This is a genomic window from Psychrobacter sp. AOP30-A2-5 (genome assembly GCF_052378115.1).
In the GTDB taxonomy this organism is placed as follows: Bacteria; Pseudomonadota; Gammaproteobacteria; order Pseudomonadales; family Moraxellaceae; genus Psychrobacter.
In genome coordinates this window covers 1-52,268 of the sequence record NZ_JBQSXK010000019.1, presented here as the reverse complement: position 1 = coordinate 52,268, position 52,268 = coordinate 1, and the positions used below count along the sequence as shown (strand labels likewise).

Annotated in this window: 36 protein-coding genes, 1 tRNA gene and 1 pseudogene; 32 read left to right on the top strand and 6 right to left on the bottom strand. The window is 43.1% G+C overall.

From position 1 onward, the window contains the following. The 11 genes and pseudogenes from tuf to ACT3S4_RS11930 all read left to right on the top strand — a co-directional run. Positions 1-307 (top strand): annotated as a pseudogene (gene tuf / locus ACT3S4_RS11980) (elongation factor Tu); the annotation flags it as partial. Positions 308-685: 378 nt separating this feature from the next. Beyond that, positions 686-761 (top strand) — tRNA-Trp (locus tag ACT3S4_RS11975). A 51-nt stretch (positions 762-812) separates the two neighbouring features. After that, positions 813-1,301 (top strand): preprotein translocase subunit SecE, encoded by a 489-nt coding sequence (gene secE / locus ACT3S4_RS11970; protein ID WP_238033989.1) that lies wholly within the window; start codon positions 813-815, stop codon positions 1,299-1,301. A gap of 57 nt (positions 1,302-1,358) precedes the next feature. Continuing rightward, a complete protein-coding gene (gene nusG / locus ACT3S4_RS11965; protein ID WP_045443893.1) occupies positions 1,359-1,889 on the top strand; it encodes a transcription termination/antitermination protein NusG in 531 nt (176 codons plus the stop codon). Between the two features lie 91 nt (positions 1,890-1,980). Continuing rightward, positions 1,981-2,412: a 50S ribosomal protein L11 gene (gene rplK / locus ACT3S4_RS11960; RefSeq protein WP_010201717.1), complete on the top strand. Its 432-nt coding sequence runs from the start codon at positions 1,981-1,983 to the stop codon at positions 2,410-2,412. Beyond that, positions 2,413-3,114, top strand: a complete 702-nt coding sequence (gene rplA / locus ACT3S4_RS11955) for a 50S ribosomal protein L1 (RefSeq protein WP_045443901.1) — start codon at positions 2,413-2,415, stop codon at positions 3,112-3,114. A gap of 446 nt (positions 3,115-3,560) precedes the next feature. Then, the gene (rplJ, locus tag ACT3S4_RS11950; RefSeq protein ID WP_045443904.1) at positions 3,561-4,088 is read left to right on the top strand and encodes a 50S ribosomal protein L10; all 528 of its coding nucleotides are present in this window, start codon (positions 3,561-3,563) and stop codon (positions 4,086-4,088) included. A gap of 126 nt (positions 4,089-4,214) precedes the next feature. After that, positions 4,215-4,586, top strand: a complete 372-nt coding sequence (rplL, locus tag ACT3S4_RS11945) for a 50S ribosomal protein L7/L12 (RefSeq protein ID WP_011514491.1) — start codon at positions 4,215-4,217, stop codon at positions 4,584-4,586. A 791-nt stretch (positions 4,587-5,377) separates the two neighbouring features. Further along, positions 5,378-9,496 carry a DNA-directed RNA polymerase subunit beta gene (gene rpoB, locus ACT3S4_RS11940; RefSeq protein ID WP_087814768.1) on the top strand — a complete coding sequence of 1,373 codons (4,119 nt, stop codon included), beginning with the start codon at positions 5,378-5,380 and terminating at the stop codon, positions 9,494-9,496. A gap of 188 nt (positions 9,497-9,684) precedes the next feature. Beyond that, positions 9,685-13,917, top strand: coding sequence for a DNA-directed RNA polymerase subunit beta' (gene rpoC, locus ACT3S4_RS11935; RefSeq protein WP_055124834.1), 4,233 nt, complete (start codon positions 9,685-9,687; stop codon positions 13,915-13,917). Positions 13,918-14,084: 167 nt separating this feature from the next. Continuing rightward, positions 14,085-14,606 (top strand): DUF6586 family protein, encoded by a 522-nt coding sequence (locus tag ACT3S4_RS11930; RefSeq protein WP_201560982.1) that lies wholly within the window; start codon positions 14,085-14,087, stop codon positions 14,604-14,606. Positions 14,607-14,790: 184 nt separating this feature from the next. On the opposite strand, the gene ACT3S4_RS11925 is transcribed toward ACT3S4_RS11930, so the two are convergent. Further along, positions 14,791-17,448 (bottom strand): penicillin-binding protein 1A, encoded by a 2,658-nt coding sequence (locus tag ACT3S4_RS11925; RefSeq protein WP_201560981.1) that lies wholly within the window; start codon positions 17,446-17,448, stop codon positions 14,791-14,793. A gap of 193 nt (positions 17,449-17,641) precedes the next feature. On the opposite strand from ACT3S4_RS11925, the gene ACT3S4_RS11920 reads away from it, so the two are divergent. The 12 genes from ACT3S4_RS11920 (at position 17,642) to ACT3S4_RS11865 (ending at position 36,001) form a co-directional block, all read left to right on the top strand. Further along, on the top strand, positions 17,642-18,697 hold the full coding sequence (locus ACT3S4_RS11920; RefSeq protein ID WP_201554834.1) for a pilus assembly protein PilM: 1,056 nt from the start codon (positions 17,642-17,644) through the stop codon (positions 18,695-18,697). Further along, positions 18,697-19,359 (top strand): PilN domain-containing protein, encoded by a 663-nt coding sequence (locus tag ACT3S4_RS11915; RefSeq protein WP_045443917.1) that lies wholly within the window; start codon positions 18,697-18,699, stop codon positions 19,357-19,359. The genes ACT3S4_RS11920 and ACT3S4_RS11915 overlap by 1 nt, the downstream gene beginning before the upstream one ends. Next, positions 19,356-20,090 carry a type 4a pilus biogenesis protein PilO gene (locus ACT3S4_RS11910; protein WP_045453405.1) on the top strand — a complete coding sequence of 245 codons (735 nt, stop codon included), beginning with the start codon at positions 19,356-19,358 and terminating at the stop codon, positions 20,088-20,090. The genes ACT3S4_RS11915 and ACT3S4_RS11910 overlap by 4 nt, the downstream gene beginning before the upstream one ends. Next, the gene (locus tag ACT3S4_RS11905; protein ID WP_201560980.1) at positions 20,090-20,623 is read left to right on the top strand and encodes a pilus assembly protein PilP; all 534 of its coding nucleotides are present in this window, start codon (positions 20,090-20,092) and stop codon (positions 20,621-20,623) included. The genes ACT3S4_RS11910 and ACT3S4_RS11905 overlap by 1 nt, the downstream gene beginning before the upstream one ends. 27 nt (positions 20,624-20,650) lie before the next feature. Further along, positions 20,651-22,990: a type IV pilus secretin PilQ gene (pilQ, locus tag ACT3S4_RS11900; protein WP_201502547.1), complete on the top strand. Its 2,340-nt coding sequence runs from the start codon at positions 20,651-20,653 to the stop codon at positions 22,988-22,990. 164 nt (positions 22,991-23,154) lie between these two features. Then, the gene (gene aroK / locus ACT3S4_RS11895) at positions 23,155-23,715 is read left to right on the top strand and encodes a shikimate kinase AroK (RefSeq protein ID WP_045453412.1); all 561 of its coding nucleotides are present in this window, start codon (positions 23,155-23,157) and stop codon (positions 23,713-23,715) included. Positions 23,716-23,833: 118 nt separating this feature from the next. Continuing rightward, entirely contained in the window at positions 23,834-24,943 is a 1,110-nt protein-coding gene (gene aroB / locus ACT3S4_RS11890; RefSeq protein ID WP_201560979.1) for a 3-dehydroquinate synthase, read from the top strand. A gap of 129 nt (positions 24,944-25,072) precedes the next feature. Further along, a complete protein-coding gene (locus ACT3S4_RS11885) occupies positions 25,073-26,146 on the top strand; it encodes a hypothetical protein (RefSeq protein WP_201560978.1) in 1,074 nt (357 codons plus the stop codon). A gap of 910 nt (positions 26,147-27,056) precedes the next feature. Beyond that, positions 27,057-31,520 (top strand): glutamate synthase large subunit, encoded by a 4,464-nt coding sequence (gltB, locus tag ACT3S4_RS11880; RefSeq protein WP_444761131.1) that lies wholly within the window; start codon positions 27,057-27,059, stop codon positions 31,518-31,520. A 180-nt stretch (positions 31,521-31,700) separates the two neighbouring features. Continuing rightward, positions 31,701-33,122 (top strand): glutamate synthase subunit beta, encoded by a 1,422-nt coding sequence (locus ACT3S4_RS11875; protein ID WP_055124824.1) that lies wholly within the window; start codon positions 31,701-31,703, stop codon positions 33,120-33,122. A 162-nt stretch (positions 33,123-33,284) separates the two neighbouring features. Then, positions 33,285-34,520 (top strand): FUSC family protein, encoded by a 1,236-nt coding sequence (locus ACT3S4_RS11870; protein WP_444761130.1) that lies wholly within the window; start codon positions 33,285-33,287, stop codon positions 34,518-34,520. Between the two features lie 245 nt (positions 34,521-34,765). Further along, complete coding sequence (locus ACT3S4_RS11865) at positions 34,766-36,001, top strand: FUSC family protein (protein ID WP_055124822.1); 1,236 nt, start codon at positions 34,766-34,768, stop codon at positions 35,999-36,001. Between the two features lie 241 nt (positions 36,002-36,242). On the opposite strand, the gene ACT3S4_RS11860 is transcribed toward ACT3S4_RS11865, so the two are convergent. Next, a complete protein-coding gene (locus ACT3S4_RS11860; RefSeq protein ID WP_201560976.1) occupies positions 36,243-37,364 on the bottom strand; it encodes an ABC transporter substrate-binding protein in 1,122 nt (373 codons plus the stop codon). A 404-nt stretch (positions 37,365-37,768) separates the two neighbouring features. On the opposite strand from ACT3S4_RS11860, the gene ACT3S4_RS11855 reads away from it, so the two are divergent. Then, a complete protein-coding gene (locus tag ACT3S4_RS11855; RefSeq protein WP_193009072.1) occupies positions 37,769-38,032 on the top strand; it encodes a hypothetical protein in 264 nt (87 codons plus the stop codon). 75 nt (positions 38,033-38,107) lie between these two features. Here the strand turns inward: ACT3S4_RS11855 and ACT3S4_RS11850 are convergent, their stop codons facing one another. After that, on the bottom strand, positions 38,108-38,938 hold the full coding sequence (locus tag ACT3S4_RS11850) for a Cof-type HAD-IIB family hydrolase (protein WP_227676067.1): 831 nt from the start codon (positions 38,936-38,938) through the stop codon (positions 38,108-38,110). Between the two features lie 300 nt (positions 38,939-39,238). Between ACT3S4_RS11850 and ACT3S4_RS11845 the strand changes: the two genes are divergently transcribed. From ACT3S4_RS11845 to ACT3S4_RS11835, 3 genes are all read left to right on the top strand, one after another. Continuing rightward, positions 39,239-39,754 carry a hypothetical protein gene (locus ACT3S4_RS11845; RefSeq protein ID WP_201560975.1) on the top strand — a complete coding sequence of 172 codons (516 nt, stop codon included), beginning with the start codon at positions 39,239-39,241 and terminating at the stop codon, positions 39,752-39,754. A gap of 377 nt (positions 39,755-40,131) precedes the next feature. Further along, on the top strand, positions 40,132-40,611 hold the full coding sequence (locus ACT3S4_RS11840; protein ID WP_201560974.1) for a BLUF domain-containing protein: 480 nt from the start codon (positions 40,132-40,134) through the stop codon (positions 40,609-40,611). Positions 40,612-40,790: 179 nt separating this feature from the next. Then, positions 40,791-41,606 (top strand): hypothetical protein, encoded by an 816-nt coding sequence (locus ACT3S4_RS11835; RefSeq protein WP_201560973.1) that lies wholly within the window; start codon positions 40,791-40,793, stop codon positions 41,604-41,606. Positions 41,607-41,745: 139 nt separating this feature from the next. Here ACT3S4_RS11835 and ACT3S4_RS11830 read toward each other — a convergent pair whose 3' ends face one another. The 3 genes from ACT3S4_RS11830 to parC all read right to left on the bottom strand — a co-directional run bounded on the left by ACT3S4_RS11830 (position 41,746) and on the right by parC (position 44,913). Next, on the bottom strand, positions 41,746-42,066 hold the full coding sequence (locus ACT3S4_RS11830; RefSeq protein WP_201560972.1) for a hypothetical protein: 321 nt from the start codon (positions 42,064-42,066) through the stop codon (positions 41,746-41,748). A gap of 106 nt (positions 42,067-42,172) precedes the next feature. Then, complete coding sequence (locus ACT3S4_RS11825; RefSeq protein ID WP_201560971.1) at positions 42,173-42,604, bottom strand: hypothetical protein; 432 nt, start codon at positions 42,602-42,604, stop codon at positions 42,173-42,175. After that, complete coding sequence (gene parC, locus ACT3S4_RS11820) at positions 42,604-44,913, bottom strand: DNA topoisomerase IV subunit A (protein WP_201560970.1); 2,310 nt, start codon at positions 44,911-44,913, stop codon at positions 42,604-42,606. Before parC ends, ACT3S4_RS11825 begins: the two co-directional genes overlap by 1 nt. Before the next feature lie 571 nt (positions 44,914-45,484). Here parC and ACT3S4_RS11815 point away from each other — a divergent pair. The 5 genes from ACT3S4_RS11815 to ACT3S4_RS11795 all read left to right on the top strand — a co-directional run bounded on the left by ACT3S4_RS11815 (position 45,485) and on the right by ACT3S4_RS11795 (position 52,256). Continuing rightward, positions 45,485-47,212, top strand: coding sequence for an AMP-binding protein (locus ACT3S4_RS11815; protein WP_201560969.1), 1,728 nt, complete (start codon positions 45,485-45,487; stop codon positions 47,210-47,212). Between the two features lie 608 nt (positions 47,213-47,820). Further along, positions 47,821-49,593 carry an AMP-binding protein gene (locus tag ACT3S4_RS11810; RefSeq protein ID WP_201560968.1) on the top strand — a complete coding sequence of 591 codons (1,773 nt, stop codon included), beginning with the start codon at positions 47,821-47,823 and terminating at the stop codon, positions 49,591-49,593. Between the two features lie 241 nt (positions 49,594-49,834). Next, a complete protein-coding gene (gene rph / locus ACT3S4_RS11805) occupies positions 49,835-50,551 on the top strand; it encodes a ribonuclease PH (protein ID WP_045443953.1) in 717 nt (238 codons plus the stop codon). Between the two features lie 77 nt (positions 50,552-50,628). Beyond that, entirely contained in the window at positions 50,629-51,120 is a 492-nt protein-coding gene (locus ACT3S4_RS11800; protein ID WP_201540150.1) for a hypothetical protein, read from the top strand. A gap of 365 nt (positions 51,121-51,485) precedes the next feature. After that, entirely contained in the window at positions 51,486-52,256 is a 771-nt protein-coding gene (locus ACT3S4_RS11795) for a hypothetical protein (protein WP_201560967.1), read from the top strand. The last annotated feature ends 12 nt before the right edge of the window (positions 52,257-52,268 follow it).

Here is a 52,268-nt window from a genome sequence, read left to right as displayed (position 1 = left end):
AGCTAAGCCAGGTTCAATCACTCCCCACACCAAGTTTGACGCTGAAGTATATGTACTGTCAAAAGAAGAGGGTGGTCGTCATACACCATTCCTAAACGGCTATCGCCCACAGTTCTACTTCCGTACTACTGACGTAACTGGTGCAATCCAATTACAAGACGGTACTGAAATGGTTATGCCTGGTGATAACGTTGAGATGGGCGTAGAGCTTATCCACCCAATCGCTATGGACAAAGGTCTTCGCTTCGCTATTCGTGAAGGCGGCCGTACGGTAGGCGCTGGTGTTGTTGCTAACGTACTAAACTAATCTATCAGTCTCAGTAATGAGCTTGTAAGTTAGTCATAAAAAGCCATCCTTGTTTAAGGGTGGCTTTTTTTAGATAAAATGATCGGGAAATATGGTTATTCTTCGGTAGTATGATCAAACCTTTTGTTATCTTAGCCAACATGATTAGCCAGTTATATCTATAACGTTTATAATTTACTTTCCCATCTATTGTAATTCTTAGCGGAGCTTGCTATATTAACGCTGCTTCTTATTAGTCGCTTGTATCTTCATTTTGTTAAAGTAATGATGATTCAATAGCACATTCAAATAAGAGTAAAACTAGGTAAAGTAATAATTTTACCGCTAAAGGCTTGCATTTTATATCAAATATTGTATAATGCTGTCCTTTACACCCATAGGCGATTGGCTCAATTGGTAGAGCATCGGTCTCCAAAACCGAGGGTTGTAGGTTCGAGTCCTACATCGCCTGCCATCTTCTTATCACATCTTTGTTATACCTCACCATCTCCGAAGCGAGTTCTTTATGAGCAATGATCAAGATAACCTCGAGACTAAGTTATCTGATGCCAAGGCGGGTGCTGGTGGAATGCTGTCTAAAGGTAAGCACATCTCAGCGGGCAATCAAACAACTGCTGTTGAAGTGGCTAAGACAGGCTCAATAAAAGATGTGGTACTGTGGCTACTTGCCGCAGCAGTATTAATCGGGGCGACGTTAGTTAATCAGTATTTACCTGGCTATTGGCAACCTGCCAATGATATCTGGGTACGTATTGGTATTATCGTTGCCCTTATTGTATTCGCCTTAGTATGCTTGGCATTAACGCATCAAGGCCGCGCTTTTAAAATATTATTAAAAGACGCTGCTGTTGAATTGCGCCGAGTGACATGGCCAGGTAAGGATGAAACGTTTCAATATACCTGGCAGGTCATTGTCATGATTGCCATTGTTGGTTTTCTGGTTTGGTTATTAGATAACTTTTTCAATTGGTTCGTTGGCATCTTTATTGGTTAGTCGCACGTATTAGTGAGTCTTACCCCAAAATTTACTTATAATGATCAGGAGCGTGATATGCGTTGGTATATTGTCCAAGCGTTTTCAGGATATGAAAAGCAAGTACAGCGTTCATTAACTGATCGTATTAATCGTAGTGACTTCGCTGAATCATTCGGTGACGTATTGGTTCCTACTGAAGAAGTCGTTGAAATGAAAGACGGCAAAAAGCGTAAGAGTGAGCGTAAGTTCTTTCCAGGTTATGTATTGATCCAGATGGAAATGAACGACAATACTTGGCACATTGTTAAAGAGTGCCCACGTATTATGGGTTTCATCGGTGGCACACCTGAAACACCAGCGCCAATTACGCAAGTAGAAGCGGATCGTATTTTAAACCGTTTGAATCAGACTGAAACCGACCCACGTCCTAAGACTTTATTTGAGCCGGGCGAAGAGCTGTTGGTTATCGATGGTCCATTTACTGACTTTAAAGGGTTGGTAGAAAAAGTGGATTACGAGAAGTCTAAACTACATTTAACCGTAAACGTATTTAATCGACCGACTCAGGTCGAGCTTGAATTTAGTAAAGTTGAAAAGCTAGACTAAATCAGCAAAAAAGTTCATTAACCGGGGAGCTGTTAGTCAATAAGGTTTATACCACATTGATTTGGCGCTATTACCCATTTAGGAGAAAATCATGGCTAAGAAGATTGATGGTTACATCAAACTACAAGTCCCTGCAGGCAAAGCAAATCCTTCACCACCGATTGGTCCAGCATTGGGTCAAAAAGGCGTGAACATCATGGCGTTCTGTAAAGAATTTAACGCTGCGACCTCAAATCAAGAGCCGGGTCTACCGATTCCTACTGAGATCACTGTATATAGCGATAAGTCTTTTACTTTCATCATGAAGTCACCACCAGCTGCATACTTACTACGTAAGGCTGCTGGTATCGCTAAAGGTTCTGGTACACCAAATACCGCTAAAGTCGGTAAAGTTGACCGTGCACAACTAGAAGACATCGTTAAGACCAAAGATGCAGATTTAACTGCTGCTGATCTTGATGCTGCTGTTCGTACCATCGCTGGTACTGCACGTTCAATGGGTATTACCGTGGAGGGTGTGTAAATGAGCAAGCTAACCAAACGTCAAAAAGAAATTCAAAGCCGTATCGTACATGAAAAGCAGTATACAGTTGAAGAAGCGGTTCAAATCCTAAACGATTTACCACCTCTTAAATTCAAAGAGTCAATTGATATTGCGATTAACTTGGGTGTTGACCCGCGTAAATCTGATCAAGTGGTTCGTGGCGCTACTAACTTACCTGCTGGTACTGGTAAAACCAAACGCGTTGCTGTATTTGCTCAAGGTGCTGCTGCTGAAGCCGCCAAAGAAGCTGGTGCAGATATCGTTGGTTTTGAAGACCTAGCAGAATCAATCAAAGCTGGTAACATGGACTTTGATATCGTTATTGCTGCTCCTGATGCAATGCGTGTTGTTGGTCAACTAGGTACTATCCTAGGTCCACGTGGTCTAATGCCTAACCCTAAAGTCGGTACGGTTACGCCTAACGTTGCTGAAGCGGTTACTAACGCTAAAGCCGGTCAAGCACAGTATCGTGTAGACAAAGCAGGTATCATCCACACGACTATCGGTCAAGTTGGTTTTACTGCTGAGCAAGTAATCCAGAATGCTGAAGCACTGATTGCAGATTTAAGACGTGCTAAGCCTGCTACTTCTAAAGGTACTTTCATTAAGAAAATTACCTTGTCTAGCACGATGGGTCCTGGTCTAAGTATTGATCCAGTTCCATATCGCACAGCAAAATAATTAGATATGTGCCTTTATTTGACGATTTTAAATAAAGGCTGCAAAAATATTTTAAAGAATTAGGTCAGCGTAGCAAACGCTATGCTGTCTAAGACCGTAGGTAGAAAGCAGTTTTACGTTTTTATTAATTGTTTTCGGATCATTAGTAATAACAACGAGCTGCTTTTGTTAATCGACGAAAGATGAAAATCTCAATTGTCCTACGCAGACGGTGACCCACCCAGTTGTTGATAAGAGCCGATAGTTCAATCTATCACTTGATGTCATTCTGATAACGGTGCCGTAATCAGTCGTTATGAGTAAATTTATTATTAATAAATATGCTGATAACGTGTCGTATCAAGTCAGTCTAAGCGATTCGTTTAATTATTGAATGCCAATGCTTAAAAGCTTAGGTTTAAATGATTAAATATTCAGCTGATTGATAAGATTAAAGGAGTCAACTTATGGCATTAACGCTAGAGCAAAAACAACAAGTTGTGGCTGAAGTGTCTGAAGTTGCTGCTAATGCTTACTCAGCAGTAGCTGCCGAATATCATGGTATTGGTGTTGCAAAGCTTACTAAGCTGCGCGAACAAGCCCGTGAAAAAGGCGTCGTTTTGAAAGTGGTAAAAAATACCCTAGCAAAACGTGCGTTTGAAGGCACTAAGTTTGAGAGCATGTCAGACCGTATGACTGGTCCATTACTTTTGGCTTTCTCTATGGAAGATTTGGGATCTGCTGCTCGAGTTGTTTTCGAGTTCAGTAAAGATCACAAAGCTTTAGAGACCAAATTGGTATCAGTTGGTGGTGTTGTTTATGGTCCAGAAGAGCTAGAGCGCGTATCGAAGCTACCAACTCGCGACGAAGCAATCTCTATCTTGATGGCTACTATGAATGCACCAGTTACCAAGCTTGTTCAAACTATGAACGCTGTTCCTAGTAAGCTTGTTCGCACGGTAGCAGCAATCAAAGACGCAAAAGAAGCGGCATAATTGCTTGTTTTAACGTAACTTTGACATCGCCGATTGCACTTTACTGCCAACACTATTTGAAAATTTGGCAAGCAATCCAAGCGATTTTAAAATCAATTAATTTTTATCAGATAACGGAGAGTTCTCATGGCACTATCTAAAGATGACGTGTTAAACGCAATCGCTGAAATGTCAGTAATGGATATCGTTGAATTAATCAGCGCTATGGAAGAAAAATTCGGCGTAACAGCTGCTGTTGCTGCTGCACCTGCTGCTGCTGGCCCTGCTGCTGCTGCTGCTGAAGAAAAAGACGAGTTTGACGTAGTTCTTGCCAGCTTTGGCGAGAAGAAAGTTGGCGTAATTAAAGCCGTACGTGAAGCTACTGGTCTTGGCTTGAAAGAAGCGAAAGATTTGGTTGAAAGCGCTCCAGCTCCAATCAAAGAAGGCGTTAACAAAGCTGAAGCTGAAGAGTTGAAAAAGAAACTTGAAGAAGCTGGTGCAACTGTTGAACTAAAATAAGCTTCGCTTATCTTAGTGTTGTACAAAAAAAGCTGGTAATGCCTTGCATTGCCAGCTTTTTTTTACTATAATTCGTAGCTTGACCTTTTGTGTCTGCCAACAGTCGTATGCAACATCACGGTGGATACCCATCAAAAGGACAGACGATATACATGCAAGCACACATGCCAGTTTTTGAAATCAGTTAATTTAAGCTAAACGTCCATAGATGTTTGGCATTTTTTTGTGTCTGCATGCTTTCCCATTAACACTATAGTTTATACTGATTCTAAAAGTTATAGTTACCCCGATTATTATTAATTCTGAAAAGCTATTAAGTTTAGGTTGTCCGTTTCGCAGAGTATTACTGTCAGTAGTTAGGCTTATAGACGGTACATATCAGCGACGATATTAGTTTTGATAGAATTGTTGGTTTTGAAAGAGCCGGTTTTTTGAAAGAAAAATGACTAAATACAATCAGTTTTGATAGCAGATAACTTAGAAATACCCTTGAACGAGTCATTTTTTCTTACCTCTATGAGTAAGTTTTGCCTAAAAAGTAATATGTTTTAGATGATGTGATATTGAATTTGGTCGTCTGAGTGGTCATATAGACTGACTTAGATACCGATCATAAAATGAAAGTAAGGGTGCTAAGTAAGCACTGATAGCAGAAGTAGTAATTGACAAAAGATATCAACTGAACACGATTACCTGTTTTATATTATCGTTTACGTCGCCAAGTTTGTATCGTATTTATGCACGCTGGCCACGCTTTTAATTTGTTTCCACGTTTACTGTAAGGACTCTCGATGGCATATTCTTATACTGAAAAAAAGCGTATTCGCAAAAGTTTTGCTGAATTGCCCACTGTGATGGACATTCCCTATTTACTGTCTATTCAAGTAGATTCTTACGAGCAATTTTTGCAAGAGCACAAAAAGCCAAAAGCTCGTGAGAATACTGGTTTGCAAGCTGCGTATTCCTCTATTTTCCCAATTGAGAGTCACTCTGGTAATGCAGAGCTACAATTCGTTGAATATTATTTAGGCACGCCTGAATTTGATGAGCGTGAGTGTATCTTGCGTGGCTCAACATTTGCTGCGCCGATGCGCGTCAAAATCCGTCTGATCATCAAAGACAAAGATAGCAAAGACAAAGATAGCAAAGCGGCTATTAAAGATATCCGTGAGCAAAGCGTCTATATGGGCGAAATGCCGTTGATGACGGCTAACGGTACTTTTATTATCAATGGTACTGAGCGTGTTATCGTATCTCAGCTACATCGTTCACCTGGTGTGTTCTTTGATCATGATAAAGGTAAGTCGCATTCAAGTGGTAAAGTGCTTTATAACGCCCGTATTATCCCTTACCGTGGTTCATGGTTAGATTTTGAATTTGACGCCAAAGACTTAGTTTTTGCTCGTATTGACCGTCGTCGTAAGCTATTGGCTTCAATTATTCTACGTGCGCTTGGTTTGACAACGTCTGAAATCTTAGATTTGTTCTTTGATAAAGTAGCCGTTTATAAAGGTGAAGAGCAGTTCGAGATTGATCTGGTTGCTGATCGCTTGCGCGGTGAGATGGCTCAGTTCGATATCGTATCACCAGAAGGTGATGTCATCGTAGAGCAGGGCAAGCGTATTAATGCACGCCGTATTCGTCAGCTTGAAGAAGCAGGTATGACGAAGATTGCGATACCTGATGAGTATCTCTATGAGCGTATTTTAGCTGAAGATATCGTGGTGAATGACGAAGTTATCGCTAAAGCGAATACTCTAATTGACCATGAGTTATTGGTTAAATTAAGTGCATTTGAAGCCAGCGAGTCTATCAAAGAGTTCAGCATTTTGTTCACCAACGATATCGATCAAGGCAGTTATATTGCCGATACGCTACGTGCAGATAGCACCTCAAGCCGCGAAGAAGCCTTGATTGAAATTTATAAAGTCATGCGTCCAGGTGAGCCACCAACGGTTGAGACCGCTGAAAAACTATTTGACAGCATGTTCTTCAACGCGGATCGTTATGACTTATCAAATGTCGGTCGTATGAAATTTAACCGTCGTTTAGGGTTAGAGTTTGATAATACTGATGATCCAGACATCCAACGCGCTCGTAGTGTATTGACCAATGCCGATATCGTTAATGTCCTAAAAGAATTGATTGAGATTCGTAATGGTCGCGGCGAAGTCGATGATATCGACCATTTAGGTAACCGCCGTATTCGTTCGGTCGGCGAGATGGCAGAAAACCAATTCCGTGTTGGTCTAGTGCGTGTTGAGCGTGCAGTCAAAGAGCGTTTAAGCTCAGCGGAATCTGATAACTTGTCACCACAAGATTTGATTAACTCAAAACCTGTTGCTGCTGCGGTGAAAGAATTCTTTGGTTCAAGCCAGTTATCGCAGTTTATGGATCAGAACAACCCATTGTCTGAAGTGACCCATAAACGTCGCGTATCAGCGTTAGGACCTGGTGGTCTGACTCGTGAACGTGCAGGCTTTGAAGTACGTGATGTTCATGATACGCATTATGGTCGCGTATGTCCGATTGAAACTCCTGAAGGTCCAAACATTGGTTTGATTAACTCATTAGCGACCTTTGCAAAGACCAACAGCTTTGGCTTCTTAGAAACGCCTTATCGCCGTGTGGTTGATGGTAAAGTAACGGATGTTATTGAATATCTATCAGCAATTGAAGAAGTCGGTACAGTTATTGCTCAGGCTGATTCGCCAGTAACCGCAGAAGGCGCGTTATCTGATGAGATGGTCAGTGTCCGTAGCTATGGGGAATTTGTCCGTATGCCGCCAGAAAAAGTGACGCATATGGATGTGTCGCCAAGTCAGGTTGTATCGGTAGCTGCTGGTCTAATTCCGTTCCTAGAGCATGATGATGCTAACCGTGCCTTGATGGGCTCGAACATGCAGCGTCAGGCGGTTCCTACGCTACGTGCTGATAAGCCGTTAGTCGGTACGGGCATGGAGCGTCACGTTGCGCGTGACTCAGGTGTTTGTGTGATCGCTAAGCGTGGCGGTGTGATCGAAGACGTTGATGCATCACGTGTTGTGGTTCGTGTCAATGAAGATGAGATGATTGCTGGTGAAGCTGGTATTGATATCTATAACTTAGTTAAATATACGCGTTCTAACCAAAACACGTGTATCAACCAACGTATTATCGTCAACCAAGGTGATGCTATTGCTGTAGGCGATATCTTAGCTGATGGTCCGTCAACGGATCTTGGTGAGCTTGCATTGGGTCAGAACATTCGCATCGCATTTATGCCGTGGAATGGTTACAACTTCGAAGATTCAATCTTACTTTCTGAAAAAGTGGTTAAAGAAGATCGTTTCACGACTATTCATATTCAAGAATTAACTTGTGTAGCACGTGATACCAAGCTAGGTACTGAAGAAATTACTGCCGATATTCCAAACGTTGGCGAAGCGGCGCTATCAAGTCTTGATGAAGCAGGTATCGTTTATATCGGTGCTGAAGTCGACGCTGGTGATATCTTAGTTGGTAAAGTGACGCCAAAAGGTGAAACGCAACTAACGCCAGAAGAGAAACTACTGCGGGCTATCTTTGGTGAAAAAGCGGCTGATGTTAAAGACACGTCGCTACGCGTACCAACCTCAAGCAAAGGCACGGTTATTGACGTGCAAGTCTTTACTCGTGATGGCGTGGAAAAAGATGCACGTGCAAGAGCAATTGAAAAATCACAGCTTGATAGCTATCGTAAAGATTTAAAAGAAGAGCTACGTATCTTTGAAGAAGCAGCTCGTGGGCGTATTGGTAACTTGTTAGATGGTCAAAAAGTCAGCGGTGGTTCTGGTCTAAAAGCCGGTACAGTGATGGCATTGGCTGATATGAAAGATATGAGCCTTGAGACCTTACTGGATATCCAACCAGTTGAAGAAGAAATCTCTGAGCGTCTAACGCAAATCGCTGAGTATTTGGTTGATAAGCAAAAAGATATCGATGTGAAGTTTGCTGAGAAAAAACGCAAATTAACCGCTGGTGATGATCTGCAGCACGGCGTACAAAAAATCGTCAAGGTTTATCTCGCCGTTAAGCGCCGTATTCAGCCTGGTGATAAAATGGCCGGTCGTCATGGTAACAAAGGTGTTGTATCGCGCATTATGCCAGTTGAAGATATGCCTTATGATGAAAATGGTAATACCGTTGACATCGTCTTGAACCCGCTTGGTGTACCATCGCGTATGAACATCGGTCAGGTTCTAGAAACGCATTTGGGTATGGCAGCGAAAGGTTTGGGCGAGAAGATCGATGGTATGCTCAAATCGCAAGCAGCGATCAAAGATTTACGTGACTTCTTAGACAAAATCTATAACCAAGTCGGCGGTGAGCAAGTTGATCTTGATAGCTTGAGTGATGATGACATCATGGCGCTAGCAGATAACTTGCGCGCTGGTGTACCAATGGGCACAGCAGTATTTGACGGCGCAAGAGAAAGCCAAGTTAAAGACCTGCTAGAGCTTGCTGGTATGGACCGTGATGGTCAACAGACGTTGTATGATGGTCGTACTGGTCAGAAGTTTGACCGTAAAGTAACCGTTGGTTATATGTACATGCTCAAACTTAACCATTTGGTTGACGACAAGATGCATGCGCGTTCAACTGGTTCTTATTCACTTGTGACGCAGCAGCCACTCGGCGGTAAAGCTCAGTTCGGTGGTCAGCGCTTCGGTGAGATGGAAGTCTGGGCACTAGAAGCTTACGGCGCGACTTATACGCTACAAGAGATGCTGACTGTGAAGTCGGATGACGTTGAAGGCCGTACGCGTATGTACAAAAACATCGTTGATGGTGAGCAGTATATGGATCCAGGTATGCCTGAATCGTTTAACGTACTGACCAAAGAAATCAAATCATTGGGTATTAATATTGAGTTAAAACAAACCCATTAAGCACGGCTGACTGAAGCTACCTTTAACATAGCTTCAGTTAATTATTATCCTTAGTGGTCAACCTAAAAGCAGTATGCGCATCGCTGCTGCTTTTAGTGATTTGTCTCAACCCTATTCATTGCCTTCATTCATCTTATTTGCGTCAATAATACGCTATCAGATGATTATAAAGATAACGGAGAAGCAACTTGAAAGATTTACTCGATATCATGCAAAGCCCTACCGGCAACGGTAATCAAGAGTTTGATAGCATTCAAATTACTTTAGCCTCACCTGACGTCATTAAGTCATGGTCACATGGCGAAGTGAAAAAGCCTGAAACTATTAACTATCGTACGTTTAAGCCTGAACGTGATGGTCTATTTTGTGCCAAAATCTTTGGTCCAGTAAAAGACTTTGAATGTTTATGTGGTAAATATAAGCGCCGTAAGTTCCAAGGCGTTATCTGTGAAAAATGTGGCGTAGAAGTGACGACTGCGAAAGTACGTCGTGATCGTATGGGTCACATTGACTTAGCCAGCCCAGTGGCGCATATTTGGTTCTTAAAATCATTACCAAGCCGCATCGGTCTATTGCTAGACATGACGCTACGTGATATCGAGCGCGTTCTGTATTTTGAAAGCTATATCGTTACTGAGCCAGGTTTAACTTCTTTAGAGAAGTATCAACTGCTTGATGATGAAGACTATTATAAAGCGCTTGAAGAGTTTGGCGATGAATTCACTGCTAAAATGGGTGCTGAAGCGGTTCAAGACCTATTGAAAGATATCGATTTAGATCTTGAAATCGATGATTTGCGCGAAGCGATTCCGCAAACTGGTTCTGAAACCAAGCTTAAAAAGATGTCTAAGCGTCTTAAATTATTAGAAGCCTTCCGTGATTCTAATAACAAGCCTGAGTGGATGGTGATGAACATCTTGCCAGTACTACCACCAGATTTGCGTCCGCTAGTACCACTAGAAGGTGGTCGTTTTGCGACTTCAGATCTAAACGATCTATATCGCCGCGTGATCAACCGTAATAACCGTCTAAAGCGTCTGCTTGAGCTGAGCGCCCCTGATATCATCGTACGTAACGAAAAGCGTATGTTGCAAGAATCAGTGGATGCCTTGCTGGATAATGGTCGTCGCGGTCGTGCGATCACTGGTAGTAACAAGCGTCCATTGAAGTCTTTGGCAGATATGATCAAAGGTAAGCAAGGTCGTTTCCGTCAAAACTTACTTGGTAAGCGTGTTGACTATTCTGGTCGTTCGGTGATCGTTGTTGGTCCAACGCTACGTCTACATCAGTGCGGTTTACCAAAGAAAATGGCACTTGAATTATTCAAACCATTTACTTATAACAAATTATTGTCTCATGGTTTAGCGACCACGATTAAAGCTGCCAAAAAGATGGTAGAGCGTGAAGAGCCGCAAGTGTGGGATATGCTGGCCATGGTTATCCGTGAGCATCCAGTGCTTCTTAACCGTGCACCAACGCTTCACCGTTTGGGCTTGCAAGCATTTGAGCCAGTACTAATCGAAGGTAAAGCAATCCAATTGCATCCGCTCGTTTGTACCGCGTTTAACGCCGATTTTGATGGTGACCAAATGGCCGTTCACGTGCCATTGACGCTAGAAGCACAGCTTGAATCACGTGCGCTAATGATGTCTACCAATAACATCTTGTCGCCTGCCAACGGTGATCCAATCATCGTACCGTCGCAAGATGTTGTATTGGGCTTGTACTACATCAGTCGCTCGTCTATCAATGCCAAAGGCGAGGGCATGATTTTTGCCACCGTTAATGAAGCATTGCGTGCGATTGGTTCAAACGATTTGCATGTAAACGCTAAGATCAAAGTGCGTGTCACCGAGACGCATATTGATGAAGATGGCAATGAGACTAAAGAAATCAGCTTAAAAGAAACGGTTGCAGGTCGTTTATTGATCTGGAACATCATGCCTAAAGGTATGTCTTTTGATGAATGTAACCAAGAGATGACGAAGAAAAATATTTCTCGTTTGATTAACTCTTGCTACCGTAAAGTTGGCGTTAAAGAAAGTGTCATGTTTGCTGACCAATTGATGTATCTTGGTTTTGCCCAAGCGACATTGTCTGGTGTGTCTATCGGTATTGATGACATGGTCATTCCACCACTGAAAAAGCAAATTATCGAAGTGGCAGAAGGCGAAGTTCGCGAAATCGAAGATCAATTCGAGCAAGGTTTTGTGACCGCTGGTGAGCGCTATAACAAAGTGGTTGATATCTGGTCACGTACCAATGACAAAGTCGCTAAAGCGATGATGGACAACTTAGCCACTGATAAAATCATGAACGCCAAAGGTGAGGAAGAAGAGCAGAAGTCATTTAACTCTATCTTTATCATGTCAGATTCTGGTGCTCGTGGTAGTGCGGCTCAGATTCGTCAGTTGGCTGGTATGCGTGGTTTGATGGCTAAGCCAGATGGTTCAATCATCGAAACGCCAATTAAAGCAAACTTCCGTGAAGGCTTGACAGTACTTCAGTACTTTATTTCAACGCATGGTGCACGTAAAGGTCTTGCGGATACGGCACTGAAAACCGCTAACTCAGGTTACTTGACGCGTCGTTTGGTTGATGTGGCACAAGATTTGGTTATTACCAGTGATGACTGTGGTACTGAGCAAGGCTTGCTCATGAAACCACATATTCAAGGTGGTGAAATCATTGAGAAGTTAGGTGAGCTAGTGCTAGGTCGTGTGACGGCTCGTGATGTGACTTATAACGATGATGCTGATAAGGTATTGATTCCAGCAGGTACTTTGATCGATGAGCATTGGGTAAACGTGCTTGATAACAATGCGATTGATGATATCTGGGTACGCTCAGTTATTACTTGTAATGTTGAGCATGGTGTTTGTTCACAGTGTTATGGTCGTGATTTGGCTCGTGGTCATAAAGTGAACATTGGCGAGTCAGTCGGTGTTATGGCGGCACAGTCTATCGGTGAACCAGGTACTCAGTTAACGATGCGTACATTCCACGTGGGCGGGGCAGCAAGCTCAGCATCAGTGGATAACAGCATCTCAGTTCGTAGTGCTGGTCAAGCGCATTTCGAAAACATGAAAACGGTTCAACATACCGATGGTCACTTAGTCATCGTATCGCGTTCAGCTGAAATCGCCTTGACCGATGAGCTTGGTCGTGAGCGTGAGCGCTATAAAGTGCCTTATGGTTCTAGCGTGCTTGTGAAACACGAAGATCAGGTTGATGCTGGTCAAACCATCGCTAAATGGGATCCGCACACGCATCCTATTATCACAGAATTTGCTGGTACTGCACGCTTCAGTGAGATTACTGATGGCTTAACTGCTACCGTAAAAGTTGATGATGCGACGGGTATGAGCTCATTTGAGATTCTTGCTACTCGTGACCGTTCAAGTTCAGCAAAAGACTTACGTCCTGCGATTATCTTGAACACTGACGAAGGTAAAGAAGTGGTTTACTTCTTACCAGCTGAAACCATCATTCGCGTCAGCGATGGTGAAAAAGTAGCAGCCGGTTCGATTTTGGGTCGTGTACCACAAGCCTCTTCAGGTACTAAAGATATTACCGGTGGTCTACCACGTGTTGCTGACTTGTTCGAAGCACGTCGTCCGAAAGATCACGCCATCATGGCAGAAATGACAGGTGTGGTTAGCTTTGGTAAAGAGACCAAAGGTAAAAATCGCTTCATTATCACCAATGAAGATGGTGAGATTCATGAAGAGCTGATCCCGAAATGGCGTCAAATTAACGTCTTTGAAAACGAAACGGTAGCACGTGGTGAAGTGATCGCTGATGGTCCACAGAATCCACATGATATCTTACGTTTGAAAGGTCAGACTGCACTTGCTGATTACATCGTTAACGAAGTACAGGACGTTTATCGCTTGCAGGGTGTAAAAATCAACGATAAGCACATCGAAGTGATTATTCGTCAGATGCTGCGTAAAGTTGAGATTACCGATGGCGGCGATTCAAACCACTTCAAAGGCGATCAAGCAGAGTACTCTGATATCAAAGCATTGAATGCGAAGCTGGAAGCGGAAGATAAATTCCCAGTACAGTTCGAGCGTCAATTACTAGGTATCACCAAAGCAAGTCTGGCAACAGAAAGCTTTATCTCAGCAGCATCGTTCCAGGAGACGACCCGTGTACTAACTGCGGCTGCCGTGACTGGTAAAGTGGATGAGCTACGTGGTCTGAAAGAAAACGTCGTTGTTGGTCGCTTGATTCCTGCTGGTACTGGTCTTGCTTATCATAAAGCACGCAAAGAGAAAGCGGAGCAAAAACTGCTAGATAAAGATCTTAAAGCAGGGTTTGACAATGCAGCATTTGATATGTCAGCGAGCACGGATAGTAAAGACTTTGCAAGCTTTGATGAAGCCTTTGCACAAGAGCTTAATCAGGATAATTAATAGTATTAAGCGTCTTTGATTTATTGTTAATTTGATAAAAAGCCAGCCTAAGTTGCTGGCTTTTTTGTGTGTGCAATAAAGTGAGAAATGCATGGTACTGTTATCTAAAAAAATAGTACACTGGAAAATATGCCCTAATTTACATTTCATATAAGGATAAGTCGCAAATGGCAGGTAAAACCCGCGTTGCCAAATATCAAGCAGATCGAACCAATCAAAAACTGTATTTCTGTCGTTTATCCTGCCAAGCGGCGGGAAGTACCGATGATAAACAGCACTATCAAGCCCATTGTGAAACTGCTATTTTTCATCTGTACGGTGCCTTTCTCGCATTTACCCAAGAGCTAGGTTATTTTTATAGTTTAAACATGAGCGCACCAACATTGTCAGATATTGAGCAAGCATTGAGCGAGCGTACCCAAGTATCGCCTGAGATTCAGCGATTACAGCAGTTACAGCAGCAGGGTTTTTTGGCCAATATAGAGCGTGCGTATCAGCGTTGTCTGTACGCCGTACCGCCAGATGCTATCGTAGATCAAACACCAAGCAATACTGCCTCACCTGATCTTATTGTTAACGTTGTGACCTTGTCGAATCAATGGCTGCCAGATGAGGCGACGATACGAGAGTGGCGTCAGCAGTTTTTAGAGCTGATTGAGCAACTACGTGCTGGTATGGTTGAGTTCTAAAAATAGTTATTAAAATTTTATCTCATTTTTATCACCATTTTTAAAATGAAGACATGTCCTAGTTGACTGATGACTGTCCTTTAATAGAGTGGTATTGATCAAAATATTAAGTATAAAAAAGGCTTATTTAGCGAGTGCTAAATAAGCCTTTTTTAAGTCATAAGTTTATATTATTAATGGTTGTCTACTCTGGTATCGGTGGCATACGCTCAACGGGTGTTACCGATAAAGGGTTTTGCGGCACACTATCATTACTACGGCTGTTACTAGGTTTGGCTGCTTGAGAGCTAGTTTGTGCTTCAACAGGTTCAGCTGGTGGTGATTTACGCTGTTGAGTCTGCGTCTTAACTGGTTTTTCTGATTCGCTGCTATCCGTATCTTCATCATCGGCCAGAATACCATCATCAGTCATTTCTATAATTTTTTGCTTTTGTTTTTTCGATTTGGCGCGGTTATTGATAGACACCCATTGATGAGGCGTGTCTTTAAGTTGGGCTTTCATAAAATCCATCCAAACGGGTAGAGCTGCCACACCACCATATTCGCGACGACCCATGGTTGATGGTTGATCAAAACCCATCCACACGACAGTTGCATTGGTAGGATGAAAACCTGCAAACCAAGCGTCTTTTGCTTCATTGGTGGTACCGGTCTTGCCACCAATATCATCACGACCTAAAGCCTTGGCTCGTACTGCCGTACCACGCTGTACGACGTCACGTAAGATATCTGCCATCTCAAAAGCGACTCTGGGTTGTAAGATTCTAGGTGCTTGCTTAGCCACTGCATATTGAACCGCTGGTGCTTTTAAGCGATCGGCCTGTGGACTAGCATCATAAACCTTTAGATTTAGCGCTTTACCGCTTTGTTCAATGTTATCAATATCATCATTGTTCTCTAAATTTTGTTCTTTAACCGTCACTTCATCATCGATAGCACTGTCTTCATTTTCAATTGACTTCTTATAATCTTCGAGGAGATTTCTATTGAGGTCTTCAAGTTTTTCATTGAAGCAGGTGGCACACGCTTGGCGTGGGTTTGCCTGAAAGAGGAGGTTATTATTATAATTATAAATTTGTTCGATAAAATACGGCTGTACACGGTGACCACCATTCGCGAACGTAGCATAGGCTGTTGCCATTTGTAACGGTGTTGCTTGTCCTGCACCTAACGCTAACGACAAAGTCGTCGGTAGCTTTTCTTTATCAAGTCCGAATTCATCTAATAGGTCGCGCGTATCAGAGATACCAATGGCTTGTAAGAGACGAATAGAGACTAAGTTACGAGATAAATACAGTCCACGGCGTAAAGTGATTTCGCCTAAAAAACGTTGATCAGAATTTTTCGGTTTCCAGTCACCCACTTGAATCGGTCGATCCGAAACAATGCTATCTGGGCGATAGCCTTTTTCTAGAGCAGCGGTATAGACAAGCGGTTTAATGGTTGAGCCTGGTTGACGCCAGCCTTGTAGAGCACGATTGAATTTACTGTGATTAAAGTCAAAGCCACCGACCAATGCCTTAACAGCGCCAGTTTCTGGATTCAAGGAGACCAGACTTCCTTGTAGTTTGGGAATTTGTCCCAGCTGCCAATTACCATTCGCGGTCGGTATCAAACGAATGATATCGTTTTTATTGACAATTTGGCGGGCGTTGTCAGGAAAGTAACCGATACGATTGGCAGAAATATACTTGCGTGCCCAGCTCATCCCAGACCAACCAACGGTCACATTTTCACCAAAGGGCATTGTCGCCTCAAAACTGCGAGCATTAACCTTGGTGACTTTGGCGGGAGTCATATTACTATAGCGGCGGAAATTTTCTAGCGGTTCATCATTTGCTTCAGCCCCGCGCCAACCATGACGATGTTCGTAAGCCACCAAACCGGTCAGTACCGCCGCTTCCGCATCTGTCTGTGCTTTGCTATCAACCGTAAGGCGTACCCGCCATCCACTATGCATCACTTGCTCACCATAGCGATTGACCAATGTAGAGCGTGTCATTTCTGCCAAATACGGCATATTGACGTCGAGCTTCTCTTTATAGAGGTTAATGCCTACTGGTGAGCTGATCGCTTCGTCGCGTTGTGCTTTGCTGATATAGCCTAACTCGTGCATGCGTCCAATGATCCAGTTGCGGCGAGTCAGCGCGCGACTGGGATTGGCAACAGGATTGTATTTAGAAGGGGCTTTGGGCAGACCTGCCAACATTGCTGTTTCAGCAATAGTGAGGTTTTCTAAGGATTTACTATAGTATTTTTTGGCCGCGGCGCGGATACCATAAGCGCCTTCACCTAGATAGATTTTGTTGACATAAAGCGTCAAGATATCATTTTTACTGAGCTCATCTTCTATTTTACGTGCTAAAAATAGCTCGACCAATTTGCGATTTAAGGTGCGCTCTGGACTTAAGAAGTAGTTTTTGGCAACCTGCATAGTAATGGTAGAGCCGCCCGTTTGGCTGTCGTCGTCAGTCACTACTTCTGTCACTGCGCGACCAAGACCTTTAATACTAATACCGCTGTGCTGAAAAAAGGACGCATCTTCTGCTGCTAAAAAAGCATGAGTCAAATTTTCAGGAATATCTTCAAAAGTAACGGGTAAAGATAAACGGTTACCATATTGGCCAATGAGTTTGTCATCACTACTATATATCTGTAATGGCATCTCTAAATTTGCTGTTTTAATCTCTTGAATGCTAGGTAGGGTAGGCGATAAATACATTGCCATCCCATAAAAACCAATGGGCACAGCAAGTGCTAAGATAACTGCCAATGCCAAGCAGGCAATAACAAGCCCCACCAAAAAGTGAATGAGACGGGCGGTAGCATTTTTTTTGGTCATAAGAAGACTTATCAATTAAAATTTGCAACAGATAAAACATTATACCTTGAACAAAATCAGCAGGTCATAATAAATGTGTAAGTTGACCTTAATAACCTGTTTAAATGCTTGAATCTATCTGTTAAGTAAAGTATTGTACTGAATTATTACAAATAACTATCAGATTGTACACTTAATATAAGGTATAGAGTTTGTGAGGCTATTTACTTCCAAAAGTCAGAATTTAATTGGTGTGGATATCTGTGCCACTTCAGTAAAGTTGGTTGACATACAGCGCCAACAGGGCATGTTTCATCTAAAATCTTATGGTATTGAAAGACTGCCAGAAGGTATAGTCGTCGATAAACTTCTTGTAGATACTGAAGCGGTTGGTCATATTATTGCTAACTTAGCTAAACGTTGTCATGTCGCTGGTAGTAGTGCTGCAACTGCCGTGTCAGGGTCAGCAGTAATCACTAAAATTATTGATATGGATGCTGCGCTAAGCGACGTTGAGCGTGAAGCGCAGATACGTTTAGATGCTGATCAATACATACCTTATCCATTAGAAGACGTCAACCTAGACTTTGAAGTTTTAGGGCCTTCTTTAGCAAGTGATGACATGGTGCAAGTCTTACTTGCCGCATCACGCTCGGAGAATGTTGACCAAAGAGTTGATGCCTTAACCTTTGGTGGTCTTCAAACGAAGGTCATGGATATTGAATCCCATGCGATAGAGCGTGCTTTTGGACTCATGGTAAATAACTTACCAAATGCCCCTGAGTTAGTTGCTTTGATAGATATTGGTCACAATCAAACGACTTTATATGTTGCTAAGAACGGTGAGTTTATCTATAGCCGTGAACAATTATTTGGTGGTGTTCAGTTAACAGAAGCGATACAAAACCGTTATGGACTATCTGCTGAAGAAGCGGCTGTTAGTAAGCGTGAGCGTACCTTACCAGATGACTACTATCTTGATGTGCTGACGCCTTTTATCGAAAATGCTATTCAACAAATTACTCGCTCATTGCAATTTTATTTTTCTTCAAGCCAATACAGTAGTATCGATCATGTGGTCCTTGCTGGTGGTAGTAGCTCTATTTCTGGTCTTGCTGGCATGGCACAGCAAAAACTTGGGGTGACTGTCAGTATTGCCAACCCTTTTACCAATATGACTATTGCACCAAATATCGATAATGAGCAACTGGCCATTGATGCACCAAGTTTAATGGCTGCATGCGGTCTTGCGTTAAGGAGCTTCGACTAATGGCTCGTATTAACCTATTACCTTGGCGCCAAGAAGAGCGCGAGCGTCGCAATAAAGAATTTCTCACGTTAGTAGTGGCAGTGACTTTGCTCACTTTATTGGCTGCATTTGCTTCATGGAGCTACTTTAACAACGAGCTTGATGAACAACTTGATGCAAACGCATTGATTGAAAAAGAAAATGCTCTTTTAGATACGGCTTTGACTGAAATTGATAGTCTGGAGCAGCGCCGTGAGGATATTATTTCACGTATGCAAGTCATTCAAGACTTGCAGGGTCGACGTCCTGTGCCCGTTCGTTTATGGGATGATCTTGCTAAAGCTATCCCGCCGGCACTCTATTTGAATAACCTCAAACGTGAAGGCGATGTTTTGACGCTGACAGGTCGAGCTGATAATCCAAATATTGTATCAAGTTTGATTCGTAATCTTGATGATAGTAAATGGATGGGTGATTCAGCCGTTAGTAATATCCAACAAAATATCAGTGCTTATGAATCTGCACCAGTGCTTAATAATACGGTCACCGCTGGCGAACAGCCGCGTCCTATTTATCCTGAAGACAGTTATGTACAGTTTGTGATCACGACCAAAGTACAGTCGGAAACAGCCGTTCCTGTAGAAGGTGCTGACGGTACCACTGTACCTGGAGGTGAGTTATGAAGCTTAACCGTAAAAAAAGCCTGATTAAAACCAAAAAAACAGCCCTGAAACCAAAGCAACAGTTTGATTTACAGGAGTTTCGCCGCAGTTTTGAGTCGTTAGACTCTGAAAACTACGGCAGCTGGCCATTACCTGTAAAGGTAACGGTAATAGGGCTTATCATCACGCTCATCGCAGCGTTGGCGTGGGCTTTACCGATTAGTAGTAAAATCGATGAGATCAATGCTGCTGAGAGCCAGCAACAAACGTTACTTGATAGCTATCGTGAAAAAGAATCACGCGCGCGTCATTTAAAAGCTTACCAAGAGCAAGTTGTCCAAATGGAAGCTGAGTTCAATACCTTACTCGATCAGTTACCAAAAGATACGCGTGTATCAGAGCTGGTTGAGGGCATTAACATGACGGGTGTCGGCAGCAATATACGTTTTCAAGACATTTCAGTAGAGCCTGAGATTGAAAACGAATTTTTTATTGAGCAACCTATCCGCATTGCTGCTTTGGGCGAATATCATCAGTTTGGTAGCTTTATTAGTGGTCTTGCCGCCTTACCACGAATCATTACTATGCATGATTTTGAGGTCAGCAATCCGCAGCCGACATTGGATGTTTTACCGGAGCTTAATTTGGTATTACAAACCAAAACCTATCGTTCAAAAGAAGCTGACCCTGAGGGTGATGAAACGGTTGCTGTCACTGACGCTGCGACCACTGATAATGCAGGAGGCAACTAATGAATATTCAAAAACTGCCTACGCTATTGGTTTTAAGCATGGCTGTATTGTCCATGACAGGGTGTGCGGATCGCATTGGTATGGCAGAGCAATCAATGACCGATATCCGTAATCAGCCAGCTCAACCTATTGAACCACCGCCCAAAGCTGAGCTAGTAGAAGACTTTGTTTATAGTGCCAGCGCACAGCGCAGTCCATTCTTACCACCGAGTTTAGTCAATGTCCAAGGTCCTATCACTTCCATCGATGGTGTGCGTCCTGACATTACCAGAGTGAAAGAACCTCTTGAGCAATATGAGCTATCGCAACTGATTTTTCGTGGTGTCGTAATTTCACCTGAAGGTCAGCGATATGCGTTGGTACAACGCCCTGATGGTTCAGTCGCGAGTGTGAAAGTAGGTGATTATCTTGGACTAAATGACGGCCGTATTGTTGAAATCACGCCGACCCAGATTAACTTGATTGAAATTGTGCCAGACAGCCGCGCTGGGTTTGTTGAAAAACCCCAGTCGTTGGTTTCACCCATAAGCTAAGTCGGCAGATTTTTTGAGGAATAAATAATGACAGTACGCAATAACAAGGTAACGATGATGAGTAACCGCGTATCTTCTGCTTTTGCCATTTCAGCATTGGCAATCAGCATGGTAGCAGTGAGTAATAGTGCCCATGCCGCACAGCGCATTAACGAAGTTTCTGTGGTACAAACTGCGCCAGCGGTGACACAAATGCGTTTGGGATTTGACGGTTTACCAGTGTTACCTGCCGCCTATCAGCTTGATAACCCTAGCCGTTTGGTACTAGATTTTGAAAAAGTGCAGAATGGACTTGCTAGTCGCTTTAATGAATACAATATTGGTATGATTGATAAGGTCACGACTTTAAATAGTGACAGTACCACGCGCCTGATTGTTGAGCTAAAACAGGCAGGTAACTATACGACATCGATTGAGGGTAACGATTTACTATTAACCATTACCGATCCTAACCGTCCAGTAATGACCAATGATCCTATCCAAGACGTACTCAATGACAATAATGCGATCACGACGACAGCAGTCGTTACACCGATTGTAGAAACCAGTAGTGCACCGGCAGTCAATATAGCCAGTAAAACTGTGGTTAAAAACCAAGTACCTGCTGATACCATGGTGGTCAGAGTTAACCCGTTATTAAGCCCACAACTTGCTGCATCGCAAGTGAGTAAGCAATATAGCTATGATGGTTTGAGTGCCGTCAATTTTGCCGCAGGAAATGATGGTGGTGGCAACGTTAGCATCGCACTTACCAATGAAGCCATTCCCGTTGATGTGCAACGTCAAGGCAACAAGTTAGTGGTACGCTTAACGGGTAGCACCGTGCCAAGAAATTTATTGCGCCGTTTGAATATTAATAGTGGTCTGGTTGATAGTATTGATACTAAAAACCAAGGTCAAAATGGTGTAATTACTATTAATGTCAAAGAAGATTATGAGTATCAGGCTTATCAATCAGGCAATCAGCTGAATATTAATATCAGAAAACCTGAGCTACTACGTGAGCCAACACTTGAAGAAAAAGTCTATAGCGGTGAAGCGCTATCTATGGAGTTTCAAGACGTTGAGATTCGTAGTGTCTTAGATATCCTAGCGCAGTTCACAGAAATGAATATTGTGGCTAGTGATTCAGTCGCGGGCAATATCACCTTACGCCTGATTAATGTCCCATGGGATCAAGCGCTAGATATTATTCTAAAGAGTAAGAATCTTGGTAAGCGTGAGAATGGCAATGTCATTTTGGTTGCGCCTTCCACCGAGCTTGCTGAGCAAGAAGCACGTGAGCTTGAAGCACAGCAAGCAGTTGAGTCTTTTGCGCCATTACGCACAGAATATATTCGTCTTAGCTATGCAAAAGCGCCAGATGTTTTGACACTTATTTCTCAAGGCAGTGGCTCATCAGGTGGCAGCAATGCAAATGCTGCTGATAACAATACCTTATTGTCTAATCGTGGAACGGTAACGGTAGATGAACGTACCAATACTTTAATTATTAAAGATGTGGCTGACAGTATCGAAAATATCCATAAATTGATTGGTAAAATTGATATTCCAGTCCGTCAGGTCATGATTGAAGCGCGTATTGTGAGTGCCACTGATAGCTTTAGTAAAGAGATTGGGGTTCGTTGGGGTATCTTGTCAAATGGTGCTGCTAACAACCGTAATTTATTGGTCGGTGGTAGTAATCAAACGCTATGGGATTTAAAAGACTTTGATGTAGAAACGACGACGGTAAATGGTCAAACAGTTTCTTATCCTTCATACGATATTACTCGTCCTGATAACTTAAACGTCGATTTAGGGGTTGCCAACCCTGCTGGTAGTATTGCCTTTGGCTTGCTGAGCATGTCAGATGTGATGCTTGATCTTGAATTGTCAGCACTGCAAGCGGATAATCGCGGTGAAGTGATTTCTACGCCGAAGATTCTGACAGCAGACAAGCAAACGGCGAAAGTCTCTTCAGGGACGCAGATTCCTTATCAAGAAGCGTCTGCCAGTGGAGCAACTACCACTAGCTTTAAAGAAGCAGCATTGAGTTTAGAGGCCACACCAAATATCACCCCAGATGGTAAAATCGGCTTGCAATTGTTAATCACTAACGGTACGCCGACCATTATTAACAATCAGGTTGCTATTGCTGAAGACTCTATTTCGACCAATGTTATTGTTGAAGATGGTCAAACGGTTGTGTTGGGTGGTGTCTTTAAGAATCGTACCAGCAATGGTGTCGATAAAGTACCTTTCTTAGGAGATCTGCCTTATATTGGTCGCGCTTTCCGTAAAGACGTGCGTAGTAATTCGAAAGAAGAGTTATTGATATTTATCACGCCAAAATTGATCAATGATGGTATTAGCCGCATAGATTAATCATTTATTGATTGGTTTTCGCTCAAAAGAAGCAAGCATCAACGCTTGCTTTTTTTATGGGAAAATTTTCATATTGATTGAATTTTACTAACAATAATCAACGCTCATTACTAGCCAGAATATCAATGACGTTGTATCATAGCTAATTTAGCTGAGTAAGTATTATGGTGGAGGAATTGCCGTCGGTATTTTTAGTAGGGCCGATGGGAGCAGGGAAGACAACCATCGGTAAATTGCTGGCTAAGCAGTTGGGGCGCACCTTTGTAGACAGCGATTGGTACATTGAATCGCAGACAGGGGCTGACATAGCTTGGATATTCGCTAAAGAAGGCGAGGCGGGCTTCCGTGAGCGTGAAACGCGCGCCATCGATGAGTTGACTCAAAAAGACCAAATCGTCTTAGCGACTGGTGGTGGCGCTGTGATGTGTGCTGAAAACAGAGCGTTTTTGCATCAGCGCGGCATCGTGGTTTATTTGAATGCGCCAGTTGATGTGCAAATGGCTCGCACGGCTAAAGACAAATCACGACCACTGTTACAGCAGCCAAATCCTAGAAAAATCTTGCAAGATTTATATAGCACTCGTGATCCCTTATATCGCCAAGTCGCTCATATTATTATGCCAACTGGTCATACTTATCCCCGTCATATGGTCAATCAGCTCTTACAGCAACTAGAGTCATTTACTGACTCGACTGCTATAGCACCAGAAGATAAAGAAAATTAACCATAATGATAAACTTTATCAAGGCGTGTCCTCATTTAAAAATGGTGATAAAAATCAGGACGCGCCCTAGTTAAGCTCAGCTACTTTTATCTCATTCAAAATGTTTAGGGAGTGCTTAATGGCAACGCCACTGTTTCATGACGGTTTAACGGTTCATACGCAAAGCCATGACTATCCAATCGTCATTACTGAGAAAACAGCGATAAATCACAACAGTATGGCAAAGCTGATCACACCTTATATTCGTGGTCGCCAAGTATTGATTGTCACTAATGATACTGTTGCGCCTTTATACCTAAACGCTTTAGAAAAAGAGTTAACAGAGCAGTTCACTGTGCGTGTTTGCGTATTGCCAGATGGTGAGCAATATAAGCATCAGAGCAGTATCAATCAAATTTACGATGTATTGATGGCCGAGCATTTTAATCGTGACGTTACGCTTATTGCTCTAGGTGGTGGCGTTATTGGTGATATGACGGGCTTTGCTGCAGCAAGCTTTATGCGTGGTGTAAATTTTATCCAGATTCCAACCACGCTACTGTCACAAGTGGATTCGAGCGTTGGTGGTAAGACGGGCATCAATCATCCTCAAGGCAAAAACATGATTGGCGCTTTTTGGCAGCCACAAATGGTACTTGCTGATATGAGTACGCTCAAGACTTTGCCAGCGCGCGAGTTGTCAGCCGGGTTGGCTGAGGTCATTAAATATGCACTCATTATGGATGTCACGTTCTTAGATTGGCTGGAAGTCAATCTGCCAGCGATGATGGATTTGAATTTAGCGGTACTTGGTGATGCCGTAAAACGCTGCTGTCAGTATAAAGCCGATATCGTCGCGCAAGATGAAAGAGAGTCAGGCGTGCGAGCATTGTTAAATTTCGGTCATACTTTTGGTCATGTCATTGAAACACATGAAGGCTATGGTAATTGGCTACACGGTGAGGCAGTCGCTGCTGGCATGGTACAAGCCGCAGAGTTATCACAGAGAATGGGTTGGTTAACGGTCGAAGACATTGCTCGTATTAAGCGTATTTTAAACTTAGCAAATTTGCCTATCACCCCGCCACGCATTGATACACAAACGGCGCTAAGTTTGATGGGACATGATAAAAAAGTGAAACACGGACAAATCCGCCTGATTTTGTTAAAATCACTAGGTCAGGCCGTATTGACCAGTGATTTCGATGAAGAGCTTTTGTACGAGGTATTATCACAACACCGCGTATAATGTCTTAAAGCTTTAGTGCTCGTGAATACTCACTGAACGCAACGGTTTAAAGCAGACTGGCTCGCCGCCATTCTACTTACTGCGCATCTCTTGAATGCGGTCAACTTTATTTTCACCAAGGATACTCCCATGGCAGCTTCAAGATCGACGCCGCGTACCGCTAGCCAGTCATATCGCCGTCAAGCGTTGATTTGGCTGATAATGACCTTGCTGCTGGGTGTGGTTACGGCTCTGATTTGGATGTTTAGTCAAACGCCAGCGATGGGTGCCAAAATTGAAAATGCCCCCATATCAGCACCGCAACCATTGAGTGCTGAGCTTGAGCAGCCCTTAAAAATCGAGTCGTTACACGAGCTTGATACCGACGTGCAGCCCATTAGTTTTGATACGACGGTACGTGATTTGCGCAATTATCCTGCTGAGTTTAAAGACAAACGTTATTTGTTGGCGAATAAAGGCAAATGGACAGTGCAGGTGATGAATGTCGCCGAAAACGATGTGATTGTCAGTTATTTAGAAGGCCGCGCAGACCGTAATAAATTTGCTTATTTCCGTTATCTTGATGATGAAAATCAAGTTCGCTATATGTTAACTTATGGGCTCATGAGTAGTCCACAAGAAGCGGTTGGCGCGGCAAAACTGATAGACTTTAAGTTGCCAGCCAATGTGCGTGTGTTGCCAGAAGAGATCAATCGTTATGTCGGTATCATCGATAATTATGAACGCCCTGATCCAGTTAAAGATTTGAGCACCAGACGCACACGTTCTGTTGATCTAAAGCCGACTAAGCGCGAAGTGCCAGTGCGCCAGCCACTGCCAGAAACGGATAATGGGGACAATGCTGGTCGTAGCAGTCAAGAAACTGCCAGTAACAGCGACAATGAAAGTATCCGTCAGTCAGCAGATACCTCCGATACTTTATCGGTCACTGAAGAGCGTATTGTTGGCAATGAAGAGGAAGTATCCTCTATCACCACGCCTAAAAATGAAGGTAGTGGAACTAAGTCTGAATCAGAGAATAAAAAACCAGCGACATCAGGCACTGAAAATACCACTAAAAAACCCCCAGTAGTCGCAACACCGAAGCCGCCAAGTAGTACCAGTAGCACAAATTCTGGCGCAAACACTACTAGCAAGAATACCAATCCTCCTAAGAGCAATAACGACAGCATAAAAACACTGATAGAAGACAAAAGTAATTAGAGTATGTTTGTCTTGTGACCATATCGTTGATAGTTATGATAACCTCGTTACCACTATGATTAAAAAAACCCACTGACAAGCTGGTTAGTGGGTTTTTTTGTGGAGCATCGTAAAACATATAATTAGTGCTAAAAATACGTTTTCAAAAGAAGTTGATCTTAATTAAGCATCTCAACTAAGCCTTGTCACAGATACTATGTATCAAAATTTGCATAGAACATTTAATCATCCTATAACCAATAGTAATAAGTTCTCTTACAAAATATGGTGGATGAATCGATAGAAAAGACTAGATTTTTTGTCTGTCATTAACTAATATAACTGTGGGCGACGTTCTGTATAGTTATCGTAAAAATTGTTTTTTAACAATGAATTGGTAAACTTCTATCATTTAAAAGATGCGTTACTAAATTTTTTTGTCTCAAGCGTTGTCACTTGCTATCTATAATTAAGCTATCGCAAGTGACGCAACCTCTCTTATTATCGCTCTCTTTAGAGTGAATGAAGCGCTTGATTACAGAGCGTCAGATATTCAAAATTAATCAAATGCACGGTTATTACATGCGTAGTCAATCAGTCTGGATTGCTAGGCATGGTGTGATAACAAGTGACACTCAAGATAGCGACATTGTGTTATTGATGATTAGGTAACGGGTATACAGGGCTGTATGTCATTGCCAAGGGCGACCGTTTACTATCTTTTAATATGTTAATGATCTATTGAAACATCATTCAATGACTGGGAGTGCCAGAGCTTTCACCTTAGTCTCAAAGTATGATGTCTATGAGCGTCACACCATTTATTAATTCGGATATACGAATATTAATTATTAGCCCGTTCTGCTTACGGTCTTCAGTTTATGATCTGCATTGGATGCATAAATTGCCCGTTCACCTAAAAGGACTAGCCATGTCAATGATTTCCTCGCAAACCCACCTGGCCACGCCAGATGACTTTTCTGATAACTGTGGTTTTGGTTTGATCGCTCATATTGAGGGACAAGCCAGCCATGATTTGGTAAAAACTGCTATTCATAGTCTAAGCTGTATGACCCATCGCGGCGGTGTTGCTGCTGATGGTAGAACGGGTGATGGTTGTGGTCTACTACTGGCGACGCCTATTGAGTTTTTTAGAGGTATTGCTGCTGAGCAAGGGTTCGCGATTACTGACAACTTTGCCGTTGGTATGATCTTTGTCAATTTAGATGAGACAAAAGCTTGTGATAGCCAGCAAGTGCTTAGCGATGAGATTGTCGCCCAAGGATTAGAGGTTGCTGGCTGGCGTGATGTGCCGCTTGATTTGAGCATCGTCGGTGACATTGGCCGTGAGACTTTACCTGATTTTAAGCAAGTGTTTGTCAACGCACCCGATGATTTAGCAGCGGACGACTTTAACCGTAAACTGTTTGTCGCACGCAAAAAAGCAGAGCAGCGCTTAGCTGATGATGAGCTGTTTTATGTGTGCTCATTGAGCTGTCAGACGATTATCTATAAAGGTTTGGTGATGCCATCAGACTTGCCAGCATTTTTCTTGGATCTACAAGATGCGCGTTTGGCATCGCATATCGTGGTATTTCATCAACGTTTCTCCACCAATACCTTGCCGCGTTGGCCTTTGGCGCAGCCGTTTCGTTATCTTGCTCACAATGGCGAGTTGAATACCATCACAGGCAATCGCAACTGGTCTGAGGCACGGACGCCAAAACTAAAATCAGACAAATTGCCCAATTTGAATGAATTGACGCCACTGGTGAACAGTACGGGCTCTGACTCATCAAGCTTAGATAATATGCTTGAAGTCCTCATGTCAGGCGGTATGAATCTATTCCATGCGATGTCGATTCTCGTGCCACCTGCTTGGCAGAATGTCGATAGCATGGATATGGATTTGCGCGCCTTTTATGAGTTTTATTCGCAGCACATGGAAGCGTGGGATGGCCCAGCAGGTTTGGTGATTCAAGATGGACGCTATGCGGTCTGTATGCTTGATCGTAATGGTCTACGCCCATCGCGCTGGGTGACAACTAAGAACGGCTATATCACCGTTGCCTCTGAAGTTGGTGTGTGGGATTACTCGCCAAAAGATGTATTGGCAAAAGGACGCGTTGGCCCTGGTCAAATGCTCGTTATTGATACTTTAACGGGTCAAATTTTAGATACTAAAGCGATTGCGACGTTACTGAAAAAAGCCCATCCGTACCGTAAATGGCTGCGTGAAGAAGCAACCCGTATCCGTGACGATGAGCGTTTAGAAGAAGAGTTAGCAGCGCAAACATGCCGTGGTAATGAGCTAAAAACACTGCAAAAAATGTATCACATCACCAATGAAGAGCGTACTGAAATTATTCGCCCCAATGCCGAAAATGGTCAAGAGCCTGTCGGTTCAATGGGTGATGATACGCCCATGGCAGTGCTGTCGCAGCAAATCCGCCATGTCGGTGATTTCTTCCGCCAGCAGTTCGCACAGGTGACCAATCCACCGATTGATCCATTGCGTGAATCTATCGTGATGTCATTGCAGACCTGCCTCGGTGCTGAAACTAACGTGTTTGCGCCATCAGCGCGAGATGCACACCGTATTATCTTATCGTCGCCTGTACTGTCAGCCAGCAAGATGCAGCAGCTTGAGACCTTGGGTGATCCAGCCTTTAAAATGGCGCGTATTGATTTAAACTATGATCGCACCCTTGAGTTATCAGAAGCCATCATGGCTATCTGCGAGCAAGTAGCTAACAGCATCCGAGCTGGTCACACTTTGATTGTGTTGTCTGATAAAGACATCGATGCCGATAAAGTACCAGCCAATGCCATCATGGTGACTGGTGCGGTGCATCATTATTTGATTGGTCAAGGTATTCGTACTGATGCTAATTTAATCATTGAGACTGGTTTGGCGCGCGACTCGCATCAAGTGGCAGTCTTGATTGGTTTTGGTGCGACCTGCGTTTATCCTTATTTGGCTTATGATGTTATTGATGACTTAGTAGCGACTGGTGAGCTGCTTGGTGATCCGATTCAAGCGCGGGTTAATTTCCGTAAAGGCTTGGATAAAGGCTTGCTAAAAATCTTATCAAAAATGGGCATCTCGACCATTGTCTCTTATCGCGGCGCGCAGTTATTTGAAGCAGTGGGTCTCTCTGAAGAGGTGGTGAGCCTGTGTTTCAAAGGCGTACAGAGTCGTATTAAAGGTGCGACCTTTGCTGACTTAGCTGCCGATCAAGCACAGCTAGCGGCGAATGCTTTCAAGCGTCGCGCGCCACTCGATCAAGGTGGCTTACTGAAGTTTGTCTTCAATAAAGAATATCATGCCTTTAATCCAGATGTGATTAACAGCCTGCATACAGCTGTACGCACGGGTGATTACGACAATTATCGTAATTATGCTGATTTGGTCAATAGCCGTCCGGTTGCGACCTTGCGTGATTTATTGCAATTAAAAACAGATAACTCTATCGACGTTAATGACGTGGAGGATATCTCATCCATTCTGACGCGCTTTGACTCGGCGGGCATGTCGTTGGGGGCATTGTCACCCGAAGCCCATGAAGCGATTGCCATGGCGATGAATACCATCGGTGGACGTTCAAACTCTGGTGAGGGCGGCGAAGATCCAGTACGTTATGGCACGCTGCGCAACTCGAAAATTAAGCAAATTGCCTCGGGTCGTTTTGGCGTCACCCCAGCGTATTTGCGTTCAGCAGAAGTGATGCAAATCAAGGTTGCACAGGGTGCCAAGCCGGGTGAGGGAGGTCAGCTGCCGGGTGGTAAGGTCAATGCTTTGATTGCGCGCTTACGTTATTCTGTACCGGGTGTGACGTTGATTTCACCGCCGCCGCATCATGATATTTATTCTATCGAAGATTTAGCGCAGCTGATTTTTGATTTAAAGCAAGTCAACCCTGATGCCTTGGTATCGGTAAAACTGGTCTCACGTCCGGGCGTTGGTACTATCGCGACTGGCGTGGCAAAAGCCTATGCCGATTTAATCACCATTTCAGGCTATGATGGCGGCACAGCAGCCTCTCCGCTATCGTCTATCCATCATGCAGGCTCACCATGGGAGCTAGGACTGGCTGAGACCCATCAATCATTACGAGTAAATGGCTTGCGTCATAAAGTTCGTATTCAAACTGATGGTGGTCTAAAGACAGGACTTGATGTGGTAAAAGCCGCTATCCTTGGGGCAGAAAGCTTTGGCTTTGGTACCACGCCGATGATTGCCGTTGGTTGTAAATACCTACGCATTTGCCATCTGAATAATTGCCCGACTGGGGTTGCGACGCAAAAAGCCAAGCTACGTGACGAGCATTTCATTGGCGAAGCGGAGATGCTCATTAACTTCTTTAAATTTGTAGCAACTGAAACGCGCGAATGGCTTGCCGCCCTTGGTGTGCATAGTATGGAAGAATTGGTCGGACGTACTGACTTGCTTGAAGTATTAGAAGGCAACACGGATAAGCAGCGTCATTTGGATTTAACGCCATTATTATTTAGCCATCCGGCCAGTAGTGGTAAAGCCCAAACCTGTCAGGTTGAGCGTAATGAGCCATTTGATAAAGGCTTACTCGCTGAACAGATGATTAGTGATATGCTGCTCAATATTCGTCAAGGTAATGGCGGCGATTATAGCTATTATGTCGGTAACTGTGATCGCTCTATCGGCGCGCGTATCTCTGGTGAAATTGCGCAAGTATGGGGCAACCTTGGCATGAGTGATATGCCAATTAAACTGCATCTGACTGGTACTGCTGGGCAAAGTTTAGGCGTCTGGAATGCAGGTGGTCTAAATATTGAGCTAGAAGGCGATGCCAATGATTATGTCGGCAAAGGCATGGCTGGCGGTGAGATTGTTATTTATCCACCAAAAGACTCAAGCTTTACGGCGCAAGAGACCGCCATCATTGGTAATACCTGCTTATATGGCGCAACGGGCGGCAAACTATATGCAGCTGGTACTGCTGGCGAGCGCTTTGGGGTGCGTAACTCTGGCGCGCACGCAGTCATCGAAGGCACAGGCGATCATTGCTGTGAATATATGACAGGCGGTATTGTCACTATTCTTGGGCGTACGGGTCTCAACTTTGGGGCAGGTATGACAGGGGGCTTTGCTTATGTGCTCGATATGGAAGGGGACTTCTTTGACCGTTGTAACCATGAGCTGATCGATCTGAATCGTATCTCAAGTGAGCAAACCGAAGAGCATCGTATTCATTTGCAGCAAGTGATTGAAGCGCATGTTAATAAAACAGGCAGCGCGTGGGGTCAGACGATATTGGCTGACTTTGAGCACTATGTTCGTAAGTTTTATTTGGTGAAGCCTAAAGCGGCAAACATTGCGAGCCTTCTCAAGACCACCATGGCTGACCCACAGTAGCTTTGCTTGGATTATCCAATGTTCCGCTTTTAAAAACCTTTTAACTCAGAGGTTTTCAGCAGGTAAGTGACGGTCACGATATAAAGCTCTTAATTTTGCGATAAATGAGACATCGTTGACTGTCACCGCCCACTTTAAAAAAGCTTGATATAAAAAGCCTCATATTAAAGAGACAATACCATGGCAAAACGCTTAGAAAATAGTTTTCAGTTTTTAGATGTACCACGGCTTGAGCCGACCAAAAAAGACATCGCCACGCGCTCAACGGAATTTGTTGAAATTTATAAACCGTTTGAGAGTGAAGCCGTTGCGCAGCAATCGCACCGCTGTCTGGAGTGTGGTAACCCTTATTGTGAATGGAAGTGCCCTGTACATAACTACATTCCTAACTGGCTCAAATTGGCCACCGAAGGGCAGATATTTCAAGCGGCTGAATTGTGTCACCGCACCAATACGTTGCCTGAGGTCTGCGGTCGCGTCTGTCCCCAAGATCGCTTATGTGAAGGCGCTTGTACCTTAAACGATGGCTTTGGCGCTGTGACCATTGGTAATGTCGAAAAGTACATCAACGATACCGCCTTTGCACTTGGCTGGCGTCCGGATATGTCTGATGTGGTTTGGACAGATAAAAAAGTCGCGATCATCGGTGCAGGGCCAGCAGGTTTGGGCTGTGCAGATATACTCGTTAGAAACGGCGTAAAACCAGTTGTGTTTGATAAGCGTCCTGAAATTGGTGGTTTACTGACCTTTGGTATTCCAGAATTTAAAATGGAAAAGGACGTCATGCGTAACCGCCGTGTCATCTTTGAAGGCATGGGCATGGAATTTCGTCTTGAGACAGAAATTGGTACTGATATTAGTATTGATGAGTTGCTAAGCGAGTACGATGCGGTATTTATGGGCATGGGTACTTACACTTATATGCGTGGCGGCTTTGCTGGTGAAGAGCTTATCGGTGTTCATGATGCGCTAGATTACCTAATTGCTAACGTCAATCGCTGCAACGATTGGGAAAAAAATCCTGAAGAATATATCGACTTTAAGGGTAAAAGAGTGGTGGTGCTAGGTGGTGGCGATACTGCGATGGATTGTAACCGTACCAGTATTCGCCAAGGCGCTGAGCAAGTAGTCTGTGCCTATCGCCGTGACGAAGAGAACATGCCAGGTTCGCGCCGCGAAGTGGTCAATGCTCGAGAGGAAGGCGTTGAGTTTCTATTCAATCGTCAACCGACAGAAATCATTGGCTTGAATGGTAAAGTGAATGGCGTGAAAGTCGTCACGACTCACTTGGGTGCGCCAGACAATCGTGGTCGTCAGCGTCCTGAGCCGATTCCTAATTCAGAAGAAATTATCCCATGTGATGCTGTAATTATGGCTTTTGGCTTCCGTCCTAGCCCTGCTGACTGGTTTGAGTCTCAGCAAGTGGCAATGGACAGCTCTGGTCGCGTGCTGGCAGCGGAAAAGCAAACCTTTAAATTCCAAACCAAAAACCCCAAGATATTTGCTGGTGGTGATATGGTACGTGGTTCTGATTTGGTCGTGACTGCGATTTGGGAAGGTCGTGAAGCCGCTGAAGGTATTTTGGACTTCTTAGAGGTATAATGGTTTTGGTTTACATCCAATTATTGACCACTCTATTTAGATCTCAAACGTCTTTTGCCTTTTAACAGGTAAGAGACGTTTTTTTTGATATCAGCAGTACATGATGGTTCGATATTACTTTTCATTGACTATATATTCTTCAATTAATAAGAGTACCTGTGCGTGAAACCAAAAATTTGGCAACGATTTACTGCACCATTCATTGAACCTTATGCGCGCTATCAGCACGCTGATATCTTGCACGCCATACGTATCGGTGCAGCCATCGTGTTTGCGCTGTTAGCCAATCAAATAAGCCGTTTTCCACATGGGGAATGGACGACGATCACCGTCTTTATCATTTTGGGATTGCTACAGTATCAAGGCGCTATTTATACCAAAGCCAAAGAGCGAGTATTGGGCACGGTTTTGGGTATTGTGGTGGCATTTGCAATCTTATGGTTCAATAAAGGGACGGGTGCTTGGTTAGGGATAGAGTACCTGCTTATTGGTATCATTAGTGGGATTATTGGTTATTTTTCGGTCAGGCGGCTAGGGTATACTGGGTTACTCACTGGCATTACTATGCTGATGATCGTCTCTAACTTGAATCAAGTTAATATGGCGCAAGATGGTGTCTATCGCGCACTCAATATCTTAATCGGTACAGGTATTGCGGTCATGGTGACAGTGGTCTTACCTCTAAAGTCGACGTTGATGTGGCGATTTTTATTGGCAAATAATTTAGAAGCCTGTAGTACGCTTTATGCCGGTGTCGGACATCATATCGATGCTGAAATAGTGGCTCCCAAGTCGCTTGTCTATAATAGGGCGACAAGCTCAGCTAGCCTGTCCTATCCTCAAAATAGCGCTACTGCAGATATGCCTGTCAATAAAGCGTTGATAAAATCGCTGCAGCAAATAAACAAGCGATTACTCGCAGTACGTCCACATATCGCTGCAACAGCAAGCGAGTCCGGCATTCATAAAGAGACGATAGAAACGATTCAGCGTACCCATCGCAATATCATCGGTACCATCGATTTATTGCTCAGTGCAGCACCGCGTTTAGCGAGTATCGATATCGATGATGATAATCATACGCTACTGATTCACTATCAACACGAGCTCACCCAAGCCATGCAGCATATCGCGGCAGTACTACGCAGTCCAAGCGATCAGACTTTTCGACCTATTACGCGTATTGCGCTATCAGAATATCCTAGCGTACAGTATGCAACGTTTGAGTGGCAAGGATATTTTTGGTTGACGCAAACGTTGCAAGCACAACTGCAACAGTTAAGTGATCTGCTACAAACGACCAAACCGCAGTGGTATGCTGCTTCTGGTCTGCGCTATCAAAGGCGTGAGCAGCGTAGAATGAAAGAGCAGGGGGGCGAGTCCGATTTACACTTGTAAATATAGGAGATGCTGGCAAGTATTTGTCAGCACCTTTCAGCATTACCAATAGCCAAATGCGATGTTGTTAGGGTGTTTTTTTGTCGTTATGTGCTAGCATGTTTTGACCTTCAGCGTCTTTTATCTTTTAATAGGTAAAAGGCGTTATTTTTTGGTCATGACTTTATCATCGCTTTATCAATAGTTAAGCCAGTAGCTAGAATTTAACCGACTTTTTATTCCTTCACTTATAAGAGATACCCTGCGTGAAACCGACTTTTTGGCAACGATTTACCGCCCCGTTTGTAGAGCCTTATGCCCGTTATCAGCATGCAGATGTTTTGCATGCCATACGTTTGGGTCTGGCTGTACTTATTGCGCTCTTGTTAAATGAGTTTACGCACTTGCCGCATGGTGAGTGGACGACCATTACCGTGTTTGTGATTTTGGGTTTGTTGCAATATCAAGGGGCGATTTATACCAAGGCTAAAGAGCGGATATTGGGTACTTTGCTTGGGGTGGTGGTCGGGCTTAGCTTCTTATGGCTGATTAAAGATATCGGTGGCTGGTTGTGGCTATATTATGCACTGATTGGCATTATCAGTGGCATCATCGGTTATGTGGCGGTCAAGCAATTGGGCTATATCGGTCTGCTGACAGGTATTACCATGCTGATGATTGTGTCGAGTCCTGACCACAGCAATATTGCCCAAGATGGCTTATATCGCGCGTTCAATATTTTGCTTGGTGCAGGAGTAGCGGTGGCCGCAACGTTAATTTTACCGCTTAAATCGACGTTGATGTGGCGGTTTTTGTTGGCCAGTAATCTTGAAACCTGCAGCAATTTGTATGCAGGGGTTGGCAATCATATTGATGCGGATGTCTTAGTGCCCAAGCCGTTTAAATATAGTAAGGCGACCAGTTCGGCCAGTATTATTTATCCATCGAACAGTTCTATACCAGATACACCGGTCAATAAGTCCTTGGTGAAAGCATTACAAAAGATTAATAAGCGTTTGCTTGCCGTGCGTCCGCATATTGCAGCGACAGCAAGTGAGTCGGGCATTGAAAAAGAAACGCTAGAGACTATTCAGCGTACCCATCGTAATATCATTGGTACCATTGATTTACTGTTAAGTGCGGCACCGCGTTTGGCTAATATTGAGATTGATGATGAAAACCATATTTTACTTATCCATTATCAGCACGAATTGACGCAAGCGATGCAGCATATGGCGGCGGTATTACGTAGTCCAAATGATGAAGTATTTCGACCGATTACGCGTATCGCGGTATCAGAATATCCAAGTGTAGAAAACTTAGGCTTTGAGTGGCAAGGCTATTTTTGGCTGACCCAAACTTTGCAAGTTCAATTGCAGCGGCTCAGTGATTTATTGCAAACGACTAAGCCAAAATGGTTTGCCGCCTCTGGTCTGCGCTATCAACGTCGCGAGCAGCGCCGTATCGAGCACAAAGGTAGTGAAACTGATTTGCACTTATAAATATAGTCAATCCTATATAAATTAGATACAGTGTCAGGCTCGCTTAGTCTACTATTGGTAGTACTTTCGCTCGCCTTCCTTGTATCCAAATTATATTGAAACGACTATAAAAGTTAAATAACAGCCAAGAAAGAATAAATAAAAAACGCTGACTTTATTAAGTCAGCGTTTTTTTTGCGGTAACAGTTGTTAAAAAAGCTATTAAAAATGGCTATAAAAAACAGCTATCAACAAACAGTGATTAACGACCAGTTTTTAGCTTATCCCAATACTGCTGATAGACTTGCAATGCTTCATCGCCCACATCTTCTTGGAATTCCGCTTTTGCCAGCACGTCTTTGCTCGGATAAATGGTTGGATTGTTTCTCACCTCTTCTGGCATCATCTCACGCGCAGCCATATTAGGCGACGCATAACCAATCTCTTCGCTGACGATTTTAGAGTTCTCAGGACGCAGCAAGTAGTCAATAAACTTGTGGGCTGCATCGACTTGTTTGGCGTTTTTCGGAATCACAAAATTATCCATCCACAAGATAGCGCCTTCAGTTGGATATTTATAAACCAAGCTGGTCAAGCCTTCGTTATTGGCGATAATTGCCTCGCCATTCCAACTCATACCAACCGTGGTTTCGCCTTCCATATAAGGCATACGCGAGGCATCCGAGTTAAAGGTCTTCACATTTGGCATCAAGGTCGTGAGCTTCTCATAAGCGGCTTTGATTTCGTCAGGATTTTTACTATTACCTGAATGTCCAAGGGTCAATAGCGCCATGCCAAACACTTCGCGCATATCGTTCATCAGCATCACTTGCCCTTTATACTCAGGACGCCATAAATCGTTCCAGCTATTTACGGTTGCAGGATCGACCTTGTCACCATTAATGGCAAGACCGGTGCTGCCCCACATATAAGGAATCGAATATTTGTTTTCTGGATCAACCTTGGTATTGGTAAAAGACGTATCAAGATTCTTAAAATTGCTTAATTTGGATTTATCGAGCTCTTGCAGCAGCCCTTCTTTGGCCATTTTTTCGACATAATAGGTCGACGGAATCGCTAAGTCATATTGGCTAGAATCGTCGAGTAGTTTGAGCTTGGCATACATAGCTTCGTTAGAATCAAAGGTAGTGTAATTGACCCGAATGCCTGTCTCCTCAGTAAAGCCATCGAGAATCTCTTGCGGCATATACTCTGACCAGTTATACAGATTGAGCGTTTCAGCACTCGCCGCTGTACCATCAGCCGCCGTATTGTCTGACTTACTACAGCTAGCAAGTGCTAGCCCAACAGCCACGGCTAATAGTACTTTTGGTAGTATACGAGCGCTACGAGTAATGTTGTGGGGCGATGATAAATGAGTCAAAATATCTCTCCTAAATAAGAATGATGCAAATGAGTAAAAAGTTAAATGATAGATAATGGAAGCTAAGGGCTAAATACTAAGTGCTGAATATAAGGTATCGAGCCAGTTGTGAAACTATTATGGCTATGATTGTTAAGAATTTAAAGGGCAAGAAAGAAGTTCGTTATTCATAATATTGTTAAAAGTGGCGCTGATGAATGGCTGAAGAATCTATAAAATCACAAATATGAGGTTTACTGCTGTCTTTGAGTAAGATAATAAGCGTAAATAATCATGCTATGATGAGAGCTGCTTTACCCTTAAGCCATGAGTTTACAACGTGGTTTTTATAAGATACAAAGGTTACCGATAAAATAAAAACAATCGAATGTTAATTAAATGGTTCGAATTAAAAGAGGCAAAAGATGAATAATCGTAAACGCGCTGGACTGATTACTGCTGTGCTTGGCATCATTGCCTTTATGACCATGTTTAACGCTGGCTCGCCGACACCTATCGTTAATTGGCCGGTTGAGACGTACATGGGTTTGGCATTTACGATTGGCTGGTTGAGTAATGTGCCTGTTTGGTTGGCCTATGTGCTGGCAGCGGTGGTGCTTATTTTGATTGTTGTTGGATTTTATAAAATCGGTAGTTGGATTTATAGTTTAATGACGAAGCGTGGTTAGATTTTGCTAGGACGTGTCCTTATTTTAAAAGTGAGAACACGTCCTAGATAAATAGCAATTTGCAAAGTCTGATTACTAAGACGCAATATGAAACTGCTCAAGCACCGACTGAATACCGCGCTCCTCAATCGTACCCGTAACAAAGTCTGCACGTGCAATCAATTCTTGCTTTGCATCGCCCATTGCTACTGCATAGCCGACCAAGTCAAACATCTCTAAATCATTCATTCCATCACCAAACGCCATACACTCACTGGCATCTACCCCATAATATTGACAGACGTCTTTAATGCCTCGCGCCTTGGATGCCTCTATCGGTAAGATATCTGCGCCGATATGATGCCAATGGACGAGCTTTAAATCGTACTGGGCAAAATCGACGTCCTGCATTTTCTCTTGTTGATTGTTAAAAAATACTGAGCATTGATAGACGGTATTCCCTTTATGGTATTCAGGGTCAACGATAGAGTTTGGCGTGATGGCATTAAACTCGCGCAAGCGCTCATTTTCACCTGACCAAGCGATATGGGTGGCAGAGTCAAACTTATGAATCAACTCGCTCTGTTGGCACAGACGCACGATGGTATCCGTTTGCTCAGCGGACAACGGATAGTGGCTAATCCGACCCTTTTTATCAAAACTATACTGTCCATTCATACAAATAATCGCATCTAAGACATCAGCTTCGAGCAAGGCTAAAATATCTGCTGGCAATATGGCTTTGGAGCGTCCCGTTGAAATCACCAGCTTAATATCAGTACCTGCAAGCTCCTCAAGTGTTGTTTTGTTGTGTTCGGCAATGATGCCATTGCGGCTCAAGGTATCATCGATGTCAAAAAAGATGATCTTGGGTGTCGGAGTCTTGATAGTCATACTTTCTGTGGCGATTTTGTCTTCGATAAACATGATGATCCTATTGTTTTTTAGTCGTTTCAATACCAATGATTTAGATACTACTACAACACACCCAAAGAGATAAATACCTATAAAGTAACCTGCGATGATGCAAATTTGGCTACTGCTGCGGTATTAGCTTTGCTGGCATTGTGATTGATTTGCGCTTATTGGAAAGGTTAACAAAAACTCTAAACGATATAATTAACTTAAGAGTGGCTATTTATTATAAGGTTAAGATTAACGATCAATATCAGTTAACAAAATGATGAACGATTTTTATCAGTGTATCCGCTACCTAAAGGAGCTAGTATGAAAATTTTTACCTTAAAATCAGTCACCACTTTGACGGCTTTAGCAACATTGGCACTATCTGCCAATGCCTTTGCAATGGATGTTAAGTTTAACGATGCTGCTTGGAATGGCAAAAAAATACCTGAAGGGCAGCAGTGTCTAAACTATGATGGCAAAAATCCAGCCACGCCGAGCATGACGGTCTCAAACATACCGATGGGCGCGGAGAGCTTGGTCTTCGTTTATAACGATGTGAGCAATAAACGTATGCAACATGGTGGACATGGCATTGTAGAGTTTAACCGACCAGAAGGTGCTACGAGTGCTGAGATTCCACGTGTGTTTGGGCATACTTATGAAGTGCCAGTTGGGATTGAGATGGTCGCGGAATATCGTAGCCGTGCAGGGGAAGCGGGAGGGGCATATAAACCACCTTGTTCAGGTGGCAAAAACCATCTGTATACGGTAGATGTGCAGGCATGGCAAGGCGATAGTGTGCTTGCTGAGACAACGGTTGAGATGGGTCGGTATTGATGCCTTAGTCGTTTTAATGAGCATAAAAAATCCGTCTATACCGTGTGTATAGACGGATTTTTAGTAAGAGTAAGTGATGTTTGCAACGACTGAGACATGAGTAAGCGTGGGTCAGTCGTATGTTAGGGTTGAGACCGTGCTATAGGAAAATATAGATTAGGCTTGTTAATTATTAGACTAATGATATCGCAGTCATTGTGCCAAGTTTTATAGTACAATTGTACTCCGAGAAATGTCAGCATCCTATTTCATTAAAATTCCAATGGTTATTTCTAGAAATACAATGATGCTAGATGACAAAAAACCACTAAGAAAAAAAATTTTATTGATTATACTTTATCTTAAATTAGATCAGGTTTTTATAAATAAGGTTTCTCATGACTATAGCGACAAGCCATACTCCAGAAAGCAAAAAAATAAATGGCGAGCATATTCTTATCAACATGATATATATCGCCAAAAATGTCGACCTAGATTCAGGAATCGAGCTAACTCGCGCACTTGAGTATTGGCGAAGGTATTTTGAAGAAAACAATATAGCTTCAGCTTTAGTCATTAGTGAAGGTTATTTCGTTCAAAGTTTTCAAGGAACAAGGCCCGCTATCAATATTGCCTTAGAAAAAATACTTGACGAGCATTCAACCATTTTTCCCAATATTGTTAATATAGAGGAAATAGAGTCGCGTCAATGGAATGGGTTTTTAGTGAAACATCTAACATCAAGCGCTGAAGACGAAGAATATGCCCTAAAAAGCTTCTCAGCAGGTTCTGACTATAATCCCTATCTAATGACAAGTGCTCAGATTAAAAGCTTTTTGACAGCAGTTTTTAAAGATACCAAATCCAGCAATTTTTAGATAAGTTCTCTATTATAACTAGCGTAAAAAAGCCGTCTATACAGTGTGTAGGCGGCTTTTTAGTTGTTTTCAATATCTTATATTTATAGATCGTAAAGGTTGAGCGTTGTAATTCTACATATGTTGTGTATTATCATCTGAGGCGTTCGCTATTTGAATAACTTAAACGGATTATACATATGAAAAAATTGTCTTTATTGCTAGTAACGCTTTTAGGTTCATCAATCGTATTAAATAGTTGTGCGACTATCGGTCTTACAGATTATGCCAAAAACGATAATACAACGGAGCACACAAAAAACGTTTTATCTGAGAGCGTCATTGCAGTGGGATATCCTAATAAACCTATACAAGGATACGAAGATGCTATGATTCTAGCTGGTAAAAATTATAGTTTTTTGGTAGAGCCTGTAGTCTCTGCTAATACACAATCTGATCTGTTTAAAAGAATTTTCGCTCAAGTGGATTTAGGCTCGTTATACATCGACACTCAATCTTCATATACCAATCGTAATATTCAACAAAAAACTCAAGCTGGTTCCAATGAGCTTATTCTAGATGTAGAAAATGATGAATCAAATCAAATTAAAAACGTACCTACAACTGTTGGCTTGCTATATGCTAAGCCGATTAGTGCCCTAAAGATTAGCGAGCAATCAAAGTTAGAAAGTTTTGGATTTGAATGTAAGACAGCCATTGTTACTGAGCAACAAAATTTAATTTGTCAGCGTGCAGTAAACGTTGAGCTGACGGTAGCTTCTGCAGTACAAAACATTAATGACGTCAATTATAAGCTCAAGCAGCCCTTAAATATCCAGTTGAATTATAAGTGGGAGACAGGCAGTAACGCTAATAAGTTTAGCGCGGTTCTACTACCAGTTGCCATGGCAGTAGATATCGTCACTCTACCTATTCAAGCTTTAGGTGTTGGTCTTACATATGCAGCTTTCGCAGCAGCATATGGTCAATGCGGTGGTAGTCGTAGCTGTATATAGCGTGTCGGCTTTCGAAAGTTAAAGCGTGCCTTCCATGCACCTTTCGGGTTTTATTTATGTAATGGAAACCTGAAGTTCAGCCTACGCCAGGCCGTCAACTCTATATGATAAAGGCATCATTTATATTTACTAATGCAATTTAACCAACGACGCTACCCATTTCAAAAATAGGTAGATAAAGAGCAATAATGGTCAAAGGAATAAGAAGAATAGCCAAAGCTAAGAGAAAATATTGAGTGGTAGCTTGCCATCTTTTTGACGGTTCCAACAAATAAACCAAGGGTATTGGGATCAAGGCTAACCCTAACCAGTATTTATGAGTACTTAACACGACCTTAGTGAAGACTGGTATATCAACACCAAAACTTTTATACAATTCTCCAAAAGTTGGAGTCACCAAAATTACTACTATTGCGCAGAATAAAAATAAAAATGATGTTGCTATCGCTAAAATTTTCATAAAATCACTAATAATTAAAGTCGTAGGTCGCGCCTAGTGTGCGATTTTTAGCGTTACTAATCTCATTAATGCGTGGAACGCACCCTACGTCAATCACTGTTGTTTCTTAATTACTTTGACAAAGTCGCTCATATAAACGCTTATCTACTGCATCAGTAAACTCAAGAGGGCGAGTAGAACGATCATCTGCCCCCAGCTCAAACATGTCAAATATATCTACAAAAGACCCTAAAGGCTCTGTCTTTGCAAACAGCCTTTGAGAGTGCGTAGTGATAGTTTGTTCTCTACAGTCAATAATATATGAAGCAGTTATGTAAGGCTCATAAAGCGCAATGGGGTAATCAGAGAAATGACTTTGAGGCCAAGTACTTGTCTTCATAGGTATTTCATGTTGCGAATCGCCTAAATGCTCAGTCTGATGCGGATTGATATAGATTTCAACAGGGTCAGTTGGATCATTTTCATTTATCAATTGCCATTCAGCGAAGCTTGGTTGTGAGAGCAGCAATATAAGCAATAGTGAAGTTGATTTTTTCATTACTTACCAACCTCAACACTAGTCACGTTCTGAAAGCCCCTTGGCAACTGACCACCACGATTGCCGCGCACACCCGTATAGTTAGCCAAATCATTTGGTTTTAGCGTCACATGACGTTTGCCAGCAGTAATGATTAGGCTGTCTTGCTGACTGAGTGGCGTGATTGTAAGCACTTCTTCGCCTTCTTTTAACTTGATAAGTTTATTGCCTTTACCGCGTGCCTGTTCAGGCAAATCATCGAGGGCAAATATCAGTAAATATCCAGCATTGGTCACGACGGCGATATGGTCAGGTGCTACACGTGTATTGCTATTCTCACCGTCAGCATTAGCGGTCGTTTCTACTGGCGCATCGATACGCGCAACAGGGAGCAAGCGACTATCAGCCGCTAAGTTAATGATGTTCTTACCTGCTTTTTGATTACTATCGAGATTACCGATGGTGTTGATAAAGCCATAACCTGCGGAGCTAGCGAGGATGATGCGCTGGTTGTCAGCACCGGTTAATAGCTGCTCAAAGCTAGCACCTGCTGGTGGTTTTAACACACTGGTCAGAGGATCGCCTTGACCACGAGCCGATGCGAGATTGTGCGCGTCAATACTATAGCTGCGTCCAGTGCTATCGAGCACGTAGATTTTCTCATTGGATTTGCCACGGACGTGCGCTTGATAGCTGTCACCTGAACGATAACTCATGCCAGCGGCATCGACGTCATGACCTTTGGCAGCACGAATCCAACCTGCCTTTGATAGGATGGCAGTGATTGGTTCGCTCGGTACAAGGTCAGATTCTTTTAATGCTTGCGCTTCTTCGCGCTCTGCTAGTGGTGATACGCGCTCATTGCCATGTTCTTTCATATCAGCTGTGAGTTCTTCAATCATCAGATTGGTCAGACTGTCTGGATTGTCCAAATACTCTTGAATGATCGCGCGTTCGGCAGCCAGCTCATCTTGCTCGCGGCGCAGCTCAATTTCCTCTAACTTTGCTAGCTGACGCAGACGAATATCCAAAATAGCATTGGCTTGAATCTCAGTGAGGTCGTAATCTTGCATTAACGATAATTTTGGATCGTCCTCTTCACGAATGATGCGAATGACTTCATCAATATTGAGATAAGCAATCAACAAGCCCGCCAAGATATGTAAGCGTTTATCGATTTTATCGAGGCGATATTGTAAGCGACGGGTGACCACTGAACGGCGACAGATTAGCCATTCATCAAGGATTTCTTTTAGATTTTTGACCTGTGGTTTACCATTTAGGCCAATCATATTCATATTGACGCGATAATTGCTTTCTAGATCCGTACTGGCAAACAGATGGCTCATGACGCGAGCGACATCGACCCGGGTTGATTTGAGCTCAAGCACGATACGGCAGGCATTTTCGTGATCTGACTCATCATGGATATCGGTAATCCAAGGCAGCTTTTTGTCCGTCATTAACTTGGCGATTTGCTCTTGAATCTTGTTGCCTGAGACTTGGTAAGGCAGCGCGTCAATGATGACGAGATTTTTCTCTTTAGGGTCAACATGGAAGGTTGCACGCATTTTATAGCTACCGCGTCCAGTCTCATACATCGCTTGCAAATCTTTTTTGCTGGTGATGATTTCAGCTGGAGTTGGCAAATCAGGCGCTGGTATTGATTGCGTGAGCTGCTTAACGGACAACTCTGGATTTTTAAGCAAGCGAATCGCTGCACGCACCACCTCATTAAGATTATGCGGTGGAATATCGGTTGCCATACCGACCGCGATACCTGTTGTGCCGTTTAATAGTATGTTAGGTAGGCGGGCAGGTAGGGTAGTTGGCTCTTGCATCGTGCCATCAAAGTTATCCTGCCAATCGACTGTACCTTGTCCGAGTTCTGCCAGCAACGTATTGGCATAAGCCGACATTTTGGCTTCGGTATAACGCATGGCGGCAAAGGATTTGGGATCATCAGGACTACCCCAGTTACCTTGACCCGTAATGAGCGGATAGCGATAGCTGAACGGCTGCGCCATGAGCACCATGGCCTCATAACAAGCACTATCGCCATGCGGATGGTATTTACCTAAGACGTCACCGACGGTACGCGCAGACTTTTTAGCTTTGGCAGTAGATTTTAGCCCCAGCTCACTCATGGCGTAAACAATGCGGCGCTGGACAGGCTTTAGGCCATCGGCGATATTTGGCAGCGCCCGATCCATGATGACGTACATCGCATAGTTGAGATAGGCCTGCTCAGTGAACTCTGCGACTGAGCGAGTATCCATCGGTTCATTGGGAATAATAGGGTCAATCGTATGATCAATAACATCGGACATAAAATAGGGTTCACTTATCAGTTTTAATAGGTATAAATAATCGGTGCAAGCGTACAAATAGGATAGCGCTATCGTAAAGGATATTGGCAAAATTAAAAAGGCATAAGTCAGAATAGACGACAGGTCGTGACGTGCTAAATAACGATAAAGAGAGTACACAGCGTAACTTTGTGACCTTAGCAGAGCTTGCTACTGCCCTTGATAGTAAAGGTAAAAAATAGTTAACGATAAAACACTATAAAGAGTATTAATGAATAAATGTTCGCTAATAAATCGCTGAAAAATTATCGCTTATTGTTATTAAGGTTTTGATAACTATGACATTATTGACCGTCAAGACAGTTTGCGAACTCAAGTAGCAATCTTTTATATTGAGTAGTCTGTATAAAGTGTGTATGTTAATGAACAGAGGGCTATTTACCGCTATATTGTTTGCTCATCACCATATGATTGCCTCACAGCCAAGCTTGCTATTACGATGACAAGCCTGCGCTCTGAGTTTTTATATTTTTATCACACTGTGATTCGTATGGGTTGACGGTAGCGTACTATTACTAGGAGAGAAAAGATTATGGAAAATCACAGTAACCTAATTCGTCGTAACGATAAAGTATGGGTCAAAACTTACGAAAAGCTTGGTATTCAATACGACATTGATATGCCAGCCGCTAATACTTCTTTAATCGATATATTTGAGCAGAATTTTACGAAGCACGCTGGCAAGACAGCGTTTGTCTGTATGGATGCAAAACTCTCCTACGAAGATTTAGATCGTTATAGCAAACAAATTGCTGCCTACTTGCAATCACTTGGGTTAAAAAAAGGCGATAAAGTCGGCGTCATGATGCCAAATATTTTGCAGCTACCGGTTGCCGTATTGGGTGTGCTGCGTGCTGGCATGACCTTGGTTAACGTTAACCCGCTTTACACCTCAAAAGAGCTTGAGCATCAACTAACAGACTCTGATACCAAAGCATTATTTATTTTAGAAAACTTCGCCAAAACGTATGAAGACATTGGTAAGGACTTGGTTGACCATGTCATCGTGACGTCAATGGGTGATTTGATGAGTCCATTGAAAGGCTTTATCGTTAATATGGTCGTGCGTCACGTGAAGAAGCTTGTACCTGACTATAACCTTAAAACCAGCACCAACTTTAAAACAGCACTGAATCGCTTCTCAGCCAAAAATTACAAACGTCCAGATAATATCTGCCTTGATGACATTGCCGTTTTGCAATATACCGGTGGTACGACCGGTGTTGCTAAAGGTGCAATGCTCACGCATGGTAATTTAGTCGCCAACCTGATTCAATGTGATACCTATCTTGGCGATGCTTTTGATAAGTTTGAAGGTATGGATGAGCAGCCAGTTATCATGACCGCCTTGCCGCTATATCATATCTTCTCGTTTACCGTTTGCGGTATGTTTGGCTTATATCGCGGCTGTATCGGGCTACTGGTACCAAACCCACGTGACGGCGCAAGCTTAATCAAAGCTTACAAAGATTATCCACCAGCGTTTTTCCCAGCGGTCAATACGCTGTTTAATGCTTTAGCAAATAGCGATCCATTTAAAGCCTTAGATCATAGCAAACTTGAGATGTCGATGGGCGGTGGCATGGCAGTATTAAAAGACACCGCTGACAAATGGCAAAAAATTACTGGTAATGTGATCGTACAAGGCTATGGTCTGTCAGAGACGTCTCCTGTGGCGTCAGCAAACCCAGAAGGTACGGGCGAATTCTCAGGCAATATTGGTCTGCCGATGCCAGCGACAGACATGGCTATCTTGGATGAAGAAGGCAATGAGGTCGCACTGGGTGAGCGTGGCGAGATTTGTGTTCGTGGTCCACAGGTTATGAAAGGCTACTGGAAACGTGATGATGCTACTGCTGAAGTCATGACGTCTGACGGTTATTTCCGTACGGGTGATATCGGCGTGATGGATGAAGAAGGCTACTTTAAAATCGTTGATCGTAAAAAGAATATGATTTTGGTATCAGGCTTTAACGTCTATCCAAACGAAGTCGAAGATGTGATGTCAGGTCATCCAAAGATTTTAGAGTGCGGTGTCATCGGTATCGAAGATGAAAAGAGCGGCGAAGTGCCAAAGATTTATGTCGTGCGTAGTGATGACAGTTTGACTAAAGAAGAAGTGCTTGCTTATAGCAAAGAGAATTTAACTGGTTATAAGCGTCCTCGTTATGTTGAGTTCATCGATGAGCTACCAAAGTCAAATGTCGGTAAGATTTTGCACAAAGATTTGCGCGTGCTGGAAGAACAGAACCACGGTTAATAAGCTAGCCTTCAGTGCCAGAGTATTTTTATGAGTGTCTGCTACTGTTTGTTAGGCACTCGTAAAGTCATCATGATAAGTCACCACGATACTAATGATAAAAACTAAAGCTACCAACTAACGCTACGAACTAAATCTGAAAGAAACTATCAGGATGCTAAGTTGTCGTGATAGTGGTGGTTGTGATACTGGGTGTCGTGATCCAAAAATGGTAAGGTTGCTGGTATGCTGCCTTATCATTTTTTGTATTTATTGCTTTTTTTGTCGCTATGACCCAGTCAGGTAGAGATAGAGAATTTTTAGCAAAACTGCTATAGTGCTTACCGACATATTTGTCTATTTATCGACGAGATGACGTTAGTTTTGCGCTATATCTCTGATAAAACTATCAGGGATAAAGGGGTTTTTAATTCGGTAGTGCTGAGTTATTATGCTATTTATCAAGGACTTAACGTTGCGCTTTGATTGACAAAGCTTGTGAATGACAAACCTTTTTTGTTACCACGTTTTTTATTCACAAGCTTCTGCTGTCATTGATCAATCACAAAAAATAATGGTGTTTTCATTAGATTATTCTACGTTTTTAACGGTAACATTTAGGGAAAATTATGACCGACAGTATCAATAAAGAGACCACAAACGATAACGCTGCAATGAACAATAAAGACAGCGTATTTCCTACTATGCCGACGATAGATAGTGACAGCCCATGGTTGAAAACTTATGAGCGTTATGGCATTGATGCGACTATCGATATGCCTGATGACAATACCTCTTTACTTGATGTGTTTGAGCGTAACTTTAGCCGTTATGGGAAAAAAACGGCTTATATTTGTATGGGTGCATCGATTAGCTTTAAGGAATTGGATTTATACAGTCGCCAAATTGCCAGTTACTTACAATCATTAGGATTGGTAACAGGTGATAAAGTTGGGGTGATGATGCCCAACCTCCTGCAATATCCAGTGGTTGCTTTGGGGATCATCCGTGCCGGTATGGTGTTGGTCAACGTCAACCCTTTATATACCAGCCGAGAGTTATCGCATCAGCTGCATGATAGTGGCACCAAAGCCCTATTCATTGTAGAGAACTTTGCGAACACCTATCAAGAGGCAGAAGACAAAGGTCAGGTTGAGCATGTCATCGTTTGTAAGATTGGCGATATGCTAGGAACAGTGAAAGGAGCCGTCGTTAACCTCGTTGCGCGCCATGTCAAAAAAATGATTCCGGCTTATAGTCTGCCAAACAGCGTGAGTTTTAAGCACGCTTTAAATGCAGTATCAGCCAGCAAATATAAACGCCCTGATTTGAATTTAAGCGACGTGGCATTATTGCAATATACTGGCGGTACGACAGGGGTTGCCAAAGGTGCAATGCTGTCGCACGGTAACTTAGTTGCCAACATGCTACAGATTAGTGCATTGATGGACAGTGCCTTTGATGATGATGTTGATGCTAGTGATGTCATCCTGACGGCACTGCCGCTATATCATGTATTCTCATTTATGGTCTGCGGCATGTATGGCATGTACCGAGGTTATGCAGGCTTGCTTATCCCAAACCCTCGTGATCTTGATGGTCTGATTAAAGAGATGGCCAAATACAAACCCGCCTTTATCCCTGCGGTGAATACTTTGTTCAACGGTCTAGTACACAAAGACGGCTTTGCAGACTTAGATTTCTCTAACCTAAAAGCGTCTATCGGTGGCGGTATGTCTGTCTTGCCAAGCGTGGCAAAAGAGTGGCATAAAATCACTGGTCTGCCTATCGTGGAAGGTTATGGTTTGTCAGAAACCTCACCAGTGGCTGCTTTTAACCCGATGACCATTGCTGAATTCACGGGTAAAATTGGTATTCCTGCCTCTAGCACCGATATAATACTAATCGATGATGATGAAAATGAAGTCGCATTGGGTGATCGCGGCGAGATTTGTGTCAAAGGCCCGCAGGTAATGATAGGTTATCAAAATCGTCCAGAAGAAACGGCTGAAACGTTTACTGCCAATGGCTTTCTGAAAACTGGCGATATCGGCATCATGGACGAAAAAGGCTTTATCAAAATCGTTGATCGCAAAAAAGACATGATTTTAGTCTCTGGTTTTAACGTTTATCCGAACGAAATTGAAGAAGCCATGAGCGAGCATCCAGCTGTGGTAGAATGCGGCGCTATCGGTATTCCAAACGATGACCGCGGTGAAGAGCCCAAGTTGTTTGTGGTCAAAAAAGGCGATGTGACCGAGCAAGAGTTGCTTGATTTTGGCAAAAAGCAACTGACTGGCTACAAGCGTCCGCGTCACATACAGTTCGTCGATGAATTACCAAAATCAAACGTGGGTAAAATCCTGCGTAAAGAATTGCGTAAGATGGAAGGGTTAGAATAAAGTTGGTGCTATTTCTTTGTTAAGCCAATGACTGGCTCAAGTAGCGGCGCAATAGCTCGAACGAATCTTGCTATTGCGCCGCTGCCACGTTAGGATATCTCAATATTTACGTCTGCTATGGCATCCAATTATTATTTATTTTAGCTTGTTAATAGTTTGCTAGATAAATGAAGGTTGGCCACGTAATGACAGACACCTCATTTTATGACACCGCCTTTAAAACATTGTACTAGGGATTTTTATGCGTATTGACAATCGTGAGCTTGACCAACTTCGCTCGATCAGCTTTGAGCGCCATTATACTAAGCATGCCGAAGGGTCAGTGTTAGTCAGCTTTGGTGATACCAAAGTATTGTGTACCGCTAGTGTTGAATCTGGCGTACCGCGTTGGCTTAAAGGTAAAGGCAAAGGCTGGATCACTGCTGAATATGGTATGTTGCCACGCGCGACGAATACTCGTAACCAACGTGAAGCGGCACGTGGTAAACAATCAGGTCGTACCCAAGAAATCCAGCGTTTGATTGGTCGTAGCTTACGAGCGATGATTGACTTGAGTAAGCTGGGTGAAAATACCATTTATCTTGATTGTGATGTTTTGCAAGCCGATGGCGGTACTCGTACTGCTAGTGTGACAGGGGCTGCTATTGCGCTTATCGATGCATTAGAGAGTATCCAAAAAAGCAAAAAACTCAAGGCAGATCCACTGATTGGTTTGGTCGCTGCGGTCTCTGTTGGTATGAAAGACGGCAAAGCGTATCTAGATTTAAACTACGAAGAAGATGCCAGCTGTGATACTGATTTGAATGTGGTTATGACCCAAAAAGGCGAATTTATTGAGCTACAAGGAACGGCGGAAGAAAAGCCATTTACCCGCGCTCAAGCCGATGATATGCTGATCCTTGCCGAAAAAGGCATCGCTGAGCTGATTGCCATGCAAAAAACAGCCTTGGGTTGGTAGTCCTATTGATGACTACTTGCTCATCGTATTTTCAGTAAACTTTTACTTTCTTATTACTCTGTAACAGGTAGTCATGCATGCTCAAGCTGACCGACGATGGTGCCAAAATCACGCTACAAGATCAGCCAAAAACGACTGATGATGGCATGTTTTGGTTTGGCTCAGCATTATTAATAGGAGCAGTGGCGGTTGCTTTGGCAATGAGTCTGCTGCCTGAGCGCTTGGCTATAGGGGCATTGGCGCTACTGATTATTGGTAGCTTTATCTTTAATCGAAAACGCCAACAACATAAAAAAGCCATGGCTGGCGTTATCAGTAGCGGCATCTTGTGGCTGCGTGCGGGTGAGCTGGTGCATGACAATCAAGGTAAGCGTCAGCATATTCAGTTAACCGACGGTGATAAAATCATGCTTATTGGTGAGCAATTACAGATTGTTGATTGTGATGATATACGCAAATACCATATTAGCGGCTTTGATAGTATCCAAGAGGCAACCGCTGCCAAAGCTATTTTGCAAGGTCAAGCATTGGGCAAGCGCCATGTGAATATCAAAATGAGTAACGATTAGCTTATTTCTTAGCCGATTATCTACTGGATTGGGCTATAAAAAACCTAAGTGGCTTTCTCTGAGCAGTATTTTATTTCAGCAATCTTCTATCTCAGATAATATTTTATCTGCTCAGTACTCTATCTACGCAGTATTTAATCTAAACACTGCTTATTCTATTTCCTTTTTATTTAGCGCCAGCTCTCCATCGTTTTTCTACGTGCTCTTCTTATCTAACCATTAGTCGGCATTTTTATACCTTTTATCGGCTATTTGAGCCGAATAATGCTTGCAGCTTCATGTCTAAATGGTTTATAAGTAAGATTAGAACATCCTATTATTATGGTTTATGTTGTCATTTATATTTTATTGACAAGGAGTTGGTCATGTCGCGTTTGCCTGTGTCATTATCTATATCGCCGTCGGTTACCGCGTCGTGCAGTCTTTTATTGTTTACCGTTGGCTTAGTAGGTCAGGCCCATGCCGATAGTATGAGTGCGCTGATCGCCCAAAAATCTGTGCAATCTGATTTTAGTGCTCGCTATACACCTTCATACTCAGCCGTGCCCTCTGCGAAAGTCAGCACGCGTTCTACCATTCAACGTGCAGGAACTTATCGCTCAAATTCTGCCAGTGCTCCACCAGTGATTCAGACATCCTATCGTTATCCTGAAGTAGCGCGTCAAGCACCAGCAGTGATGCCCGCTTTTTTATCGGGTAATTATGATAATGTCGATAGCGAGTATTTACCGTTACTGAGCAGTGCGGAGATGCAGAGTAGTTTGGCCGCACGTGAAGTAGTTAGTACAGCACGCAAGATGGCGCTGAATGAGCGCGCGATCATTCAAGGTGGCTGCTGGGACTATCTCAATGCCGTGTTTAAACGCGCCGGGGTGACACGCGATACCATTCATAAAGGTACTTATGGTCAAGGTCCGTATGCCAATAGTGGCGAGATTGAAGTTGGGGATTGGCTCTATTATATCAATCATGGCTATAATGGCGTCGAGCATAGTGGACTGTTTGTCGGCTGGGTTGATGAGCGTGCAAAGCAAGCACTGATCCTCAGCTATGCGGGCGAAAACCGCCGCGAACCTGCGCGTTACCGTGTTTATGATTTGAGTAATGTCTATCAAATCATGCGCCCTAGTGTTTAAGGTGTCATATTT

Bases quoted from the DNA above. Each gene is read 5' to 3' on its own strand.
- pilQ (WP_201502547.1), top strand. From the start codon at position 20,651: ATGACAGTACGCAATAACAAGGTAACGATGATGAGTAACCGCGTATCT.
- ACT3S4_RS11930 (WP_201560982.1), top strand. From the start codon at position 14,085: ATGGCAGGTAAAACCCGCGTTGCCAAATATCAAGCAGATCGAACCAAT.
- rpoB (WP_087814768.1), top strand. From the start codon at position 5,378: ATGGCATATTCTTATACTGAAAAAAAGCGTATTCGCAAAAGTTTTGCT.
- ACT3S4_RS11840 (WP_201560974.1), top strand. From the start codon at position 40,132: ATGACTATAGCGACAAGCCATACTCCAGAAAGCAAAAAAATAAATGGC.
- secE (WP_238033989.1), top strand. From the start codon at position 813: ATGAGCAATGATCAAGATAACCTCGAGACTAAGTTATCTGATGCCAAG.
- ACT3S4_RS11810 (WP_201560968.1), top strand. From the start codon at position 47,821: ATGACCGACAGTATCAATAAAGAGACCACAAACGATAACGCTGCAATG.
- rplK (WP_010201717.1), top strand. From the start codon at position 1,981: ATGGCTAAGAAGATTGATGGTTACATCAAACTACAAGTCCCTGCAGGC.
- ACT3S4_RS11795 (WP_201560967.1), top strand. From the start codon at position 51,486: ATGTCGCGTTTGCCTGTGTCATTATCTATATCGCCGTCGGTTACCGCG.
- gltB (WP_444761131.1), top strand. From the start codon at position 27,057: ATGTCAATGATTTCCTCGCAAACCCACCTGGCCACGCCAGATGACTTT.
- parC (WP_201560970.1), bottom strand. From the start codon at position 44,913: ATGTCCGATGTTATTGATCATACGATTGACCCTATTATTCCCAATGAA.
- ACT3S4_RS11830 (WP_201560972.1), bottom strand. From the start codon at position 42,066: ATGAAAATTTTAGCGATAGCAACATCATTTTTATTTTTATTCTGCGCA.
- ACT3S4_RS11825 (WP_201560971.1), bottom strand. From the start codon at position 42,604: ATGAAAAAATCAACTTCACTATTGCTTATATTGCTGCTCTCACAACCA.
- ACT3S4_RS11800 (WP_201540150.1), top strand. From the start codon at position 50,629: ATGCTCAAGCTGACCGACGATGGTGCCAAAATCACGCTACAAGATCAG.
- ACT3S4_RS11850 (WP_227676067.1), bottom strand. From the start codon at position 38,938: ATGTTTATCGAAGACAAAATCGCCACAGAAAGTATGACTATCAAGACT.
- ACT3S4_RS11905 (WP_201560980.1), top strand. From the start codon at position 20,090: ATGAATATTCAAAAACTGCCTACGCTATTGGTTTTAAGCATGGCTGTA.
- nusG (WP_045443893.1), top strand. From the start codon at position 1,359: ATGCGTTGGTATATTGTCCAAGCGTTTTCAGGATATGAAAAGCAAGTA.
- ACT3S4_RS11915 (WP_045443917.1), top strand. From the start codon at position 18,697: ATGGCTCGTATTAACCTATTACCTTGGCGCCAAGAAGAGCGCGAGCGT.
- ACT3S4_RS11845 (WP_201560975.1), top strand. From the start codon at position 39,239: ATGAAAATTTTTACCTTAAAATCAGTCACCACTTTGACGGCTTTAGCA.
- rplA (WP_045443901.1), top strand. From the start codon at position 2,413: ATGAGCAAGCTAACCAAACGTCAAAAAGAAATTCAAAGCCGTATCGTA.
- ACT3S4_RS11925 (WP_201560981.1), bottom strand. From the start codon at position 17,448: ATGACCAAAAAAAATGCTACCGCCCGTCTCATTCACTTTTTGGTGGGG.
- ACT3S4_RS11875 (WP_055124824.1), top strand. From the start codon at position 31,701: ATGGCAAAACGCTTAGAAAATAGTTTTCAGTTTTTAGATGTACCACGG.
- ACT3S4_RS11835 (WP_201560973.1), top strand. From the start codon at position 40,791: ATGAAAAAATTGTCTTTATTGCTAGTAACGCTTTTAGGTTCATCAATC.
- aroB (WP_201560979.1), top strand. From the start codon at position 23,834: ATGGCAACGCCACTGTTTCATGACGGTTTAACGGTTCATACGCAAAGC.
- ACT3S4_RS11910 (WP_045453405.1), top strand. From the start codon at position 19,356: ATGAAGCTTAACCGTAAAAAAAGCCTGATTAAAACCAAAAAAACAGCC.
- rplL (WP_011514491.1), top strand. From the start codon at position 4,215: ATGGCACTATCTAAAGATGACGTGTTAAACGCAATCGCTGAAATGTCA.
- ACT3S4_RS11855 (WP_193009072.1), top strand. From the start codon at position 37,769: ATGAATAATCGTAAACGCGCTGGACTGATTACTGCTGTGCTTGGCATC.
- rplJ (WP_045443904.1), top strand. From the start codon at position 3,561: ATGGCATTAACGCTAGAGCAAAAACAACAAGTTGTGGCTGAAGTGTCT.
- ACT3S4_RS11885 (WP_201560978.1), top strand. From the start codon at position 25,073: ATGGCAGCTTCAAGATCGACGCCGCGTACCGCTAGCCAGTCATATCGC.
- aroK (WP_045453412.1), top strand. From the start codon at position 23,155: ATGGTGGAGGAATTGCCGTCGGTATTTTTAGTAGGGCCGATGGGAGCA.
- ACT3S4_RS11815 (WP_201560969.1), top strand. From the start codon at position 45,485: ATGGAAAATCACAGTAACCTAATTCGTCGTAACGATAAAGTATGGGTC.
- rph (WP_045443953.1), top strand. From the start codon at position 49,835: ATGCGTATTGACAATCGTGAGCTTGACCAACTTCGCTCGATCAGCTTT.